The organism is Serratia sp. KH_031, assembly GCF_057839655.1.
In genome coordinates, this window is the sequence record NZ_CM174496.1 from 2,825,319 (window position 1) to 2,882,989 (window position 57,671).

Consider the following 57,671-nt stretch of genomic DNA (forward strand, 5'->3'; position numbering starts at 1 on the left):
CGTTACTGATAGCTTGCTGGAAACTCGGCCCCGCTCTGGCAGCAGGTAATAGCGTGATACTAAAACCTTCCGAAAAATCCCCACTCTCAGCCATCAAACTGGCAGAACTGGCGCAGCTGGCAGGTTTGCCGGATGGCGTATTGAACGTGGTTCCCGGCTTTGGTTACGACGCAGGTAAAGCGCTGGCGCTGCACAACGACGTCGATGCCCTCACCTTCACCGGTTCGACGGCGGTCGCCAAGCAGCTAATGAAATACGCCAGTGAATCCAATATGAAGAAGGTTTGGCTGGAAGCTGGCGGCAAGAGCGCCAATATCATCTTCGCCGACTGCCCGGACATCGATAAAGCCGCTCAAGCTGCCGCCGCTGGGATTTTCTACAATCAAGGGCAAGTCTGCATTGCCGGTACACGCTTGTTGGTAGAAGAAAGCATCCAGCAGGAATTCTTGCAAGCACTGCGCAAACACGCTGCTGCTTTCGTGCCAGGTAATCCACTCAATCCTGAAACCCAAATGGGTACGCTGATCGACCAAGGTCACTGCAGCAAAGTACTCGATTATATTGAACAAGGGCTCAGCCAAGGTGCCACGCTGTACTTGGACGGGCGTGAAAATCCACAAGCCAGCCATGGCGGGTATCTCGGGCCAACCATTCTCACGCAGGTCAGCCAGCAGATGAGCGTTGCGCGCGACGAAATCTTCGGCCCAGTGCTGGCAGTAACGACTTTCCACGATGAGCAGCAAGCCATCCAACTGGCCAACGATAGCGACTACGGTTTAGGCGCTGCCCTCTGGACACGCTCTCTGTCCCGCGCTCATCGCTTGGCTCGTCAGTTAAAAGCGGGTTCAGTGTTTATCAATAACTACAATGACGGTGATATGACTGTACCGTTCGGCGGTTACAAGCAGAGTGGTAACGGACGCGATAAATCACTGCACGCGTTGGAAAAATTTACCGAATTAAAAACGATTTGGATTTCATTGGAATAAGGGCTGAACACATGACTGAACACGTAAAAAGCTACTATGCGGCAACGGCCAATCAGCATCAGCCTTACCCGCAACTGAGTGAATCGATCGAATGTGATGTTTGTATTATCGGCGGCGGTTACACCGGACTATCTTCGGCACTATTTTTGGTGGAAGCCGGTTACGACGTGGTGTTGCTGGAATCGGCACGCATTGGTTTTGGTGCCAGTGGTCGCAACGGCGGCCAGTTGGTCAACTCCTACAGCCGCGACATTGATGTCATTGAAGAACGCTACGGCATGGAAACCGCTCGCCTGCTGGGTAGCATGATGTTTGAAGGGGCTGATATTATTCGTCAGCGCATCCAACGTTACGCCATCGACTGTGACTATCGCCCCGGCGGGATCTTTGCCGCCATGAACAACAAACAGTATCACGCGCTGATCGAACAAAAGAGAAATTGGGAACGCTACGGCAATACGCAGCTTGAACTGCTGGACGATCAACGGATTCGACAAGAAGTCGCCAGTGACCGTTATGTCGGCGCATTGCTGGATCATAGCGGTGGGCATATCCACCCGTTAAATCTGGCGTTGGGAGAAGCCGAAGCCATTCGCCAACAAGGCGGGCGCATCTTCGAGCAGTCGGCAGTAACTAATATTCGCCACGGCGAACCGGCTTTCGTCAGCACCGCTAACGGTCAGGTCAAAGCGCGCTATGTGATCGTCGCCGGTAATGCCTATCTGGGCGACAAACTGGAGCCTCGCTTGGCGAAACGCAGTATGCCATGCGGCACACAAGTGGTGACCACCGAGCCGTTAGCGCCTGAAATCGCCCAATCGCTGATCCCACAAAACTACTGTGTAGAAGACTGTAACTATCTGTTGGATTACTACCGAATTACTGGTGATAACCGCCTGCTGTACGGCGGTGGTGTGGTGTATGGCGCGCGCGATCCAGACGATATCGACAATTTAATCCGGCCAAAACTGCTAAAAACCTTCCCGCAGTTGAAAGGGGTTCGTATTGATTATCGTTGGACCGGTAACTTCTTACTGACTTTATCGCGTATGCCGCAATTTGGCCGTTTGGAAAACAACGTCTATTACATGCAAGGCTATAGCGGACACGGCGTCACCTGTACTCATTTGGCAGGTAAATTGATTAGCGAGTTGATGCGCGGTGATGCCGAGCGTTTCGACGCCTTCGCCAAATTGCCACACCTGCCATTCTTCGGCGGTCGTTGCCTACAAATCCCCTTTACCGCCATTGGTGCGACATATTACACATTAAGGGATCGGATTGGGGTGTGAGAATGTAACTTTATGAATTAATAGCTGAATACAAAAAAGATCCTTTATGGATCTTTTTACATTCAACCAAATCGAAGAAATATCCTGCTCCTTCCTTTTTTTGTGATCTACATCGCGAATTGGAGCCTAATAACCTGAAGATAAATGCGTGATTCTGCGATCCAACACCAATAAATTAACATTTTATTATCATATTGATTGAAAAACACCCAAAGAGAGATTAACAATTAATCGCTTTACGTAATTTTACATAAAGCAGTTTCATCATCAAAAGGAGTTGTTTATGAAAATTATCGATTCTTCGTTGTTAGAATATGTGTCTGGTGGCCGTGGTAATAATGGCGGTGATCGCTCTGATAATGGCGGTGGACGTAGCGCCTCCAATAGTAATGGTGGCAACAGAAATGGTGGTGTTCCAAAAACATGCTTAAATGATGTCGGAGCAGTTGCCATCGTTGGTGCTATAGGTGGTTCTATTGCTGGTCCTGGCGGAATGCTAGCCGGAGCTTTAGTTAGTGGACTTGGAACGGCAATTTCATGCTCCAATAACAGCCCTGCAAATAATGGTGGCAACGGCGCCTTAGGTGGGAATAATAACAGTAATAGTGTAAATGGTCAGTGCCATTGGTAATACTACACATCCCTCATTAGGTGTTATATTTATGCTCTGATGAGGGAGATTTTACGGAGAACACCCAATGGGTAGCAAGTTAAATCATTTTGTTTTGATAATTAGCTTTTTATTAACCATCTTAATGGTTAATAACTCATCATTAGTAATAGCATCAAATGGGAACAATATTCTTGATGCAATTATTGCTTTTGTATTATTTTTTGGAGTGCAAAACTTAACACTCAGTATAATAAGAATCTTTAAATGGTATCACTCTAGTGGAGTTTCAACCCACCATAGATAGATTTTCATCCTCTTCATAAACAGGCTAATGTTATACATTAGCCTTTCATTGTTTAAATATTACCTCATAATAACACCTACCCCCAACACGATTCCATTCATAGACATATGCAGTACAATGGGCATCATTAGACCTCTGGATACGATCCTAGCTGCAATTAGAATGATTGAAACAAGAAAAAGAATTATTAATGCTCCAATATCAGTGTATTGTGTATGTAAAATGACAAACAGGATCGAGGTAATCAATGATGAAAAGTAAATATTTCCTTTGAAAAAATGAAGAAACGCACTGAGTAAACACCCTCTAAACACCAGTTCTTCATAAATCGGTACGATAAATACTAGCAGAAGAAAACTCCCCCAAAACAAAGTTCCATTGGCTGGTTGTTGTTCTATCATCCAATTTATCTTTTTTCCCAATTCAAAAATATAGGCTCCCGAAAATTGGAAAAAAAGGATAAAGAAGAAACATACCAAAAATTGCCGTATACTAAAGTTCCCTTTTCCCATACCATCCATTCTTCTAAAAAAAATAACATACAGTGGCACAATAAAAATGAATTCAATAATGAATAATATGGGAAGTGCTAGACCAGACTTGATGAGAGCAATTTTGTCTTGAATAATAACGGGATAAAAAGTCAGCCCATTTAGTAGTAAAAACATTGCCAAGCATGCAAAAGCAAATTTTGTGCCTTTTCCTCGTTGGTTATTCAGCTCCATAGTTCCCTGCTCCTTAACCCAATGAAATTACCCTATCTGCGGATGCTATTGTAGTTTCACGGTGTGCAATGATAACCCGCGTAATACTGAGTTTCTTGATGGCTTGATTCACCACGTTTTCGCTTTCCTTATCCAGCGCACTTGTCGCTTCATCCATAAACAGGATACCGGGCTTTTTATAGATAGCTCGAGCGATGAACAACCGCTGCTTTTGCCCACCAGAGAGCCCCTCACCCAACTCTCCGATTAAAGTTTCATAACCCATCGGCATCCGCATGATCACTTCGTGCAGGTAACTCGCTTGAGCACACTCTTGCATCCAATCCTCATCAATATCGTCTGCAAAACCACATATATTTTCTCGGATAGAGCCGGAGAACAATTTGTCATCCTGCATCACGCAGGCGATCATTTTGTGGTAGTTATTAATGCCCAGCTGCTGGATATCGGTACCATTTACCTCGATTCTGCCGCTGTCAGGGGTAAATAACCCACACAACACCTTCATCAAGGTGGTTTTCCCCGATCCAGAGGCTCCCACTATGGCCACGCTTTCCCCTGGTGCGATGGCTAGATCCAGACAGCTGAAAATGGCTGGTGATTGGCTGTCATAGCGATAACTCAGCGCGCACGCGTTCAGCGATACAGGCCGCAATCTAGCCTCGTAAGGGAGGTCAGGTTTACGATTCTCCCGTGGATGTAAAGCAATATCGGCAATGCGTTCGTTGTGCAGGCTCATCATGCGCAATTGCAATAAAAATGCAGTCAGTGAACCAATGCGGTCAGAGAATTGCCCTCGAAAGGCACCGAACGCCACGAACATGCCGATGGTCATTTGGTTATCGATCACTAAGCTAGTGCCCAGCCACAGGATCACCACCTGATCACAAGCGGCCACAAAGGTGTTGATACCGCCAAACAGCATGTCCATCTTGGTCACTCGAATACCGGTATTAATGGTGTCTATTTCGAGATTGAGCCAGTGTGCGCCGCGCCGCTGCGCCATACCCTGTATCTTGACAGTGGCAATACCATATAAAGTCTCCATAAAATACGAACTGGCTCGGGCACTTCTGACCAACGCTTCTTCCGATAATTGCCGGTAATACCCATAGGTCAACAGGCGCAGCAGCACATACAAAGAGGTGAAAGCCATCACGATCCAAGTCAGCCAGCCACCGTACAGCACCATCATCACCAGTACGCCAATCACCATAATGCTATCCATAATGGCCCCGACGATACTGGCGGTGAAAGTGCTACGCAGCACATCCAACGAACCGAAACGCGATTGAATATCGCCCAACTTACGCCGTTCAAAATAACCAAGTGGCAAACGCAACAGATGATTGAATAGCCCAGATTGCCACTGCACGTTAATCAGCGTAGCCATAACCAACGAAGACCAAGCGCGCACCATGCCGACAGTCGCCCTCAGTAAGATGAACAACATTAAGCCTGCACAAATAAGGGTGAGTAGACCCCGATCACCCGCCGGGATGGCATGATCCATCACCAACTGTGTCCCAACCGGCATAACCAGATTGATACTCTCAATCACCAGAGACAGACAAAATATTTTGCCGAGCGTCCCTCGAAGGCCGTGCACGCTACTCATCAGCGTGCGTAAGCGGAGCCGAGTATGCACAGTGTTAGCCACAAAAGCGCTACCCGGCCAGACCTCAAGTGCTACACCAGTAAAACTTTGCGATAGTTCCGTCAGGCTCACAGTTCGGCGACCGCGCGCCGGATCATGCAGCACCACACCATTACGCCTAACACTCACCAACACCACAAAATGGTTGAACTCCCAGTGCAATATGCACGGCACTTTCAATGCGCCAAGCTCATCGATATCCAAAGACAAAGGACGCGTAGCTAACCCCAGTTGGTCAGCGATATTGGTCAGCCCGGACAAAGTAGTACCACGCGCCGAAAGATTGAATTGTCGCCGCAACGCAATCAGATCGACATTCTTGCCGTAATGGCCGCAGATCATCGCCAGACAAGCTAGGCCGCACTCGGAAGATTCGGTTTGATGGACTAGCGGAACGCGGTGGCGCAAGCGCATGTCCAACTGACTGAGCAGAGTTTTGAAGGTGAACTTACTCATTAACCGGCCCCATTGCGCTGTGTTTCATGTCGTAGAACGGTGACAGCATCCATTGATAAACTCTCCTTTTCTCCAGAAACAAAGTGCTTTGTGCTTTCATGCCATTTTCTAGGCTCAGGTGTTTACCACCGTACATAATGGTCTGTTTTTCCGGCCTAATGATCACCTTGTAGTACGGAACGGAAGCGGTCAGTGCCGCTTTAGGTGCCCCCTGATAGGTCAGCATTTCCTGTGGTGAAGCGGGTGCTTTTGAAATAACAGAGACCGTGCCAGCGAATTGCCCGAATTTCTCCGCGGGGAAAGCCTCATAGCGAATGTTGACCCGGTCACCGGCAGCAATATAGGGAATAGCATCATTGGGTACCCAGAGCACCAGAGAGTAATGTTCAATATTGTGAGGAATAACTTGCAGTAGACTGTCGCCGATATTAACCATTTGCCCAACCGTGACGCTCAGCGAATCAACGCGACCGCCAGCCAGCGCCCGAATGATGATCGCCCCACCAGCATCAATGTTGAGTAACTCTTTTTGCAGTTCGTAACGCTGCAGTTCCATCTGATAGATCTGGTTGTCGAATTCAGCCGCCTGAGTTTGGATCTGGCTTTCCAGCGCGGTGATCTGCAGAGCATTTTGTTCGTTTTGCCCGGACAGACCCAGCAGGTTGTTTTGTTGCTGATAATACAGTGCGACCTGGTTGGTCAGCTGATCCTTGTTGATTAGTCCCCTAGCTTGATAGTGCCTGTAGTTCTCCATGTTTTCCTTCATAATACGTATCCCTTCCTGGGCTCGCCGGATAATGTCGGTGGAGCGCTGGAAAGCGGCGGTATACTGCGTTTTTTGTATTGCCAGCATCGCTAGGGTATTTTTCTTATTGCTTTCTAAGCGGCTAATGATTTGTGCAATACGCGTCAACTGACCATCGATATCCCTACGCTGGTTATCACTTACCACGCCGCTGTGGGTGCTTTTACTAACGTCGATTTGGTAAATAGGAGTTCCGGCTTTGATCACTTGCCCTTCATTGACGAATTGTTTGACTACCACGCCTTGGACACCGGAATAAACATTAGCCGCACGGGGATAAGTAGTGATCTCACCGGTAACATTCACTCGTCGGGTATAAGTACCGGCAATGACAAAAGTCAGAAAGGCAAAAATAAAAAAGAGACACAGTCCCGCTATGACCCCAAAAGGGATGCCAGGTAACAGTAGCGCCCGACCACGCCATTTCAATTTTTGATTATCAATCGCTTCCTGGCGAAACATTGTCTGTCATCCTTAATGAGTGAGGATAGGGTTGATCAGATTTCGTTTTGCAAATGAATTAACGCCTTGCTACGGATAAACGTCAGATAATCCGCTGACTCGTGAGGTTGAAAATAATTTAGCCAAATCACTAATTGAGTACAGTCCGTAATCACGTATCTGACATAGTCGTTGGTATATTGCTTCTTATATAAATCCCACTTTACCGCCATGGTTAATTTATCGCCAACATTAACTATAGGCAATCCTAGTCGGGGTACACTACCACCACCAACAAACTGTCCGTCAGGTGATTCAGGCAAAATATTGATTGTGAGGTGATGCAGAGACTTTCGGCGTCTTTGCCAAGCTGTCGCAAATCCCCTTTACCGCCATTGGCGCGACATATTACACATTAAGGGATCGGATTGGGGTGTGAAAGCAGGAGTAGTAGGAACAAAAAAACCGTCAATAATGACGGTTTTTTTGTGCTGGTCAGGTAAGCGGCCTTCCCAGCTAATTTGATACTAATGTAACGCAAGCACGCCCACGTGACGGTCATTTTGTGCCTCTGACCTTTCGCTGTCAAGTATTTACCCATGTGGTATTTGTGTACAATCGCTACGGACCTCTTCGCCGCCTTAAGCAAGCGGGCACCGGTTCTAGGAGAGGATCTCCAGTGACCGTAGGCAGCAAGCACGCCCCACGTGCTTGCATTCACGGTAGTATCATCGGTGGTGCTGGCGTGAAGCGGTTTGAGCAAGGACCGCACAATGAAGCGATACTTTTGTATTGTGCTCGTTGTATCTGGTGCGCTGTTGTCACCCGAAAACGGGGGTTTGAGCATATCAAACAACTCGTTAACGGTGATCATTAACGCAGCAGGCAAGTAAGCCAGGTAACCGTCCTACGGGGCGGCTTTCCGATCTTGCTCGCATTTATGTGACAACGTCATTTTTTCGGATAATCACGATTTATCCAACTATGATCCTCTTCCCAAGTGAACATCCATTTCCTGACCGGTCCTGCCATCACGTTGAGATAATAACTGTCGTAACCTGCCATCGTCGCAACCGGATGATAGCCTTTCGGTACCATCACCACGTCGCGGTTGTAGACCGCCATACATTCATCTAACGAACGATCATCAGTATAAACCCGTTGTAGACAAAAGCCCTGTTCAGGGTTGAGGCGATGGTAGTAAGTCTCTTCCAGATAGGTTTCGTGTGGCGGATTGTCGTTATCGTGTTTATGACTCGGATACGAACTGGTGCAACCTTCGTCGGTATACACTTCCACCACCAACAAACTGTCTGCGGGGTGGTCTTCTGGCAGAATATTGTGCACATAGCGTTGGTTATGGCCTTTGCCACGCGCTTCGGCACCGATATCTTCCGGCGAAATCAGGCGCGTCGGATAAGTGCCTTTGCTCGGTGCAGAACATACCGCCAGTTCCAGTCGTGTGAGGGCTTTCACTTCCACTACCTCACCAGCAGTGACATACACCGCCCAGGGTTTTTTACGCTCGAACGGACTCATGCGATCGCCAATATCGAGAAAGCGCGACGATGGCGTTTCGATGCTGGCGCGTCCGGCCACCAGCACCAAGCAGCGTTCTTGCGTGACTGCGGGTAAGTGTAGGCTTTGTCCTTCGTTCAACTCATACACTTTAAAACCGACGTAGCCCCAATTCGCACGTTCTGGTGTGATGGATTGCGTGAGCCCTTTGCTATCAGGCGATTGCCAGCGCGACAATAAATGCGACATATCTCCTCCTTAAATCAGCCCAGCGTCCCGCGCCAGACGACTCAAATTGTTATAGCCCAGTCGAGCGTAGGTCATCGGGTGGGCAATCGCCGGATCTTGTTCCGCCTCTACCACCAGCCAACCTTTATACCCTTGCTTTTTCAGCAACGTCATGAGCGGTGCATAGTTCACACTGCCATCACCCGGTACGGTAAACACGCCACTCAGCACTGCATCAAGGAAACTGGTTTTGCGATTTTTGACATCCGCTAACACATCGGCACGCACGTCTTTGCAGTGCACATGATTGATACGCGCGGCCCAACGTTGCGCTACCACCAGCGGATCAGCGCCGGCAAAAGTCAGATGACCGGTGTCCAATAGCAGGCCAACTTCTTCACCGGTATGTTTCATCAGATTATCAATGTCTTCCGCCGTTTCGATTACCGTCCCCATATGATGATGATAGGCAATCTGCACCCCTTGCTGTTGGGTGTAGCGGGCAAACTCAGTCAGTTTCTCGCCATACTCTTGCCAACGCTGCGCTGGGAAACGTGGGCGCAGATGAACTGGTGTTTGTTGTTCGCCATGAATACAGCCAGAAACCTCAGCAAAGACCATCACCTTAGCGCCTAATTCGCGCAGCAACGTCAGGTGCGATTGCACCGCTTCAATCTCTTCTTCAACACTGCGCTCCAGCAGGCGACCGGAATACCAACCGGAGACCAATTTCAGATCGTGCTGCTGCAAAATCGGCCCGAGTTTTCCGGCTTCACGCGGAAATTTATTGCCCAATTCAAAACCTTCGAACCCCGCTTGCTTACCTTCGCTCAAACAGGTTTCTAACGACGTTTCTGCGCCCAACGATGGCAGATCATCGTTAGTCCATGTCAGCGGATTGATACCTAAATGCACAGTCATACGACACTCCTTAATGTTATCCGCGGCTACGCCACAGAGAAATCAGTTGCAGATAGTTGTCTCGAATTCGTTCTATTAATTGCGCATCATCAATATCGCGTTTCAACCACGCACGAGAGGCTTCGCCAAACAGCGTGCGGCCGACGGCAAAACCTTTCACCACTGGGAAATTGGCGGCGGCGTTAAACCCTTCACGCAGTTTTTCCGTTGGGGCATCCAGCCCGAGGATCACCACACCACGACAATGCGGATCGCGACGTTCTATCAGTTCGCTCAATGTCGCCCAACCGCTTGAGGCCAGCGGTGGCAACTTCCACCAGTCCGGATATATACCGAGGTTGTAAAAACGTGAAATGGCACGCAGATAGAGATCGTCACTGCGTGGCATATCCGCCGGCAGAATCACCTCTAACAGCAGCTCATGCCCAGACTGGCAACAGGCGTGATACACCTCGGCAATTTTCTGCTCTTGCTCTAAACGCAGTTGATGAGCGTCTTCCGGGTGGAAGAACACCAGACATTTAACGATATGTTCCTGCGGCCAGCCGATCAGTTGCGAACCGATATTACCGTGCTCCATTTCCAATGGCCTGGAACCTGGCAGTTCGATCGGTCGCCCAATCCACCAGCCTTCGCCGGTAATGGCATTCAGCGCATCTTGCCCAAAGGTGCCGTCACACAGTAGTCCGGCTTTGCCGTCCAATTGGGCGATTTGCGCCGCGTCACGGCTGGCTTGCAAGATCAGACGCTTAAGCGTCGGGATACGCTGCAAATCGGCACCGCATTGCAGTGCCATATCTTCTAACTGGCTGCGATGATCGAAAGCCATCACGCACAGTTCTGGCCACTGACGACGGCGCGTAGTGACTCGGTGCAAGTGGTTAAGACGCTCATCCAGATCCGGACGTGGCACCTGATCGGCACGTGCTAAATAGTCATCCAATTCAATTTTGCTCGGCATGGCTGGCGCACAACCGTGGCGCGAAACCACCAATGCACCGCAGGCGTTGGCGTAACGACAGGCCTGTTCCCAACCTTCATCGTTGAGATAACCACGCAACAGACCGGACATAAACGCATCCCCCGCCCCCAGCACATTCAACACTTCGACTCGCACGCCAGAGACGTTCAGGCCATCATCCAGTCCTGCCGGAATGGCATCGGTATAAACCGAGCAACCTTGAACGCCACGTTTGCAGACCAGCGTCGCACTGCTGACTTCACGGACTCGACGTAGCGCCTCAAGGGTATCGGTCGAACCACCCGCAATATGAAACTCTTCTTCAGTACCGACGATCACGTCAAACAGGTGCAACACTTCCTGCAACTGCGCTGTAACCTGATCGGCTTTGATAAAACGCGTTTCACCATCGCCCAACGACGTCAGCCCCCACAGCACCGGACGATAATCAATATCCAACGCAGTACGCACGCCGTTACGTCGCGCATAGGTCAAGGCGGTCAGCACCGCTTCACGGGTTTTGACATGTGAAAGATGGGTCCCGGTAATCGCCAGACAACGCGATGAAGCGATATAGGGCTCACTGACGTCCTGCGCAGTGATCGCCATATCGGCGCAATTGTCGCGGTAGAAGATCAGTGGGAAGGTATCGCGATCTTTGATACCCAGTAACACCAACGCCGTCAGACGATCTTTATCAGTAATCAAATGACTGGTATCGCAACCGACTTGCTGGAGCTCTTCGCGCAGAAAACGCCCCATATGCTCATCACCAACCCGCGCCAGCATTGAGGAACGTAACCCCTGCCGCGCGGTGCCATAAGCGACATTACCTGACGAACCGCCCAGATATTTGGCAAAACTCGACGCATCTTCCAATCGCGCCCCAATCTGCTGACTATAAAGATCGACTGCCACACGCCCCATGCAAATGACATCAAACTGTTTTTCCACGTTGCTCATACCTGATCCTTAAACAATATCGGTCACTTTCACCCAACGGCCATCCTGATGAGACAGGGCAATGGCATCGAGAATACGCGAAACTTTCCAGCCTTCTTCGAAGTCCGGCCACATCGGTACATCAGCAGCAATACCGTCAATCAGGTCACGTACTTCGACGGTTTTCTGATCGTTAAAACCGATGCCGTGTCCCGCCCCCATACAAAACGCGCCATAATCTGGGTGCGATGGCCCCACCAATAGGGTACGAAAACCTTGGCGATTCACCGGATCGTCATGTAGATAAAGCTTGAGTTCCGCCATCCGTTCTTGGGTAAAACTGATTGTGCCTTTGGTACCGGTAATCACATAAGACAGCCCCATCTTGCGGCCACAAGCGATGCGCGAAGTTTCAATCACCCCTTGCGCGCCGGCCTTGAAACGCACCATCGCATGAGCCTGATCTTCATTTTCTACCGCCACCATATCGCTAGAACCGGCTTTGGCAGGCCGTTCGCTGACCACGGTTTTTAAGTCGCCACACACCTGCACAATGTCACCGACCAGATACTGCGCCATGTTGACGATATGCGCCGCCAGATCCCCCAATGCCCCCAGACCCGCGGTTGCCTTAAAGCAATGCCAGTGGATCGGCGACAACGGATCGGCCATATAGTCTTCGTTATGGGTGCCGTAAAAGTGAATCACCTCGCCAATCTCGCCGTTCGCGATAATCTGCTTCGCCAACTGCGCGGTGGGGTTCTTCATGTAGTTAAAACCCACCAGCGTTTTCACTCCGGCGCGTTTCGCGGCGTCTACCATCTGTTTGGCATCACGGGCATTCAGCGCTAACGGTTTTTCTGAGTAAACGTGTTTGCCGTGACGAATCGCCTCCAACGCCATCTCTTTATGCAGATGGTTTGGTGAGCAAATATCCACCACGTCGATGTTCGGATCGGCCACCAACTCGCGCCAATCACCGGTTGAACGGGCAAAACCAAACGCCTGCGCGCGCTCTGCCGCTAAGTCAGCGGAAACTTCCGCTACCATTTCCCGCACCAACCTGCCACGCAGGTTGAATACCGTCGGAGCCTGGGCGTAGGCGATGGCATGAGCCTTGCCGATGTAGCCGGTTCCTATCAATCCAATACGCACGTCTTTCATTTCTTTCTCCCGAAACACATCAATTACAGTGCGCCACGGCGGCTCTTGGCGTAGGTATCAAACGCGACCGCCAGTACGATGATCAGACCGGTAATAATCTGCTGGTAGTAAGCCGAGACGTTCATCAGCACCAAACCGTTGATCAAAATGCCCATGATGATCGAGCCGATCACCGTGCCAGTAATGCGTCCGTACCCGCCCATCAATGACGTACCACCGATAACCACCGAAGCAATCACGCGCAATTCAAAGGAGATGCCGGCTACTGCTTCGGCGCTGCCCAAACGTGCGCTGAGGATAAAACCCGCGAGCCCAGCGAGACAGCCGATCACCACGTAGACGCTGACCAACACTCGTTTGACGTTTACCCCTGCCAAGCGTGCCGCTTCTGGGTTGCCGCCAATGGCGTAAACAAAGCGCCCCCAGCGGGTTTTATGCAGCGCTAAATAACCGGCGATGGCGACAATGGCGAAGATCCAGATCGGGATGGAGATACCCAGCAGTTCGCCGCGTCCCCACCAGCGATAACCCGCATCAAAACCGGCAATCGGCGCACCATCGTTAATCACCAACGTGAGGCCACGCCAAATCGTCATACCGCCCAGGGTGACGATGAACGGTGGCAAACGCAGGCGCGTGACACCAAGCCCATGCAGGAAACCAATCACCGTGCCCATCGCCAGACAAATCCCCAAGCCAATCAGCCAACTCATTCCGCCCCAGGCTTCGGCATCGACGGTGGTGAAGTTATCGCCTTTAATCACATAGGCGGCAGTCATGGCACACACGGCCAGAATTGAACCCACCGACAGATCGATCCCGGCGGTCAAGATGACAAAGGTCATCCCCACTGCCATGATGCCGTAGATGGAAACCTCGGTCAGGATGTTGAAAATATTACGTTCCGACAGGAAATTGCTGTTCTGCAACTGGAAAAAAATCAGCAGCAAGATCATGAAAATCAGCACGCCAAAGCGCTCGAAAAAAGCGATGGGATCGAGGCGATTGGGTCTCTTGACCGGTACCTCAGTTTTAGAAATCATCTGCGTCATGGGCTCCCCCGTTATGCGGCGTTCAATGCGTGATGGTTAATGGCCATCATGGTCATCAACCGTTCTTCATTTGCGTCGTCACCGTGGATTTCGCCGGTTACGCGCCCTTCGCTAAGCGTGATGATCCGGTCAGAAACCGCGAGGATCTCCGGCAGATCGGAAGAGATCACAATCACCGCTACGCCCTGTTTTGCCATATCAAACAGCACCTGATGCACTTCTGACTTGGTGCCCACGTCAATGCCTCGCGTTGGCTCATCCACAATCAATACCCGTGGATTCAATGCCATACAGCGTGCCAAAATCACTTTTTGCTGATTCCCCCCGGAAAGTTTGCGCACCTCCTGATCGCTATTGACCATTTTGATTTGCAGTGCCAGTCGGTAAGACTCAATCAAATCGTTCTCTTTGCGGGAATTGACGAAGAAACGCCATTGAAGCAATGAAGACAGGCTGGATAACGTCAGGTTGTCGCGAATCGACAACCCCAGCACCGCGCCTTCTTTTTTGCGATCTTCCGGCACCAGCGCGATGCCCAGATCAAGCGCATGCATCGGATCGTTTGGGGTATAAACTTCACCATCCAATTCAAAACTTCCGGAAGTAAAACCGTCAGCACCAAACAGGCAGCGTGCCACTTCCGTGCGCCCTGCACCGACCAGCCCAGCGATGCCCAGCACTTCACCGCGATGGACGTGAAAATTAATGTCATGCAATGCGATACCGTGCGGATCAAGCGGTGGCTTTTCACGGCTCAGTCCTTTCACCGACAGCCGAATAGGTTGATCTTCATGATGGGTTTCGCTGGCCGGTCGGCGGTTGAACACCACATCACGCCCGACCATCAAGCGGATAATCTGCTCAACGTTGGTGCCTGCGACGTCACCAGAACCGGTATAGCGTCCGTCTTGGAACACCGTGAAGCGATCGCACAGTTGGAACACTTCGTGTAAACGGTGGGTGACATAGATAATGCTAACACCACGAGATTTCAGCTCGCGTACCACGCGGTGCAGGCTTTCCACTTCGCTGTCACTCAACGCCGCCGAAGGTTCGTCCATAATGATCAGCTTGGCATTCAGCGTCAGCGCGCGGGCTATCTCGATCATTTGTTGCTGAGCTACGCTCAGACGCGCAACGGCAGTGGTTGGCGCAATATTGAGTTGCAGGTATTCCAATATTGCCTGCGCCTCTTTATTGACCGCTTTAGCGTCAACAAACATACGGCGGCTCGGTTCACGCCCTAAGAACATATTCTCCGCTACCGTCATATTGGGTAACAGATTGAATTCCTGATAAATGGTGATGATGCCCTTGTTCTGCCGCACCACCGGAGAATCGTCCACCGCCAGCGTTTCGCCGTTGAACCAGATTTCGCCACGGGTCTGCGGTTGCGCACCGGCTAGCGCTTTGAGCAGGGTTGATTTCCCTGCGCCGTTTTCTCCCAACAGCGCGTGGATTTCCCCTTTTCCCACCGTCAGTTGAGCGTTACTCAGCGCCCAGACGCCGGAAAAACTTTTCGCCAGTTCAGTGACTTTCAGTAAAGGTTGCGACATTACCTGCTCCTGTAAACACTTTTAGACGCCGCCACCGAAGTGACGGCGATTCGAAGGTTATTTACTGACTTCGCCAATACGTTCGGCCTGATCCAAATTGTCTTTAGTGATCAGCGTTGGCGCATAATCCGCACCGCTGATCGCCTTTTTCTCTCGGATATTTTCAACCAGTTGTGTCATCGCCGTTTTCACCGCGAAGCCCGGACGTTGGTCAGCAGTCACTGCCAGCCAGCCGTCACGTACTCGCGCCAAGGCTTCAGGCACCGCGTCAAAACCCGTCACCATGATTTCACCCGGTTTCACACCATAGCCCTGCAAGGCTTCGATCGCCCCCAGCGCCATATCGTCGTTGGCAGACAGAATCACCTGCGGACGTTTTTTCAGCGATGGCAACACGTTCTCGGTAATACGCATCCCTTCTGAACGCATCCAGTTACCCGTCTGATCGATCACAATCTTGTATTTCGCACCACCCGCTTTCAGGCTGTCGCGAATGCCTTTGGTACGTTCAATGTTGGAAGAAGATCCAGGCTGACCGGTCAATAGCACAATGTTCGCACCATCCGGGAATTTCGACTTCACGTAATCGGCAATCGCTTGGCCGCCTTTGTAGTTATTGGCACCAAAGTGCGGCACTTTTTCCTTGCTGTTTACCGAGCGATCCAGCGTCACTATCGGCAGATTGGCTTTTTGGATTTCCGCTACCGTGTCAGAAATGGCATCGACATCGTTAGGCGATAAAATGAAGCCCTGAGCGCCACGGGTGATGGCGTTTTCCAGATCCGCCGTTTGCTTAGATGAACTCCCTTGTCCGTCTAATACCTGTAGCTTGACGCCCATCTCTTTAGCGGTTTTCACCGCCGTGCGCTGCATGTGCACTTCAAACGGCATCGCCAAATTTGGTGTGCTGAAAACGATTTGTTCGTCTTTGGCCTGAGCCGCCCCGGCGGTTAATGCGATGAGTGCTGCAAGGAGTAATTTTTTCATTGTTATCTCTCTTTGGGTTGTAGGGTCTAAAGAGGTTAGTTATAAGGAGACTTCACGCTGACTATGCAGCGACTCCAAGGCTTTATCAGCCAGATACAGCGCACGCTCTCCGTCGTCACCGCTGCATTCTGGTTGTTGTTCTCCGCGCAGCACGGCAGCGAAATGTTCCCATTCCGCGGCATAAGCGGCTTTGTAACGCTGAAGGAAAAAGTGCTCTGGTAAGGCGCTATTGCAACCGTCTTGCGAATAACATTGCACTTGGTTTTCCAGAATATTGCCTGCACACAACAAGCCTTTAGCGCCATGTAATTCCAAACGCTGGTCGTAGCCGTAAGCAGAACGGCGGCTGTTGACGATGGTCGCCATCGCGCCGGATGCGTATTTCAGTACGATAAACGCGGTATCGATGTCGCCCGCCGCACCAATCGCCGGATCAACCAGATTGCTGCCCTGTGCAAATACCGAAACTGGCTCTTCGCCCATGATGAAACGTGCCATGTCGAAGTCGTGGATGGTCATATCGCGGAACATCCCGCCGGAAACACGCACATACTCCGCCGGTGGTGGTGACGGATCGCGCGAGATAATCAGCAGCGATTCCGGCTTACCAATACGTCCTTCCAGCACGTCGGTTTTTACCCTGCGAAACTGCGGATCAAACCGGCGATTAAAACCGACAAACAAGGGAACATTGAACTCTTTCACCACTTTCAGGCAGTCACGCACCCGAGCGAGACTGAGGTGTACCGGCTTCTCACAGAAGATGGCTTTACCATGTTTGGCGGCCAGTTCAATCAGGTCGGCATGGGTATCGGTAGCGGAGGCAATCAGCACCGCATGAACATTAGGATCGGTCATAGCCTGCTCCACCGTTTGCTGACGCGCCTGATACTGTTCGGCGAGACGAGTGGCGTTGGTTTGATTAGGATCGACCACCGACCAAAGTCGGGTTTCTTTATGGGCGGAGATATTGACGGCGTGAACCTGACCGATGCGGCCTGCGCCGAGTAAGGCAATGTTAAACATAGCGGCTCCTTGATGGTCATTCACCGGAAGCGTCCGGTAACTGTGTGCAGCTCAATAATCACCCCTTAAATAAAACATTTATTTCATTTTTATAAATAGTGAAAATTTCATTTTTGAGTCACAGTTAACATTTTCATCATGTATCTGGCGAATTTTGTTACCAAAATCACAACATTTAACTGAAGCGATTGGTACCGAGGAGGAGAAATCAGAAGGATAGGGAAGTAATACGGAAGGGAAAATATAGAAATGAAATGAACGTTCTAATGATTTCAAGGCGTAGTGGTGTGGGTTACCGCCACACCGGGGGCAACCCAACCCTTACCCACAACTCACCCTCAAGGGACGTTGTCTCGAAGCATTGGGCTTTACCACCGGTCAGAAGGTCGAGGTGATCACCGAACCGGGACAACTGATCATCCGCATCGCATCAGCTACGGAGGCCGCCGTATGAAGATCACCGTGACCACCGAACCCATGCCAACACTGCCCCTCATCCGTCACGACTGGCGACCTGGAAGCCGGTTCCAGCTACAACGCCAAGACAACCACATCACGCTCACCTTTGTGACCGATGATGACGAGTAGAAGACACTATGCGAAGACAGCCAGTACAGCCACGACCTCGGTGCTGATTGGGTTAACTATCACGGTGAACTGATCATCGCCGGGGACTGGCTGAGCGGATTTGACCTCACCAGACCGAAGCAGATTAAGGCCACCATCGCGCCGGGGAGGATTCAGATTTTGCAGCACGGCCAAGGGATCTTTAGGGCTTAAAAACAAAGATCCCGGCGAATGAACCGGGATCTTTGCTACATAACAAGCTGTTTTATATGTTTATATGGCGCATCATTCTCATTGAACCCCATATCTTTTACGAGCGTTATCATTTCGTCATACTCGGCTTGGGTCAGCGTTACGTCATATTCACATATGTGATCGCAGAGGATCTCAAAAGCCAGAGGTTCTTCGTTAAAATTTATATAATCCAAAGCACCTTCTAAAAGACCTTGGTCTAACCTGCCATCAAATTTGTGTCCAAAGTTAGTTATTCGGTCAGCGAACATCCCTAATCTACCTCTATTGTTTTGCCGGTTTATATGGCGGCATCGGAGTATTATCTGGGAATGCCGTTATAACTTTACCTGTAGCTGGTTGATAGACGACTCGAATACGCCCCCCTCCGCGCTCCTCGTATGCAACCCACTTGGCAGAATCTCCCTTACTAGTATATTGACCTCCAGTACCAGTTTGAGCATACCAAGTAGTATTTGGGGAAGTCGCGATATCACCCACTTCATGTACTACTTTATCGGCAGACCAGTTTTGTGGGAAGACTGTTTTTCCTGGATTTCCAGGATATAAGTGTCCACCACTGGTAGGACCACCCCATACAAAATATGTTGCTTAGCTTCTGCCGAAAGAATATCCACATATTTCTGATTTGATGCTGATAAATTCAAATCAGAACTTTTTGCTACCGTCAGAACTGCCTTGGCAAGGACATACTGCACTAATTTGGCTTCACTGGTTGGTATGCCGCTAGCCATGATTTCCGCAGCTTTTTTAGGTGTCATTTCCTCACTTGAGGTCAACGCACTAACCGGAACACCAAAAAACTCACCCCATGCGGTCAGTAGTCCTTTAACTGCATCTTGGCCTTCTGGCATATCCCCTTGAGCATTTTTAACCAGTGCGGCCACGATTTCATCTGGGGAAGAGCCTTTTTGCATCATTGATGCACCGAGCGAGGCTTGCGACATGCCCATGTCGGCCATGCCTTTACCAAAGCCTCCCGGACTCAGAGAATTATTCTCCACCGCATTCTTACCCGCAATCACCCCGCCTGCAGCACCCGCAGTGCTATCTCCGGCCAAACCACCTGCCAGCCCTGCGGCCAGTTGACTCAAGGCACTGACGTTCAGCTTCTGCTCTTCCGTCAACGTCGCGGGGTCTTGTCCCGGATAGAGTTGCTCGACGATAAGCCGTGCCGCCAACTCACCACTGGCCGCGCCCGCTGCACCTGCCGCCGCATTGTTACCCGATACCAACGCTACCAATGCACCCGCCATCGCATGGGCTGCTGCGTTCGCTGCCACATTGGTGGTGCCATCTGCATTTTGGGTGCGCACTTTGATTTCCTGCGCAAGATAACCGCTACGTCGCCGCTGGCCTGTACCTATGCCGCGTTCAGCGTGGCATCACAACCAGCGGTGATACGGGAGGACTTAGGTCACGCTACCGCCAATTTGTGACACACAATCACAAATTAATATCTATAAGCTGCTGGTCATGACTGGCGATCCGGAGCCCGGTTTCGGCTGCAACGCCAAGGCAACCGGATCACCCTCACCATGGTGACCGATGATGACGAGTGGAAGACGCTGTGCGAAGACAGTCAACACGGTCACGACCTTGGCGCGGACTGGATTAACTATCACGGTGAACTGATCATCGCCGGGGACTGGTTGAGTGGATTTGACCTCACAAGACCGAAGCAGATCAACGCCACCACTGCGGCGGGCAGGATTGTGATAACGCAGTTCGGCCAAGGGCGTTCTTAGAACCTAAAGTAAAGATTCCCGGCCTCTTGGCCGGGAATCTTTCAGTTCATTTGATCACATACATGTCTTAACCATTCTTCCGATGAAGGCCATTCGTTAGGGTAATAATAGCTACAATCAATTTTGTTAAGCAGTATGTCCTGTAATTCATCATCTGATAGAGAAAGTGCCAGCAGATAGCCTATTTCAGCTTTCATCTGCAACCGCTCTTCCGCAGTCTCAGTAGCTTTATAAGCTGCCAATGTTTCATCCGCATTACCAAATAACACCTCAAAATCTTGGTTAAAATAACACCTTAATAAGTATGATAATGAAGGGTATTTTTCATTAATATTCATGGTGTTGGATATCCGGTAATAATCTTATATCCGCCAGGCATTGAAGGATCTCTTCCAATGATAATTCTGGCATTTGTAGTGGGCACAACACTTGTCGAGCCGCGAGTAACACTGATACCAATAGCCGCTGAGGATTGATAATCAAGTTCTAAGTAACCCTTTTGACTACCAGATAAATAATTCTGGATCTTCGCTTGATTGTTATCAATGGCTTTGCTTGCCACAGCTTCTGCCGTAGATCTATCAGTAAATGTAGATGCTGTTTTTGTATTACCTGTAGACACTCTATCAAATAGCTCCGATTCAGTTTTTCCTACGTGACGATCAATCAAATGACCGCCAGCTTTCTCATGAGCAGCCAACCCGCCACCAGGAACGATTGCACTATTTTTACCTGTAGCCCCTTTACCCGGCAGATCCTTCCCGTTCTTCGCCGCCACAACCAGCGTTGCCAGCGACATCCCTTCCGTGATCCGGCGAGCGGTTTCAACCTCCACACCCAGCTTGCCACTCAGCTCAACAATATACTGGTTGCGCACAAACTGCTGGCTGTCATTAAGTTTATCACCTTCACCGTACTGGAACAGTTGCTTGTCTTCTGTCCCGGCATAGCTTGGATAATTACCGTAATTCTCTTTAAACTGTGTAACCCAATAATTATCCAGCGCTTTACGCTCTTCCGGCGTCGCCGCCTGATTTTGCATCAGCGTTTCATAATACGCGCGCTGTTCCGAGTTCAACGCAAATTCACTGGCACAGTCCACGCGGCGGCAGGCCTCGGCCAGCAGACGCTGTTCTTTTTCTTCGTCACCGTCCGCCAGTTTGTTGATTTCAGCACGTTCGTCCGGGTGCAACTGACGGTTGTAGCGTTCGGCGTCCAGCGACGCCGCAGCCCCCGAACTCGCGCCCGTACTCCCCGCAACTACCCCACCTACAGCCGCGCCACTCACCGCCGCAGCCCATTGGGTGATGGCCGCCTTTTCCTTCGCATCCAATGTGGTGTTTTCCGTCAGGTAGTTATGCACCAACTGCCCGAACGCTTCACTGCCCAGTCCCGCCAGACCTCCGGCCAACACATTTCCACCACCGAAGCTCGCTTGTATCGCACCGATTACACCGTGGATGGCGGCCTTCTCTTTGCTGTCCGCGCCCCAGCCCATGCTGGCACCGATATCACCAGCATATTTGTTCGCCATCTGCCCGAACACCGCCGCCAGCTCTTGCTGCTCTTCGATTTTCTGCTTATCGAAGATTTTCCCGATGCTGCCGTTGGCATTCTCGGTGTCCCGACTCAGGTCGTTAACGTCTTGCGTCTGGTTCGCCGTATCACGAACGCGGAGCGTGCCATCTGCAATCGCCGATTGGGTCGTTCCCGAGGCATCGCCCTTGCTGCTCACACCGATGTTCGGCAACACACCGCCGCTGTTGACTCTGTCTCCGTTATTGTCCTTTTCGGAAGAGAAACCGCCACTGATGCCCTTGCTGCTGGCACTGTAGCTCGCTTCGTTCTCAATCGCGTTCCAACCCAATGTGTCGGTGGAAAGTTGGTTATGAATCTTGTCAGCAGTGCTGGCGATTACCCCGCCGTTAAGTTGCGTGTGCTTACCGACGTTGACGTCAAAACCCTTATCCCCGGCAAACAAGCCACTCTGTTCACCGACGCTGGCGTACTCGCTGTCTATCTTCGTTTTGTTAACACTTAGCGAAGCCGAACCGGTCATCGAGCCAAAGGTAAAGCTCGCGCCGCCGCTGACGTCTTTCTGTTCGCTGTGGTAATCGTCGGTGTCTTGCAGGCTACTGATGGTCAAATCACGTCCCACATCGGCAGTGATTTTATCACCCAACGCCTGCGCACCGGAAATCACGGTGTCACGACCACTACTCAGGTTCAGTTCGTCTTTAGCGTTAATCCGCGTGTTGACGTATTCAGTGCTGGTGCCGTCCGATTTGCCTTTCGACTGGTAACCGCTGGCAGAGACCCCAATACCGGTATTCTGCCCCACCGACACATGCACACCCACATTCCAGCCACTGCTGTTATTCTTGCTGGTCTGCTCCGTGTTATTAGCCGCCGCATCCAGTATCAGGTCATTCTGGGCAACCAGTGTCACGGAGTTGCCCGTTACGCCGCTGCCACTGATATGCAGGTTGCCGTCAGTGCCTTTCGTTCCCGTAGCGACCATCGTGACGTTTTCACCCGCCGACAGTGAACTGCCACGCACCTGATTTTGCTTCAAGTCAGATTCTGAGGTGCTCTTGCTGGCACCCACACTGACCTGCACCTTGACCGCATCCAGATTGCCCTGGGCGATATCGTTGACCATCGATGGCGCTTGCGCCCCGGCCGCCCAAGCCATGTCTGCGGCTTGTACTGCATACAGCGCTTGCAAACGGTTGTCGCTCACTTCGCCACTGCGGTCAAGCGCACTTTTTACCGCCAGCAAGGCGTCCGTGACCGGTGACGATATCGCCACCGTCAACCCACTCTGCTTCTGCTCGTAGCGCTCTTTGCGCCGCAACAAATCATTACCGGGGTCAACTGTGATGCTGCCTGCTGCCACGTTCAGGTTTTTGTCGGCAATCACATCCGCGCCGCCAATGTGCGCCTTACCGCCAGCGACGATATTCACATCGCCGTCGGTGCTGCCCACGGTGCTGACACTCTGACTTTGGGTGGTTCCGTCTTCATTGATTTGATGACGAGACGAGGTGCTGCCGAAAGTGACGCCGAATCCGCCGCCGCTGAACATGCCGCTCTTTTTCTTCTCGTTCAAGCGATAAGTGGATTGCTCTTCCGTCGCCGCCACGATATCGACGTTGTTCCCCGCTTGCAGGGTCACGATGCTATCGCCGACGACAGAAGAACCACGAACCGCCAAGTCATTACCCGCCGACAGACGCACGTTGTCGCCGCTCAACATGCTGCCTTTCTCATGCGTGGCGTAGTCTTGTTCCACCGTATGCGTGGTGGATTTGGACAAGAACCCTTTCTTGGTTTGGGTTTCTTCAAAGAAATGATAGTCGCTCTCGGTGGCGCTATTGAGCGCGATGTCGCGTCCCGCGTTGACTGCAACGTCTCCGCTGGCCTGTACTTGCGCTGCGTTCAGCGTGGCATCACGGCCGGCGGTGATACGAGTGTTACCACCACTCGCCAGTTCAGTGCCTTGCTGGCGTACCGATTCGTCAATCTCTTGACGGCGATTGCCTTTGCTTTCGCTGTATTCGCGGGTTTCTTGCGTGGTGAGATTGACGTCACGCCCGGCGCTTAGGCTGAGGTCGTTGTCCGCCACCAACACCGAGGCTTTGGCGTTCAGGTCGCGTCCTGCATGAGTGGATAAATCACTGCCTGCACTGACCATCGCCGCCTGACTGCCGTCGCTTTCGCGGATAAGGCTGTCGCGACCTTCGCGTTTATCGGCGCTGTACGTGGTGTTGGCGAGGATATTGATGTCTTCCCCTGCCCACATGTCCATCGCACCGCCGGAGGTGACCTGTGCGCCGAGGATGTCGATATTCTTACCGGCGCTCAGGCTCAGAGAGTCACCGGCCTTAATGGTGCCCATGTCACCGATTTCAGTGCGTGACAAGGACAACGACTGATTGCCCCAACCGCTTGAACCACTCGCGTCCCATTGACGGGTTAAGGTCTGGTTGATGATGCTGCCATCCAAGCTTTCCAACCCAACCTGCTGGCCGCTAATGGTCGAGCCGATATTGCTGATATCGCCGATGGCGCTCAGGTCCAATGCCCCTGCGGCATTCAGCAAGCCGCCATTGAGGTTGCTGATACTGCTTCGGCTGGAGAGGCTCAGCAAGTCGCCGCCCTGCATCGTGCTGCCATCGTTAACGATGCGCCCACCGTTCAGGTTGACGTTATTCCCAGCGATGACGCTACCGTTGAGTGGTGCGGTGTCACCTTTCGCTAGATACAGTTTCGGTGCCAGCACGGTTTGGCCGTTGATAGTCACCTTCTCCCACCAGACAATGCTCTTATCGAGCGCCGCCACCTGCGCTGCCGTCAGGCTGACGCCAAATTGCAGCCCCAGCCCTTGCTGCGCCCGCGCGGCGTTATCAATCAGGTAGCGCATCTGCGCCAAATCAGAACCGACGCCATTGATATAACGCTGCCCGGTCTGGTGCAGCATGGCATTGCTGATGTAGCGGGTGTCGAACGCCGCATCGCCGAGGAAGCGATAGTCGTAATCCGGGTTCAGGTTCAGCCGGCCTAAGAAATAGGCCGAGCCGATGAACTGTTTCTCATTGGTAAATTGGCTACCGGTTTCGCGTGGCGCGTTGCCCGGTTGCTGTCCTAGCAAGGCGTACAAGTCGTTGAACAGGCTGTCGTCCAGTTGCCCCAAGCCGTCCAGTTTGGGGTTGGTGGTGATGAGGTACGGGCTGTTGGGGTCGGGGCTCGGCACAAAGCGTCCGCTGGTGCCACTCGGCAGCGGGTAATCGGCCAGTTGCGCCGCATTACCGAGGTCACTCAACGCCTCATGCAGGCTGTCTTGCCATGCTGGCGTGCCAATGGTGACGGTCTGGTCGCCGTTTAACCCTTGCGCCTGCGTGCCGTTGATGGCATCCGGCTTTTGCACCGTCTCTAGCGTCGGTTTGGCGATGGTTGTGCTGATGCTACCGGCGTTAGCCGTGGTGAGGGTATTACCGATAGTGTCGGTGAACGTGGCGACGATATCCCCACCGGCCTGAATAACGGCGCGGTAAGTGCCTTCCTCAGTCCCTTCCATACGGGTGTCACCGGTCGCCACATAACGAAGAAAATCACCGCGTAAGGGGTCATAATTTTGAGAGGTCGACGTGGGTTCCGTGGCATACTTCTGCGTTCTGCCATAGACGTTACCCGTGGCGTAACTGTATGTCTGGTAACGGGTTAATGTGCTCTGTATCCATGACTGATTATTGAGAATACGCCCACTCAGTACGGCATTACGATTGGCTAAAATATGACTCGCGTTGTTTTCCACGTTGTCTGCAAAGAGAGCTAAATCACGACCAGAAGCGATGCGAGCTGATGCCGAGCCATCACTATTGACAGTAACTTGAGAGCGAGACACGGCCAATTCAAGTGCTGGGCTATCACTGTACGCAGCAGCGTAAGAGTAATACGCCCCCGCACAACCGTTAGCACACCCTGTGGCACTGCGGTAATAGCCATATTGGTAACCAATGGATCTAAGATAATTTAATGGAACATCCGCAATGGTTGAGGTCAACCAAGGGTATAATGTTGACAGGTCTTCCTCGCCACTGACGCTGACACTCAACCCCTCCCGCTGATTCAACAAATGCCCGGTCTTAATAGTGATATCGCCGTTTTCCGTCTCAATGGTGCCGGAGGTGTTGATGATTTCCGTATTGGTTGTGCCGTTGGCGTCGCGCTGCATCCACAGGCTGTTACCCGCCAGAATATCGCCACGTTGGTTGGTGATACGCTCTGCCAGCAATTGCATATTGCCGCCGCTGTACAACATCGCGCTGTTGAGCAAGTGCCCCACCGCCGACAGTACCAAGTCACCCGCCGTACCGATAAAACCGTGGTTGGTGAGTTCGCCACGGCTGAGCAGTTGCACTAATCCCCCCGCTTGCAGACTGGCTCCGGCGTTTTGCGTGATGCTATTCGCCTCAATCCGCACATCGCCGCCACCCGCACGCAGAGTACCGGCGTTAACAAACTGTCCGCCGCTGCGCAGTTCCAGGCTCTGGCCTTGTACCGTGCCGTTAATCGTCAGGTCACTGGCGCTGTTGATGCTGAGCTTGTTCCCTGCTGCCAACGACCCTTGCTGGCTGAATGCAGCATTGAGCGTCAGCGCCAAGTCTTTCAGCGCCGCCAGTTGGCCGAGTTGGTTCAATACATTGGTGGTCAAGCTCAGATTACCCGCGCTGAACAGCTTGCCGGTAGCGCTGTTGTCGATTTGCTTCGCTTGTATGTCCAACAGGTTGGTTGCCAGCACGGTGCCGCTGTTGTTCAGGGTATCGGCGTTTTTCAGACCCAGTGATTCACCCTGCATCGTGCCGCTATTATTGACTGTGGTGAAACCGAGATGGTTGTCATTGGCCGCCATCAGCGTGCCGCGGTTATCTAAGGTGGTGCCGTTCAGGGTCAGTGTTTTGGCCTGCAACCCGCCATCGTTGGTCAGCTGTGGTGCCGTGAGGGTCAACGCATCGGCGCTCAGCAGTTTGCCGCTGTTGTTGAGCCCACGCGTCAGCGTCAAGGTACTGACGCCATCGCCTTGAATCTCCCCGGCGTTATTCAGTTCTGCCGCATTCAATGTCAGGCGGTTTTGGCTGCGCAACGTGCTGCCTGCTAACTGATTGAAAATCCCCGTCAGTTGGATATCGACGTTGTTCTGCCCCAGCAACACGCCGCCGTGGGTGACGTCGTTGGCAACCAACGTCAGGTCATTGGCCTGTACGCGCCCCAGATTGTTGACGCTATCGGCGGTGAGCGTCAGCCCACCACCACTCAGCATTTGCCCACTGACACCTTGTTCAACGTTGCCGTTAATCGTCGCATCCAGTTGCTTAACGCCGGTCAAGGTGCCGCTGTTGCTGAGTGATTGCCCCCGTAATTGCAAGTAGCTCGCCTGCCAACTTCCGGCGTTATTCAGCGCCAGCGCGGTTATCGCCAAAGCGTCGTTCGCCACCAGTTGGCTACCGGCGGCGCTGGTAAGATTGCCGGTCAAAGTCAGTTGAATGGATTTCGCCTGCGCCGTGCCGCTATGGTCGAACTGCCGTGCCGCCAGCACAATACGTTCGCCCTGCCACAGCCCGGCGTGACTCACCGCATCGGCCGTGATATTAAGCTCACCGCCACTCAGCAACTTACCGCCCGTGGCGTTATTCAGGTCGCGCTGCAATTGCAGCACCAGCTTTTGCACACCAATCAGGTTACCGCTGTTAGTCAATGCATCCGCGTTCAGTTGGGCAGTTTTCCCCTGCATCTCACCGCGGTTGGTGACCTGCGGGGCCACCAGCGTCAGAGCGCTTTCACTGAGGATTTTACCGTCGTTAACCAGCTCAGCAGCCTGCACATTAACCGCGCCAGAACTCAGCAGTTGACCGCCATTGTTCAGTTGCTGTTGCACCTTCGCCGTCAGGCTGTCACTGCCAAGCGCACTGCCGCTGTTGTTCCAGCTATTCGACGCCACATCCACCGTTTTGCCTTGCACTTTACCGGCGTTGTCGACCTGCTGGCCGTGCAGATCCAGCGCACCACCCGCTAACAACCGTCCATTCAGTCGGTTTTGCACATCGGTGAACGTTAAGGTGGCGTCGGTGGTGGCCTGAATCAGTCCGCTGTTGTCCAGGTGGTTTGCGGTAAGCGAAAGGTCATTGGCCGCCACGGTGCCGCTATTGCTTAGGGAATCTGTGTTGAGCGTCAGCGCTTCACCGGCAATCAGCTTGCCGCTGTTATTCAGCGAACGGGTGAAGGCCAGTGTTAATGTTGGGGCACTGATTTGCCCGGTGTGGGTCAACTGCTCGCCGCGCAGGGTCAGGGATTGCCCCGCCAGCAAATTGCCTTGCTGATTCAGGGTATTGCTGGTCAACGTGAGAGACGTCTCCGCCTGAAGCTGACCGTATTGATTCAGTGACTGGCTGTTCCAATTGATAGCCTTCGCGCTGATAGCCGCCCGGTTATCTACCGTGCCACCGGTAAACTGCACATCCCCCAGCGTAGTAAACACGCCCGCCAGTTGCGCACTCTTTGTGGCCATCACCGTCATGCCCTGTTTGGCCTGCGTCTGGGCGCTCTGTGCCATCTTGAGCTGCGTTGCCTTCAGCGTCAGTTGCTGGTCGCTGGACAGCAAACCCGCCAGTTGCAGCGTTTCGCCCTGCAACCCCATATCGCCGCCGCTCAGCAGTGAAGAACCCGCCAGCGCAGTCAGATTACCGCTGTGCGAAACGCCCTGTTTACCCAACGCGCTGCCGCTCAGCAAAAACTCCCCGGCTTGTACGGTGAGCAGGCTGTCGCTGTACAACCCACCGCTGACGGTCAATCCGTCACGCACGGTCAGGTTCAGCCCTTGCTGAGAGCCCAGCAATCCGCTGTTCGTCACGCTATTCGCGGTGACCGTCTGCGCACCAGCCGATTGCACTTTCCCGCGGTTGTTCAGTTGCCCCACATCGAGCCGCTGCGTGCCTTGCGCTTGCAGCAAGCCGTGGTTGGTGAGGCTGTTCGCCGTGAGTTGGCTGTTACCGTTGGCGGCCAACTGCCCACGGTTGGTCAGTTGATTGGCGCTGACGGTCAAATCGCGTCCGGCGGTCAAAGTCCCTTGCCAATCCGCGTCGCCGCTCAACGTCAGCCCGACGTCCCCTTGCGCTGCCAGACGGCTTTCCGCGCTCCCCTGCAAACTCCCGGCGTTCAGGTTCAACTGCCCACCGGCCAGCATTTTCCCTGCTGTCACCAGCTGTGCGGCCTTGAGCTGAATATCGCCCTGAGTGTTCAACGTGGCGTTTTCCAGCGCCAAATTACCCTGACTGGTCAGTGCCATCGCCTGCGCCTGATGTTCACCCCCCAAGGCCACCTCAGCGGCATTCACCTGCAGGTTGCCCTGCGCCAGTGAATTATTCAGTGTCACTTTGCCGCTAGCGTCCAGACGAATATCGCCGGCACGGGCATTAAGGTCGCCGAGGTTAACGCCGACCCCTTTTTCGCTCGACACCAGATGAATACGGTTGGCGTACATGCCACCTAAAGCGCCAGTATCGATAGCGACTTTCGGTACCTCACCCACGCCGGCTATCGGCGTCGTATTGCCATTGGCATCGACTCGGTTCGCCCCCAGCGTCACCTGCAAATCTTTGGCATGAAGCTGGGCGTTGATGTCAGTGGCGCGAGCAATCAGCGCGAACTTATCACTCTGGCTCGCATCCAGTCCTTTGCCTTGAATGGAAATCGCGCCCTGCGTCACTTCCAGCGCTTGCAGCTTGCCGTCTGCACCCAGTACCGGTTTACCGGTGGTCAGCGTCGCGTTCGGGGTATTGATAAAACCGCAGCCGTTACAGGTGATGCCATAGGGGTTGGCGACCATCACGCTAGCGCCTTTACCCGCGACTTCCAGATAGCCTTGCAATTGCGAACGGTTCGGCGCGACCACCTCGTTGATGATGCCCTTCGCTTCTTTACCGGCTTGCAGGTTGGGGTTGTTCTGGATCAGGCCGCCGAGCTGGGTCTGGTTAAGCTGCTCAGTGGCGTTATTGAGGATCAGACCTTGCTGATTAACGTTGAAATCGTTGTATTTATTATGCGAAATCCCGGCTTGATTGGGGGTGGCGATATTCACCACCGGCACGCCGTTGGCGGCCTGATCGACGCGGGTATTCCCTTCCGCCACGTTAACGCCATTGGCAAAAGCAGGCAACAGAGGCTGCCACGCCAAGAAGCCACACAGGAGGTAGCTCAGTAGACGTTGCGCGGCATTAATGGGTTGTTTGTTATCGTTTTTCATCCCTGAAACCTTTTCTGCTAATTAAAGTACGAAGCTGATGCGGTAATGCACTGAGACGTATCGTGATTCGTTGAGTTACTGAGCCCATTCCATTCAGAGCCGTCACCCTATACTTTTGACGCATTCTAGCGAGTTGTAACTAGGTATTTCAATCTTAAAACCGGGTGGAACCATTAACCCTGCTGATTAAACTCTCCTTATCCGGCCTTTATAAGTAAAAAATACAAGTAACTGGTGAATAATAGTTAACTAAATAAGGAAAGTTGCAGAAAAACAGGGGATTAGTCTGAAGTGGTGATTGCGGAAATTGTCATGTTCCGCCAGCAGCACTGACGGAACATGAAACAGTTTGTTGTTAATGAAAGTTAATACTGACGAGCACGTTTCACCATGGCCTGAGTTTGCTGCGCTGCACGCTCAACATCTGGAGAATCAGCTTGTTGCGCGTCACCAGTTCGCCACCAAGCGCCGTAATCGTGGGTCATGGTTTTTGGTAGCACTTTGATGTCCAACAATACCGGCCCCGCATGATCACGTGATTCCTCAAGCGCTTGCAGCAAGCTTTGTTCATCATGAACCCGCCATGCCCGACAACCGTAACTTTCGGCATTCATCGCAAAATCAACCTTCACCAACGGGCCGTCCAGCTTGCCGGTTTGTGGGTTTCGATGGCGATTTTCGGTGCCTAAGCTACCCATGCCGTGCCCCATCTGCAAATTATTGATGCAGCCAAACCCGGCGTTGTCGAACAGCAGAACGGTGATTTTTATTCCCTCCTGCACCGCCGTTTGGATCTCTGAATGCAGCATCAACCAAGAGCCATCGCCCACCATCGCGTATACCGGTCGCGCTGGCATCGCTAGCTTGGCACCAACCGCTGCCGCCACCTCATAACCCATGCAGGAATAACCGTATTCCAGATGGTAGCCGTCTGGCGTTTTGACCTGCCACAAGCGCTGTAGATCGCCCGGGAGTGAACCCGCCGCGCCGACCACAATGGCATCGTCTTCGATCTGTTGATTGATCAGCCCCAAAGCACGAGTCTGCGTCAGTGCGGTGTTTAGCGCTTCGCTATATTCCGTCAGCGTTTCGTCCAAGTGCCCGGCGACTTCCGGCGCGTCGTTGGGTCGCCACGTTCGAGCCCACAGCCGCTGGCACTCCTGTTGCCACTGCGCTTTGGCATCAATAATTTCCTGCTGCCAGTCAGCACGATAATCACCTAGCCCTTGCGATAACACTTCCAGCCCGACACGCGCATCAGCAATCAATGCCGTGGCGTCCAGCTTCATGGCATCGAACTCCGCCACGTTGAGCAGCAGGAATTCAACGTCAGGGTTAGCGAATAGCGATTTGGAACCGGTGGTGAAGTCGGTTAGCCGAGTACCGACGCCAATCACTAGATCGGCCTGTGGTGCAATCAAGTTGGCAGCTAAACCGCCAGTCACGCCCAAACCGCCTAGGTTCAGCGGATGGTCGCTAATCAGCGCACCTTTTCCAGCCTGCGTTTCGGCAAACGGCAGTTGTGCCGTTTCAACAAACGCGCGAAACGCCTCTTGTGCGCCAGAATATCTGACGCCACCGCCGCAAATCACCAGTGGACGGCGTTTGCGAGCTATCAATGCTAACGCCTGTTCGAGGCGGTGGGCATCTGGCGGACGGCGTTCGATACGATGTACCCGACGGGCGAAGAAACTGGCTGGATAATCCCAGACTTCGCCCTGCACATCCTGCGGCAAGCAGATCGTCACCGCGCCAGTATCTGCCGGATCGGTTAACACCCGCATGGCACTCAGCATCGCGCTCATTAACTGCTCAGGCCGGTTGATACGATCCCAATAACGGGATACCGGGCGGAAACAGTCGTTGGTGCTGATGCTGAGATCGTGATACTGCTCAATCTGCTGCAATACCGGATCAGGCTGGCGGCTGGCGTAGATATCGCCCGGCAACAACAGCAGTGGAATACGGTTGGCCGTTGCGGTGGCCGCAGCCGTCACCATATTTGCCGCTCCCGGCCCTACCGACGAAGTCACGGCATAAATACGCTGGCGGCGGTGCTGCTTGGCAAAACCGATCGCCATATGTGCCATGCCTTGTTCATTACAGCCCTGATGGATCTGTAAATGACCGGGGTTCTGTTCCAGCGCCTGCCCAATACCCAGCACATTACCGTGACCGAAGATGGTCATGATGCCCTGAATAAACGGGGCTTCCTGCCCCTCCACTTCGATATATTGCTGATTAAGAAACCTGACCAGCGCCTGCGCCATGGTCATGCGTTCTGTTTTCATGAACCCTCCTGTTAGCCCAGCGTTGGCATGGAGAAGGCTGCGCCGTGGTGGTTGTTAGACTCCGGCCAGCGGGCGGTAACGGTTTTCATGCGGGTATAAAAACGCACGCCGTCATTGCCGTGTACATTCAACGGGCCGAAGATTGAGCGTTTCCAACCACCGAAGCTGTGGAATGCCATCGGCACTGGGATCGGTACGTTAACGCCCACCATGCCGACTTGCACCTCATCACAGAAACGGCGTGCAATGCCACCGTCGCGCGTGAAAATCGCCGTACCGTTACCATATTGGTGACGATTAATCAGATCCAGCGCAGTCTGATAATCTGGCACTCGCACCACCGCTAACACCGGGCCGAAAATCTCTTCTTGATAGATTTTCATCTCCGCCGTGACGTTATCAAACAACGTTGGCCCGACAAAATAGCCTTGCTCATGGCCGGGCACGCGGTATCCACGGCCGTCAACGCGCAACGTCGCACCTTGCTCTACACCGCTATCAATATAGCTCAGCACTTTGTCACGATGTGGCGCAGAAATCAGCGGCCCCATTTCGTTTTCCGGTGACTGTTGCAACCCAGCGCCCACGCGCAGTGCGGCAATTTGTTGCTCCACCCGTTGGCACAGATCCTCTGCAGTGTCATCCCCTACCGCTAACACCACTGAAAGCGCCATACAACGTTCACCCGCAGCGCCGAAAGCCGCGCCCATGATGGCGTTAACGGCCATATTCATATCCGCATCCGGCATCAAGATGCAGTGGTTTTTCGCCCCACCTAGTGCCTGACAACGTTTGCCGTGTGCCGAGGCGGTGCTGTAAATATATTCCGCAATCGGCGTTGAACCGACGAAACTGACCGCTTGCACACGGGGATCAGTTAGCAAGACATCCACCACCTGTTTGTCGCCCTGCACCACATTAAATACGCCGTCTGGCAATCCGGCCTCTTTCAGCAATTGCGCCAGTCTCACCGCCAACGATGGATCTTTTTCCGAAGGTTTGAGAATGAATGTATTGCCGGTTGCCAGCGCGATCGGGAACATCCACATTGGCACCATCGCCGGGAAGTTAAACGGCGTGATACCCACGCAAACGCCCAGCGGCTGCATCAGCGAGAAACTATCAACGCCGGTTCCCACGCTGGCGGAGTGCTCGCCTTTTTGCAGGTGCGGAATACCACAGGCGAACTCCACCACTTCCAAACCACGCGTCAACTCTCCCACGGCGTCGGAGTAGACTTTGCCATGCTCTTCGCTAATCAATTTCGCCAAACTATCTGTGTGTTGTTCCAGTAGTTGTTTAAAACGGAACAGCACCCGCGCACGCTTCAGCGGTGATTGGCGCGCCCAGCCTGGGAACGCTTTATGCGCTGCGGCAATCGCCTGTTCGGTTTCTTGTACCGTGCTCATCGCCACCTGGCGGATCGGTTCGCCAGTGGCTGGATTAAAAATAGCCTGAACGCGTTGGCTGCCGCTCACAACAGATTCACCATGAATGAAATTCGCTACTGTCTCCATCTTGACCCTCTCGTTGTTACAGATGACTGAGTTATCGATGACCGATATCTAACACTGTATATGAAACAAACATTCCATTTTAAGTTGAAATAAAACAAATATTGATTATTGTGATCGGGAGTGGATTTTTCGTCATGGTGGGATTGCGTTTGAAAACGGCCAATGAACCTTTACAATCATAACAATAGAACAGGGGATAAATGATGAGCACGGCTACTAGCCTGAATGAACTGCAACAACAGATCCGCGATCGTTACGATAGCCTGAGCAAACGGCTTCAACAGGTTTCTCGCTATGTGCTGGATAACACTAACAGCGTCGCCTTTGATACCGTGGCGGTGATCGCCGAACGGGCGGACGTTCCTCCATCAACGCTTATCCGTTTTGCTAATGCATTTGATTTCAGTGGTTTTAACGAGATGAAACAGTTGTTTCGTATGAACTTGGTGGAGGAAACGGCGAGTTATAGCGACCGTGTGCGACTGTTCCGCGAAATAGACAGTGAAGCCGTTTTGGATACGCCACAGGATATTTTGCAAGAGTTTGCACGCTCGAACGCGCAGGCGTTGCAGCAGTTGGCCGCACGTACCGAGCCGGAAATGCTGCAACGTGCCGTCGATTTATTGGCACAGGCCGATACTATTTATATCGTCGGGTTGCGCCGCTCTTTTAGCGTCGCCGCTTATCTCAGCTATGCCCTGAGCCATCTCGCCTGTCGCCCAGTATTGCTTGATGGGCTGGGTGGTATGCTGCGTGAGCAGGTCAACCGGGTTCAGGCCAACGATATTGTTATCTCGATCAGCTTCTCACCTTATGCAGAAGAAACGCTGATGGTGAGTGAAATAACGGCCAAAGCCGGTGCGCGGCAGATAGTGATCACTGATAGCCAAATCAGCCCGCTGGCAACCTTTAGCGATCTTTGCTTTGTGGTGAAAGAAGCACAGGTCGATGCCTTCCGTTCCCAATCGGCTACATTATGTCTCGTTCAGTCTTTGGTGGTGGCTCTGGCTTATCAACAAGGGGCTCAGTTAACCTCAGCGTAAGCGACTCGGTGGTGTTAATCGGCACCACCAAGACATCGACTCGCAAGTGGTTGATCGCCTGCCTAGCTGACGACAGTAAATGGCTCCAAATATCATGGTGATGGCCGATGATCACCAGATCAAATCCCCGTTCGTTTATTGCTTTATCCAATTCCGCCAAGAACTCACCCCGTTGGATGATCAGTTCACTGGAGGGGTCCAATAAATGCTGTTTCAGTGTCTGTAAACGATGCTGCGCCCGTTCGTTGAAAGTTTCATCGGTATAACCGAATTCGCCACCGCCGGAGTCCAGATACTGGCTGCCGGGATGGATGTCGATATAAATCAGCGAGAGTTTTGCGCTCAATGCCCTCGCCAGCCGCGCACCTTTGCTGACCAGCAATTCAGCATCTTCGGAAAGATCCGTTGCGACGACGATATGTTGATAAGCCATGATACTTACCCCCTGCCTGCCCTATACTCAAAGCTTAGCGCATTGGCTAATTTATCGCCTACACAAGCCCTCCATCGTCCTACCAATAGAACAATGCATCTTAGTTTTAACCGCTACCGCCAATTTCTGCTTGGGCTAAACTCTAATCAGTCGCCACTAATACGTTAACGCGACCCAGATTTTTCAGGAAATTCAAAGTGATTTTCTTACACTTCTGCACCAATGCAGAAGGTAACGCCTAATCAAGAGGATAATACGATGAGCACTCCAGCAAACTTCAACGGTCAGCGTCCTGTTATTGATGCTAATGATGCTGTTATGTTATTGATCGATCATCAAAGCGGCCTGTTCCAGACCGTTGCCGATATGCCAATGCCAGAACTGCGTGCCCGTGCCGCCGCGCTGGCTAAAATCGCCACGTTAAGCAAATTACCGGTGATCACCACCGCGTCTGTGCCACAAGGCCCGAACGGCCCGCTGATCCCGGAAATTCATCAAAACGCCCCACACGCTCAATATGTAGCGCGTAAAGGGGAAATCAACGCGTGGGATAACCCAGACTTTGTAGCGGCGGTTAAAGCGACCGGTCGCAAGACTTTAATTATTGCCGGTACGATCACCAGCGTATGCATGGCTTTCCCATCCATTAGCGCGGTATACGATGGCTACAAAGTCTTTGCCGTTGTTGACGCTTCTGGCACCTATTCTAAGATGGCGCAGGAAATTACCTTAGCCCGTGTGGTACAAGCCGGCGTGGTGCCGATTGATACTGCGGGTGTGGCGTCTGAACTGCAAGGCACGTGGAACCGTGAAGATGCGCAGGAATGGGCAGAGGTTTACACCAAAATATTCCCGGCTTATCAGTTACTCATTGAAAGTTATATGAAAGCCCAAGAAGTGGTAAAGAATAGCGAGCAACTCGACTCACAGCGTTAATCTGATTTAGCATCCCCGTTGCGGGGATGCTTCTTTTGCTACTTTCACGGCTCTTCACCTCCCAACCCTTGCGTATTGTTCACCATCATCACTGGCGCCGCGAGAAAAACGCCAATCCCTATAATGACAACTAAAGTAATAACCACGGTCATTAACATATGATCACCCCATCAACATTGAGTTGTTACGGCGGATTTTCGGTGTTGCTTTTTGAGTTAGAGCTTCAGATTTAGCGAGTTCAGATTAGTCCTTTTTTCTTGTTACTGACAACCCTCTCGTGCGGCTTTTTATGACTATTCAGGCGATCCTTCTAGGCGGTCTTTTTGTCCACGACGGCAAGTTGTGTATACTTCATAACTATGACTATTTCACACCGACGCACTGATGATACAAGAACACCACCTCTCATTAGTCTGCGCCCTCAGTAAGTGGGTTGAAACTCATCTTGGAAGAGTGATCCATCTGGAGGAGTTGGCCAAGTATTCCGGCTACTCCTTGTGGCATATGCAGAAACTGTTTAAAGAAGCGACAGGAGTCTCGCTCGGCAAGTACATTCGCGAACGTCGGCTGGCGGGTGCGGTGTATCAGTTACGTAGTAGCGATGCGACAATTTTTGATATCGCACTAGACTTCGGCTTTGGTTCGCAGTCTCACTTTACTTACATGTTCAGAAAGCGCTTCAATATTACACCTTATGATTTCCGACAGGATCTCAGCGTCGATCTACATATCGAGCCACCGCTGCATATTATTCATCAGAAAACAGCCTGATTTGAGCCTCTAAAAAGCTCGGCTCACTGATTATTAGCCCAAGGCAAGGCGGGTGCGGCCATTCGTGGCCCTTCATAACCGACAACATCAGGGAAACGTCTATCTCCCTGCTCCCAATCTCGCTGTGCTTGGGTTATTTCTTCCTTACTATGCCCAACGAAATTCCACCAGATCGTGATCTCTTCATTAAGCGGTACGCCACCAATCAATAATGCTCGACTCCCTTTCTCAGCCCTTAAATTCAGGTGGTTTCTATTTACGCCCAAATAAGCGAACTCATCGGGTGAAAATTTTTCATTATCGAGTTCAATAGCTCCCATAAGAGGCAAGATAGCCATTTCAAAATCAGTACGTAGCGGCATTGATATCTCCCCATTGGTCTGCCATTCCAAATCGATGGCCACTAATGGTGATAATGACAAGACGGGGGAGCAATACTCACCACATTCGCCGACTAATAAGGTCTGTTTCACCCCTTGTTGTTGCCAACTGGGTAAATCGGGATAATGATCAAACTGCGCTTCCATATTGGCGTGTTCTGCGGGTAACGCTATCCACAATTGCGTTGCATGCAATTGCTTATGTTCACCAAAAGAGTGTTCCGTATGCACGATACCACGCCCAGCCGTCATCAAATTAACCTGACCTGGCCGTATCACCTGCTCACTCCCCAAGCTGTCGCGGTGTAATACCTCCCCCGCAATCATCCACGTAAAAGTCTGTAGGCCAATATGGGGATGAGGCCCGACATCCATCCCTTTTGAGTCACCCTTAAATACCGATGGCCCAGCATGGTCGAGAAAACACCAAGCTCCTACCGTACGTCGTTCACGCGTTGGCAAAGCACGTTGGATCGGAATGCCACCAACCTCGGTATGACGAACAGGGATATGTTGAATCTGACGTTGCCCATCAACAACGGGACAATCGCGGGAGGAAGAGAGGGTCGGACGGAAATTGCTCATCGTAAACGGCCTCCATTGAGTATGGGTACGCTGAAGATGACGGGATTATGTCAACCATAGCGTCACTGCCAAGGTAAAAATCACCAGCGAACTACAGGCTAACACTAACACCATGATGGCAAATTGGGCATCACCAAGGTTTTCTCGGTATTTTTTATCTGAAGTGGGCTTTTGAGGTGATTTCACAAAAGGTTATTTAAACTCATCGTTTTATAAACCGAGAAAGTATAACTCATTAGAATAAATTAACAAAAAATATGGATTAGAGAAATGATTTGCAAGTAAAAACGGCCCGAATAGGCATCGGACCGTCGGTCTTAAGGCAGACTACGCAGGGATACGAAGCTTTTGCCCCGGATAGATTTTGTCCGGATGGCTCAACATTGGCTTGTTTGCTTCAAAAATTTTGTTGTATTTGTTGGCATCACCGTAGTAATGCTTCGAAATCGCGCTCAAAGTTTCACCTTTAGCCACGGTATGAAATTGACTTTCAGTCCCGGAATCTGAGGTGGTGACTTTATCTTCCACGCCGCTGATACCTGCCACGTTACCCACGGCAACCAAGATCTTCTCTTTTAGCTCTTGCGTAATACCATCACCAGAGATAACTACTTTGTCATCAACCACTTCCACGTTGACTTTATCGGTATCTGGCAGACCCGTTTTATTGAGGTGATCTTTCAAGTCAGCAGCATTGGCTTTACCGCTTACCGCATCCCACAGTTTGGCACCAGCTTCTTTCGCAAAACTCAACAATCCCATATCGACTCCTTTTAATGGTTAAATTGTTACGTAGACTTAAGGCTTGTTAAGCTTAGCAGCGCAAGAGAGATATTCAATTCATGTGATGCCGTTAAGCGGTTAGATTTGTCCTAAAACGTCCTGTAATCCCAATATTACATAGATAGTTATAATGATATAGCCTGAAAATGCATCGTGTTTTATCTACAATACACGCATGCATGGAGCCAACGGAGGATACTGAAGGCAATGTACGCATTAGTGATGTTTGTTTGCTATTTGGAGGGTGGCTGTAGCGAGATCATGGTGGATGTGACTCGTACCGAGCAGCAATGCTTGAATGCCATGAAGGAACAGAAACTACGCCATGCGGGTTGTTACCCCGTAGAAGACTTTATCGACAACTTTTGGTTCCCAGCTAATGAGTACGCCCCATACTGAAATTAAATAAAGGCAGAGTTTGCACCCTGCCTTTATTAGCACCACTTTCCCGACACAGGAAATGAGGATTAAATTAATAAATTAGAAACGATAGACCAAGGCGACGGCTACGATGTCATCGTTGCTCAGACCCAGTGGGTTATCGTCGCTCAACTGGTTGATTTGATAATCCACATAGGTGTACATGTTTTTGTTGAAGTAGTAAGTTGCACCGATTTCGAAGTATTTAACCAGATCGGCATCACCAATCCCTTCGATGTCCTTACCTTTAGATTGCACGTAACCCAGTGAAGGACGAATACCGTTTTCAAACTGGTATTGCGCGGTCAATTCAAAGTTCTGCGTTTTGTTGGCGAAGCCAGAAGTCCCATTCACAGAAATTGGCGTCATATTGCGAGTTTCTGCGTACATTGCGGCTAAGTAAACCTGGTTAGCGTCGTATTTAACCGCGGTGGTCCAGGCCGAAGCGTCATCGCCTTTACCGTATTGAGAGTTTTTCTGATCAGTGGTGCGGTTAGAATCAGAGTAAGCCGCTGCAAAACCAACACCCGTTCCACCGATATCTTGGTAATCTAGAGACAGGCCATAACCGTCACCATTTTGGCGTTGTACATCTCGGCCTTCGTTTTTACCTTGGTATTGCAAGCCTAAGTTCAAGCCTTCAACCAAACCGAAGAAATCACGGTTACGGTAAGTTGCCAGACCGGTAGAACGACCAGTCATGAAGTTATCGGTGTAGCTGTAGGAGTCACCGCCGAATTCCGGCAGCATATCGGTGTAGGATTCAACGTCGTACACCACGCCGTAGTTACGACCGTAGTCGAACGAGCCATAATCACCGAATTTCAGACCAGCAAAGCCCAGACGGGTTTTGGTACCATCGGTAGCATCTGTGCCTTCAGATTTGTTGGCTTGGATGTTGTATTCCCACTGACCGTAACCCGTCAGTTGATCGGTAATTTGCGTTTCGCCTTTAAACCCTAAACGCACATAGGATTTATCGCCATCACCGTCAGCATTACTGATAAAATAATGTTTGGCGTTAACACGGCCATACAAATCGAGTTTGTTACCGTCTTTATTATAAATTTCAGCCGCGTTGGCAAAGGTGGTCACTGCGCCGAGCGCAACTGCTATAGCTAATACACTGCGATTCATCATTTATTTTCCTAGATATTTAATTAATAACCTGTCTGTCACGCCCAATTTATGCTGTGGGCTGTGATCTTTATCATTTATTTTTATGAGTCCCCCTAATAAGGGGTGATGTGACATTAGCATCATGAATCAAAACTTCAAATCGAAAAGTTCATAAAACACAGTGAGGAAAGCATGTTTATTTGTAAACAAATATTTCAAAAAAGAAGATCCATAACATACTGAAAATAATAAATTTAATTGAAATTACAGATGGCAAAAATAGTGCAGCGCATCATTTTGGTGCAAAATGGTTTCGAGTTGTGTGTTTTAACACCAATACGAAAGTAACAATACAATTAGCATGGTCATTAAAAACGTTACTTATTTCACATTTTCTCATTAGCTTAGAGAATATTCCGATTTAGCAAGAGAATTCAAAACTACAGCAATGTTCGATTAGCGTGAGAAGATAATTTTATTTAATGATTTGAATGAAAGATAAATAACCTCTCTCGTCATCATGAGAGTTTTTCAAGAGGACAAGTCGTGTTTATAAACCAGAAGAAGGATTAGCCGTACTCCTTAATAAAGAATACGGCGGGGAGATGATCAGAATAGTCTACTGCGAGATAATTCAATAAGTACCATACCTGCTCGCAGCCCCAAGGCGACATTGGGGTTCGGGAACAATATCCATTCCTGTTCATGCTGCACGCGATATTCATCACCGGGTTGTTCACACAGCAACGAGCCCTGCTTGAGTTCAGTAAAATTGGCCGTGTCGTCACTTAAATTCAATTTGAAATCTTCACTGCGTTTAATCAGTGATTGATACACTTGGAAAATCCGCAAGGAAGGCGCTTTCCGTTTGGGTAATGGCTCGCCGCTGACGAAGGTTTGCAACGCTTGGTTAATGGCCTCGAATTGCTGCAAATCATTACAACCGAACGGTTTGGCTTTTCCCAACTCCAAGGTGCAACTAGCCGCCGCTTGAGATTCGCTGGAAAAATGGCTAAATGTCCCACCCGGCGCACTGTGGATCACCAGCGCATCCAATTCTGCAGCATCCAGTAAGGTCAGCATTTCATGGCTGTAATCACGGGTTTGGTAAGGCAAAATACCAAACCGGGGTAAGCGAGATTCCCGAATGGCAGTATGCAAATCGTAATGGTAACGCTCAGCCTCTTCTCCCTCGAAAAATGCCGATACCACCTGCTCCAACCGCTGTACGCGCGCAGTTTCCTCGCTCGATTCAAAGTTAACGTAACGGCCACCAAACATGCGGTTCATATCCGCATTCAAATAACGCTTATTAACACGCATCGCCATTGGATTACCCAACACCACCAGCAGACGCACCGCTAAAGAACGCGTCCCCGCCAGCAGTTCGGCCACTAGCTGATTCAACAGCTCGATAGGCGCCGTCTCGTTACCATGTACACCTGCCGAGAGCACTACCGCGCGTTGATACTCAACTAGCGGAACCAGCTCCAATAGCCCTTCCCCTAACCAGCGCCAACGCAGCTGGTCATTTTCCCCAGAAGTCGCATCGGGTGCTGAACCTTCCAAGGTTAGAGCCAAGAAATCGAACATAAGCACTCCTCAGCCTATTTATTGCTGGAATGGATAAATAGAACCCAGCCCCATGATTACGGTTAATTCGTCCAAGGCTTCACGCCCTTCGCGCAACAGCAAGGGATCAGCTAAATCATCCTGCGTTAAGCGATCGCGATAGTGCTGATCGACCCACTGATTCAAACGGGTGAACAAAGCCTCATTCATTAATACACGTGGATTCACGGCCCGTAATTCGTGGTCATTCAGTGCGACGCGCAGGCGTAGACAGGCAGGACCACCGCCGTTACGCATACTTTCACGCAGGTCGAACACCTTGATCTCATCGATTGGCCCACCACTTTCGACCATTTCGCTCAAATATTCCCATACACCATGATGCTGTCGTGACTCTTCTGGTACCACAATCATCATTTGGCCGTTGGGTTTAGTCAGGATTTGGCTGTTAAACAGATAGGTTGCCACCGCATCCGCCACTGAAACTCGCTCCGTTGGCACTTCTATCGCCATCAGTTGTTGATCAAAGTGCGCCATTTTGCGCCGCACTTCATCCAACGCCTGCTTTTGGTGCAAGAATGCTTGTTGATGATGGAATAATACTTGCTGATTACTGACTGCAATCACGTCGTTATGGAATACACCTTGGTCGATCACCACCGGGTTCTGTTGAATAAATACTGTGCTTTGTTCGTCTAACTGATGCAAACGCGCAATCGCCTCGCTAGCCTCACGGGTTTGCCGTGCCGGATAGCGGCTTGGCGCCATCGCACCACCAAACTCCTGACGGCCATAAACAAAGACTTGCACGCTAGGTTTGGCGTAATCGCCGCCTAACCGATTGTGGTTGGCCGCGCCTTCGTCACCCAACAACGCCACCTGTGGCAACGCCTGATGGTGGGCAAAGTGGCGCTCATCGGTGAAGATCGCTTTCAGCACGGCGGAAGTGGTTTCCGCCTCAATCGCACGGTGGAATTTGTTATTCAAGTTAGCGGCGGTGAAATGCACTTTGCCGTCAGCACTGTCGGCGGAAGGTGAAACAGTGGCAGCATTGGCTGTCCACATACAAGAGGCGGAGCTCAGCGCAGAAAGCAAACGTGGCGCGGTACGCATCGCCTGTGCCAACACCGCTTCATCTGTGCCGCTAAAGCCCAATTGACGCAACGTGGGCAAATGTGGGCGCTCTTGTGGCGGCAATACCCCTTGTTGGAAGCCGAGATCGCTCAGGGCTTTCATTTTCAGTAAACCCTGCTTCGCCGCCAGCTTAGGATTCGAAACGCTATTTTTATGCTGAGTGGAGGCTTCATTACCAAACGACAACCCGGCGTAGTGATGCGTCAGCCCGACCAGACCGTCAAAATTGACTTCATATCCTGACATGGTTTTAGACTCTGACATACTGTGCTCCAACTCCCCCATCTCGGGGGAGAACATCAATTAAACGACAACCCTGGTGACAAATTGGCAGGCAGTGTCAGACTCTCACTTTCCAGCGATGCCATCGGCCAAGCACAATAATCCGCCGCATAAAAAGCGCTGGCACGGTGATTACCCGAAGCGCCTACACCACCAAACGGCGCCGCGCTCGAAGCACCGGTCAACGGTTTATTCCAGTTGACGATCCCGGCTCTGGCCTCCACCAACAGGCGATCAAACTGTTCACGCTGGGGTGAAACCAGCCCGACAGACAGGCCGTAACGGGTGTTATTGGCGATGCGTAGCGCCTCATCAAAATCACGGTAGCGAATAATGGTAGTGAGTGGGCCGAAATACTCTTCGTCAGGAATATCGCGCACGCCAGTAACATCAATAATCCCCGGACTGAGTAGCGAGTTGTCTTGGTCCAAACGCGCCATCGTCAACAGCGCTTTGCCACCCAATTGCAGCAGTTGCTGTTGCGCCGCCAGCATTTTTTCTGCCGCCACGGCCGAAATGACCCCGCCCATAAATGGTTGTGGTTCAGCATCCCAACGACCAATGCGCAATTGGCTAGCCACCTGCACTAAACGCTCGATAAAGGCATCGCCCTCCGCCCCTTGTTTCACCAGAATACGGCGCGAACAGGTGCAGCGCTGCCCAGCAGAGATAAACGCCGATTGGATCGCCAGATGAACAGCGGCATCGCGATCGTCAATCTGCTCGACGATCAAGGCGTTATTGCCGCCCATCTCCAACGCCAGAATCTTTTCTGGTTGCCCAGCCAATTGTTTATGCAGGTGATAACCGGTGCCAGCGCTACCAGTGAACAGCAGACCATCAATATCGTTGCTGGCAGCCAGAGCCTCACCGGTTTCACGGCCGCCCTGCACCAGATTGATCACCCCATTCGGCAGCCCCGCCTGTTGCCACAGTTTCATGGTTTCTTCTGCCGTTTGTGGCGTCAGCTCGCTCGGTTTGAACACCAAGGTGTTCCCTGCCAATAATGCCGGAACGATATGTCCATTCGGTAAATGGCCGGGGAAGTTATACGGGCCAAACACCGCCAACACGCCGTGTGGACGATGGCGAACTACCGAAGCGCCGTCGGGCATCGCCGTCTGCGTAGTGCCGGTACGGGTCTGATAGGCTTGCAGTGAAATCCCCACTTTGCCGATCATCGCTTGGATCTCGGTCAGCGTTTCCCAGCGTGGTTTGCTGGTTTCCCGGCTGATCACCTCAGCCAAATGCTGTTTGTTTTCTTCCAGCAATGCGGCAAAGCGTTTAACTAATTGTTCACGCTGTTCAAACGGCGTGCGCGCCCAAGCGGGGAATGCGACGCGAGCAGCCTCGCACGCGGCGGCGACGTCATGACTATCGGCAGCATTGGCCTGCCACAGCGGTTGGTTATCCACCGGATTTGTCTTGTTGAATGCCGCACCGTGGCCAGATTGCCAAGTGCCATTAATCAATAGAGCAGGATGTGACATTACACTTTCTCCTGTGCAATAAGGGGGAGCGCCCGCACTGGGCTGCCCTGTTCGACACCGAGTGCCGCCGCTGTAGCCGCGTTGATATTCAGGCGTCCGTCATACACTTCGCCATGCACTAGCAATGCGCGGTAATTCTGATAGTTGTCGTTTGCCACCAGATAAACCGGGGCATCAGGACGCATTGGTGTGTCGTCGAGCACCACTTTGACCAACTTGCTGGTTTTCACCGCGCGGATATCGTCAATTTCAGCTTCCAACGTCGGCCCACCGTCGAAAATATCCACATAGCCTTGATAACGTAGCCCTTCGCTTTCTAATAGACGACGAGCTGGCAAGGTTTGTGGATGGACTTCGCCAATCACTTTTTGTGCATCTGCCGCGAGAAAATCGACATATAGCGGGTGTTTCGGCATCAATTCAGCGATAAACGCCTTTTGCCCGGTACCGCTTAAGTAATCCGCCTTGGCGAACTCGATAGAAAAGAAGTGATTCCCTACACTTTCCCAAAACGGCGAGCGGCCATTTTCGTCAGAAAAACCGCGCATCTCGGCAATCAAGCGACGAGCAAAATGCTCACGAAAAGCAGCGATAAACAGGAAACGCACTTTAGATAACAGTTTGCCGTTCTCGCCGTGGCGGTAATCGGGATCGAGGAACAAAGTACAGAGTTCGGAATGCCCGGTGTGATCATTGCTGAGGAACAACGTCGGCACCGATTTGTATACGTTTAATTGCTTCGACGCATGTACTTGTGTGCCGACACGGAAGCTATACCAAGGTTCGGTTAAACCGACCGCCACCTCGATAGCACTCACGCCGACAATCTGTTGCCGCCCAGTATCTTCCAACACAAACAAGTAACACTGTTCACCACGAGGAAGTTCGCCTTGCCACGTTTTTAACGTCCGCTCAATGCGTGCCAACAGGGTATCTTCATTTTGCGGCAACGAAGTGAGGCCAATGCCGGATTTGCCAGCCAGCGTTAACAAATCGGCTAGGTCACGGCGCTCTATAGGGCGGATAATCATCATAATGCGAACCTCGAAATCATAGGGCTGCACCACAGTGGACACAGCCGTTCAATCAGTGACTTAACTGCATATCCGCTTCACTGCTCGCTCAAAGCGCGCTAAACCTTCCTTCACGTCTTGCTCAGGAATGACTAACGAAGGAGTGAAACGCACCACATCCGGTCCGGCGATCAAGGCGATCACGCCTTCTTCGTTAGCCAGTTGGGTGATTTGCTTGGCCTTACCGGCGTAGTCTTTGTTCAACACGCAGCCAATTAGCAGGCCACCACCGCGAGTCTCAGAGAAAATCGGGTATTGCTGGTTAATCTTGTTCAGCCCATCAATAAACCACTGGTGGCGCTGTTTTACCCCTGCCAGCACTTCTGGTGTATTGATCACCGAGAACACCGCACCAGCCACCGCCGTCGCCAATGGATTGCCGCCGTAAGTGGTGCCATGGCTGCCGACACCCAGCGTTTTCGCCAGTTTATCAGTGGTCAAGATCGCGCCAATCGGGAAGCCGCCGCCCAGTGCTTTGGCGGTACTCAAGACATCCGGCACCACGCCGTATTGCATATAGGCATACAGGTGCCCAGTACGTCCGACGCCGGTTTGTACTTCATCAAAAATCAGCAGCGCATTGTGGCGATCGCACAGTTCACGCAGCCCTTGCAAGAAGCTGAGATCTGCCGGCAGTACACCGCCTTCGCCTTGAATCGGCTCAACAATCACCGCACAAGTACGGTCGTTAATCACTTCGGCTGCCGCAGCCAGATCGTTAAATGGCGTATGGGTAATACCGCCCGGCAATGGCGCGAAGTCTTGGGAATATTTCGGCTGACCACCTGCGCTGACAGTAAACAGCGTGCGGCCGTGGAAGGCGTTGTTGAAAGCAACGATTTGGTTTTTCTCTTTGTTGCCATTATCCAGCGCATATTTACGTGCCAACTTCAGCGCCGCTTCGTTAGCTTCCGCGCCAGAGTTGCAGAAAAACACTTTGTCGGCGAAAGTCGCGTCGATCAATTGCTTGGCTAAACGCAGCACTGGCTCGTTGGTATAACCATTACCCAAATGCCAGAGTTTGCCCGCTTGTTCCACCAACGCGGCCTTCATCGCCGGGTGCGCATGCCCCAAAGCGTTAACGGCAATCCCACCAGCAAAATCGATATAAGATTTGCCCTGCTGATCCCAGACATGGGAGCCCTCACCCCGTACCAAAATAAAATCAGCGGGGGCGTAAGCCGGAACCATCCAGTCGTCGAAAGACTGGCGGGTGACTGCGATTGGCTGTTCCATAATGACCTCGTAATTTCAGCAAAGGCTGAGTTTTGACTGTAAGAGCCGTTCTTGCGCCGAATTCCGTAACAAAACCAAAAAACCACTTTGCGTATCGACCTGTTCAAGACGCTGATTATGCTCCGCAATCACGCCCATTTAGATACAAATCTGTTACATAAAATCGTTTTTCCGCTATTTATGCCACTTCCAACGCCCCAGAACGGGGAATAAATGTTAACGAGTAGTTAAAATACACGCCGTTTAATAAAGAGTGTAGTGCAGCTATCGTGCCAAAACGGGATTCAAGGCGGTTTTTGAGGTTTTTTACGCTAAAACAAGGAGTTATGTTGCATATTTATGCAATAATTATGCATTCGTAATGAATAATTGAAAAAATACGGCGTAAAATCATTACCGCCAACGAAAAGCTATTCAATGACAAAAAACTTCGATATTTCTGATCGCGCTCGCAAAAATAATTTGGCCTGATTTGCGCGCCGTCACATTGTTGCGCGGGTTTGGTGCAGAAAAGATTGAGGTGGGAATAAATGAGTGCAAAGTAAGATGGGTTGTCAGCGCTTTACCGATGAACAGTCGTCAAGGTTGGTCGCTCAGTATGGGGGGCATACAACGCGAGCGACCCTATTCGAACACTTTTTCATGCCCACTCAGAGCATCAAATATTAGCCTCTAAAATCCTCTAAACGCTTTATCTGTCGCCCCTGCGAATCGAAATTATCTACGCTCAACCAATCTGTGAAAGCCTTATCAACTTCACTCCAGCGGTCAGCCGTGATAGCGAACCAATCGGTATCGCGACTACGCCCTTTGGTGACCACCGCGTAACGGAAGTTGCCTTCATAGTTAAAGCCAAAGCGCAGAGCGGCCTTTTTGGAGGGTGCGTTGTGGCTATCACATTTCCACTCGCAACGGCGGTACCCCAAATCATTAAAGACATGGCGTAACATCAGTGCTATTGCTTCGGTGGCGCTGGAACGTTGCTTCATCGCCGGCGACCAGCAGACGTGACCAATCTCCACCACGCCGTTCGCCTCATCAATGCGCATGAATGCTACCGTGCCTACCGATTTTCCGCTGGTGAGATCAATAACCGTCATATTTTCCAGCGTTGGGTTAGCCTGTAAATTATTCAGATGTTGCAATAATACTTCTGGGGTTTCTGGTCGCTCGATAGACAGATAAGTCCAGTCGCGTCCATCCGGCGCTTGCTGGAAAACCTCGAACAACAACGCATAATCTCGTTGAGGATCGAGCGGTTCCAGCCGACAAAAACGCCCGTTAAGTGTAACGCCACCGGGACGTGGCACCGCTTGCCAATCCGCTATCGGCTCGCCCACCGGTTGACCAAATTGATTGATTTTCATAAGGCTCCTTATCTACGAGGCTTAGCGGGTATAAACGATAAATGAGCTTCTTTTACCGAGCGTATCGTAGAGAGAACGTGCCGGCGCGTTGTACTCTTGCGTCATCCAGTAAACACGATCGCTGCCACGTTCATCCGCCAGTTGATAGGCTCTCTCAAAGAGTTTTTCAGAGACTTTCTGGCCACGCGCCAGCGGTGAGACGTAGAGGTCTTCAATATAGCAATAGTTGGCATTGCTCCAAGTCGAAGGATGGAAAACCAGATGCATCAACCCCAGCAACTTGCCGTCTGCACCTTCAGCCACCAAGCCATACATGTGCTCGTCATTTACCAAGCGCTCAAAAGCAGAGTCACTCACCTGCGGCGTAATATCTGCACGATAAAAATGCAGATAACCTTGCCACAACTCTAGCCATTGAGGTTTATCGCTATTGATCATGCGACGGATAATCACTTCATTGTTTGATGGGAACATAACTACCTCACTGGCATTAACATCTGGAAATAACCGAATACAAATGAGGATACACCGCCCAATAGCGATGGAATACAGACCAATTTACAACAGTGAGCAGACCAATTTTAGCCCGACTTCAGTGCACTAAAAATCTGCGCCAGTTTTTTGACGAACTGGATAATTTCATCCGGTGTATAAGTTGAAAACCCTAACACCAACGCCCCGCTTTGCGGTTGAGCGGTGTAAAAATCGGCCAAACCGTAAAGTTTCACGCCCTGTGCGGCGGCGGCCGCTATCAGCCTTTGCTCCGTTTGCGCATCGGCCAGCGGGCAAACCAACTGCAAGCCCCCTTGCGGCAGCGCAGGCTGGGTCCATTCGGCAAGATATTGATGTACCGCGGTATGCAAAATATCCAATCGCGCTTTATACAAAACCCGCATATTTCTTAAATGCTCGGTATAAAAACCGTCATGCAAAAACTTAAACAAGGTCATTTGCGTCAACGCCGAGGTGTAACCATCTTGGAACCGTTTGGCGGCAACCATCAGTTTGATCAGTTGTGGAGGCACCACCATAAAACCAATACGCAACCCTGGGAACAGCGTTTTGCTGAAGGTGCCGATGTACAGCGTGCGCTGGCCGCTATCCAGCCCCTGTAACGATGCTTTGGCTTGTCGGTCATAGTTGAACTCAGAATCGTAGTCATCTTCGATAATCCAAGCTCTTTCACGCTGCGCCCAATCCAACAATTTCAAGCGCCTCTCCATACTCAGCGAGTACCCCAACGGATAATGATGCGAAGGTGTGATGTAAACACCTCGCCCCTCCACCGAGGTATTCACTAAATCGTCAATATCCATGCCCAATTGATCGATCCGGATCGGTTGCGCGATTAATCCCGCCGACTTAACCAATTTTTTTGCCCCTTGATACCCCGGCTCCTCAACAAAAACCGTTTCTCCGGGATTGAACAACACCTGCGTACACAGCGATAACGCCTGCTGAGAGCTGGTCACCACTATCACTTGCTCCGCCGTCGCTTTGACGCCACGCTTACGTTGCAAATACTGAACGATTTCACCACGTAACTCCGCTAAGCCTTGTGGTTCGATATAACCCAACAGGCGTTCGCCGTACTGCCTAACCGCCTGTTTTTCCAGTTGCAACCAGTTATCTATCGGGAAAGCGCGCAAATCGGGTAGTGAGGGTGTCAGCGAAGCATTGCGGCTGGTATGGGGGATGTGATCGTCCACTAACAAAGCGCGGCCATGGTCACTCAGCTCACGTTCGGCTAATAAACCGTCTTGCCGATTGTCCGTCGCCAACAGTTCACGGCCGATTAGCGCATTTTGTTGATAACTCACGAAACTGCCGCGCCCAACCCCACGAGTGATATAACCTTCTGCCTCCAGCCGCGCATAGGTTTGTTCCACCGTATCGCGCGAGATAACCAGCCGGGTAGCCAACCTACGACTCGGCGGCAACTTGGCCTGATAAGCCAAGCGCCCACTCGTCACCAGTAGTGTGAGAGCTTGGTGCAATGCGGACTTCAGCGTCATACCACGCACATACTGGCTAAACGTTGCCTGTATCGCTTCTTCGACGGTGTTTTGAGGGTTGTCGCTGTTATGTTTCATGATTTTTTGGATTAGAGGTCCGTACTCCTACTTTACCTCATTTCACCTACATTCCATCGGTGTTAATAAATTGATCTACATAAGATAATTTTTAATTAAAATGTTTTGAAACAGATGTCCGGTTGTTTCACCTTATCCTCCACTCCTAAACTACAACTACCATACAATTAGCAAGCTAATCATTTATTGGTATGGCAACTTAGCAACCTCTGTCTGTTTATGCCGTTGGATGACGGTATCGTGAACCGCAAGACTCGCGCAGGCACATATATTCAAGGTGGAATTATGTCGCAACAACGCTCCCCTACGCCGCCTAGGCGTAATTTCTTGAAGAAAACTCTGGCACTGATCCCACTCGCCGCAGCGGGTAGCAGCATTTTGACGCTAGAAGCTAAAGCCGCACCGGCTGAAGGTATCTCGCCTCACTATGTCCCCACTTATTTCAACAATGATGAATGGCGTTTTCTACTGGCCGCTTGCGATCGACTGATTCCTAACGATGCCAATGGCCCCGGTGCAGTGGACCAAGGCGTTCCCATTTTTATCGATAAGCAAATGGAAACACCCTACGGTCATGGAGGCCTGTGGTACATGCATCCCCCTTTCGTTCCTTCAGCACCAGAACTGGGGTATCAATCCAAGTTAACGCCGCGAGAAACCTATCGCACGGCGATCCAATCCATCAATAACTATTGCCGTCAGCAATACCAGAAAGTCTTCGCCGATCTCGATCACTCACAGCAAGAGCAACTACTCACTAACTTGGAGAAAGGCGAGCTCGACAGCGATGCATTCCCAGGTAAGGCGTTTTTCAGCCAATTACTGCAAAACACCAAAGAGGGTTATCTGGCAGATCCTATTCATGGCGGCAATCAGACATTAGCGTCGTGGAAGTTGATCGGCTTCCCTGGTGCTAGAGCAGACTTCACCGACTGGGTCGACAAACCCAACCAGCCTTACCCACTACCGCCTGTCAGTATCTCGAGCAAAAGGAATGCATAAATGAGCAGCATAAAGAAACCACCGGTAGACGTGGTCATTGTCGGTTTCGGCTGGACCGGAGCCATTATGGGCATGGAGTTAACAGAAACGGGTTTAAGCGTACTGGCCTTGGAGCGCGGCGAGCAACGCGATACTTACCCGGATTTTGCCTACCCACGTATCGCGGATGAACTGACCTATGGCATACGTTTGAAACTGATGCAGGAAATGGCGCATGAAACCGTCACCGTTCGCCACACACCAGCAGATTTTGCCGTCCCTTACCGCCAACTGGGTTCATTTTTACCGGGTAACGGCGTGGGTGGCGCGGGCGTGCACTGGAACGGGATGCATTGGCGCGCCCTGCCCGCCGATCTAAAAATGCGCACCACCGTGATTGAAAAATATGGCGAGAAGTGGATACCCGAAGGTATGACGGTGCAGGATTATCCGGTGAGTTATGACGAACTGGAGCCTTATTTCGACAAATTCGAAAAAGTCTGTGGCACGGCGGGTAAAGCCGGAAACCTACAAGGTAAAATCATCAAAGGTGGCAACCCGTTTGAAGGCGTACGCAGCAATGAGTTTCCCACTCCAGCACTAAAACAGCTCTATTCTGGCTCGCTGTTCGGAAAAGCCGCTGAATCGCTAGGCTACCATCCGTTTAGCATTCCCGCCGCCAACTGCTCGCAACCTTATACCAACCCTTACGGCGTACAACTCGGCCCCTGTAACTATTGCGGTTACTGCGAGCGCTTTGGCTGTTTTATGTATTCGAAAGCTTCGCCACAAACCACCATTTTGCCGGTACTCACTCAACGCAAAAACTTCGAACTCCGCACCCGATCGCAAGTGATCAAGGTCAACATGGACAGCAGCGGTAAAAAAGCCACTGGCGTCACTTATATCGATGCTCAGGGGCAAGAAGTTGAGCAGCCAGCGGATTTGGTGATCCTCAGCGCCTTCCAATTACACAATGTGCGTCTGTTGCTACTTTCCGGTATTGGTAAACCTTACGACCCAATAACCGGTGAAGGTGTTGTGGGTAAAAACTATGCTTATCAAATGAATAGCGGCATCTCGCTGTTTTACGATAAAGATACCCACTTCAATCCGTTTATCGGTGCGGGTGCAGCAGGTACGGTGATTGACGATCTGAACTCAGAAAACTTTGATCACAGCGCTCTCGGGTTTATCGGCGGAGCCTATGTTTCAGCCACTCGTACCGGGGGGCGCCCAATCCAGCAGATGTCGTTACCACCGGGCACACCAACCTGGGGTAGCGGCTGGAAGCAAGGCATCAAAGATAATTATCAACATTCCATGAGCATCGGTTCCGAAGGCTCAGTGATGCCTTACCGCGACTGCTATCTCGATCTTGATCCCACTTACAAAGATGCTTACGGCCTGCCGTTACTGCGTATGACATTTGATTGGAAAGAGAACGAAATCAAGATGACGCAGCACATCACCAGCAAAATGAGTGAGATCGCCAAGGTGATGAATCCGAAACAGATGAGCGTTTCAGTGATGAACAGCGGCTCGCATTATGATGTACGTCCTTATCAATCGACTCACACTACCGGCGGCGCCATTACCGGTGATAACCCGGCCACCAGCGTAGTGAATAAATATCTGCAATGTTGGGATGTACCGAACGTGTTTGTCACCGGAGCCTGTGCCTTCCCGCAGAATCTGGCCTATAACCCGACCGGCATTGTCGGTGCGCTGGCCTATTATTCCGCCGAAGCCATCCGCATCCAATATTTGAAAAACCCCGGCCCATTGGTGCAAGCCTGACAGCAAAGGAGAGAAACATGAAAGGATTAACCACTCCGCTGCTGGCCTTGCTGGTGCTGAGTAGCGGCTATGTCATGGCTGAGGCACCGAATCCCCTAGCCGAACAAATCAAACAGGGCGAATATCTGGCGCGTGCTGGCGACTGCGCAGCCTGCCACACCGCGCCCGGCGGAGCACCTTTTGCCGGAGGGTTGAAAATGACCACGCCGGTGGGAGCCATTTACTCGACCAATATCACACCGGATAAAAAAACCGGTATTGGCGCATACAGTCAGCAAGAGTTCGCCGATGCGTTACGTAAAGGCATAGCTCGTGACGGTTCACGCCTGTACCCAGCGATGCCCTATCCTTCATTCGCCAAAATCAACGACCAAGATATTGCTGCGTTGTACGCCTACTTTATTCATCAGGTTAAACCGGTGGAACAGGCTAACCAAGAAAGCGATATTCCGTGGCCTTTGAATATGCGTTGGCCGTTGGCGATGTGGGATTGGGTGTTTGCTAGCGATAACAGTTATCAACCTGACAAGAGTCAAAATGCCGAATGGAATCGTGGCGCTTATCTGGTTCAGGGGCTGGGACACTGCGGCAGTTGCCATACGCCGCGCGGTATCGGTTTCCAAGAAAAAGCGTTAGACCAAACCGATGAGGCCTATTTAAGCGGTGGCACGCTCGAGGGCTGGCACGCCGCTAACCTTCGAGGTGATAAGTTGACCGGGTTAGGTCACTGGAGTGAGCAAGACATCACGTATTTCTTGAAAACAGGCCATAATAAACGCTTCGCCGCTTTTGGCTCGATGGTCGATGTGGTGCAAGACAGCACTCAACATCTGAGTGATAGCGATTTACAAGCGATCGCCAATTATCTGAAATCCCTTCCTGCCAGTAATCAGGAAAAACCAGTACCGGTCAGCACGCCAACGCAACTGGCGAAACTCAGCAGTGATAGTGGGAGTGTTGCCGTGCAGCTTTATCAAGACAACTGTGCCGCCTGCCACCGTAGCGATGGCCAAGGTTATCAAAACACCTTCCCGCAGTTAGCGCATAACCCAGCACTAGTAGGTGACGATCCTTCCTCGGTGATCAGTATCATCATCAACGGTTCACGCACACCAGTCACTCTCGAAGCCCCAACCGGCCTCACCATGCCAGATTTCGGCTGGCGTTTGAGCGATGAACAGATCGCCCAACTTGCCACCCTAGTGCGTAACAGTTGGGGCAACCGAGCCCCAGCAGTCACCGCCGAACAGGTTAAGGAGATCCGGGAGGCCAACGCTAAGAAGTAATTCCCTCGGGGTAGAGGCATCTGCCCCGTTCTTTTATTCAACACACTCTTGCTGTTTAGTTTTCGTTTAACTTTTACTTCCCCCTGTTTATCCTACGTTTATTGAGCAATGCTAATAATGGCAGCAAGAAAGAAGACTAATACGCGTCTTTTCCAGCGGTAACTTGCTACTACAATGGGTTATGCCTAACATACGAAAGATCGCGTTATTCGCTCTACGGATGCCACACGATTACAGGAGTCAGCCCCATGCGAGTACTGGTTGTTGAAGATAACGCTTTACTGCGCCATCACCTTTGCGTACAAATGCGCGAAATGGGGCATCAGGTTGATGCGGCGGAAGATGCTAAAGAAGCAGATTATTTTTTGCAGGAACATGCGCCAGATATCGCCATTGTCGATCTCGGTTTACCGGGTGAAGACGGTCTGAGCCTGATCCGCCGCTGGCGCGCCCATCAAACTAAATTACCCATTCTGGTACTGACAGCGCGTGAAAGCTGGCAAGACAAAGTGGCGGTTCTGGAAGCCGGTGCCGACGACTATGTCACCAAGCCGTTCCATCTGGAGGAAGTCATTGCTCGGATGCAAGCGCTGATGCGTCGTAACAGCGGCTTAGCTTCGCAGGTGATTTCCCTGCCGCCATTCCAAATTGATCTGTCGCGACGCGAGCTTTGTGTCAACGAACAGCACATCAAACTGACCGCATTCGAATACACCATTCTCGAAACATTGATCCGTAACGCCGGGAAAGTGGTCAGCAAAGACTCTCTGATGTTGCAACTGTATCCCGATGCCGAACTGCGCGAGAGCCACACTATTGACGTATTGATGGGCCGTTTGCGAAAAAAACTACAGGCTGAATACCCGCATGAGGTGATCACCACCGTGCGTGGTCAGGGTTACCGTTTTGATGCGAAATAGCCATCATGCTCGGTAAGGCAACCAAGCCCTTCTCGCTACGCGCCCGCTTCTTGATGGCGACCGCCGGGGTTATCTTGGCGTTGTCGCTATCCTATGGATTGGTGGCGGTAATTGGCTACACAGTCAGCTTTGACAAAATGGCTTTCCGCTTACTACGAGGTGAAAGTAACCTGTTTTTTAGTCTGGCACAGTGGAAAGACAACAAACTCACCATCGCTATTCCTCCAGAGATTGATCTCAACTTCCCCACGCTGGTATTTATCTACGACGAGCACGGAAAACTACTGTGGGCACAGCGCCGAGTGCCTGAATTAGAACCGCTAATCCAGAAACAGTGGTTAAAAGAATCCGGTTTTTATGAGATCGATACCGATACACGCATCAGTAGCGAAGTGCTCGGAGATAATCCAAAAGTCCAAGACCAACTGAAAGACTATGATGACACCGCGCCAAACGCTTTCACCCACTCGGTGGCGGTGAATACCTATGCTGCGACACCTCATCTACCGACATTAAGTATTGTGGTGGTGGATAGCATTCCACAAGAATTGCAGCGTTCTGGTCTGGTGTGGGAATGGTTTGGTTACGTGCTACTGGCTAACTTGATACTAGTGGTACCCCTACTGTGGTTGGCGGCCTATTGGAGCCTTCGCCCGATCAAAAACCTGATCACGCAAGTTGGGGAATTGGAGGACGGCGAGCGCGAACAGTTAGATGAAAATCCTCCTAGTGAGTTGCGTGGGCTGGTGCGTAATTTGAATATTTTGGTGCGTAATGAACGTCAGCGCTATACCAAATATCGTACGACGTTGTCTGATCTAACTCACAGCCTAAAAACGCCGTTGGCCGTTCTGCAAACTACGCTGCGATCACTACGTTCTGGCAAGCAAACCACCATCGAAGAAGTCGAGCCGATCATGCTGGATCAGATCAGCCGTATTTCGCAGCAGATTGGTTATTACCTGCATCGCGCCAGTATCAACTCGGGTCAAACGGTGTTAACTCGCGAAATCCATTCGGTGCCTGCCCTGCTAGACAGTTTAACCGTCGCACTGAACAAAGTTTATCAACGTAAAGGCGTGGACATCACGTTAGATATTTCGCCAGAAATTACCTTTATGGGCGAAAAAAATGACTTTATGGAAGTGATGGGGAATATTCTTGAAAATGCCTGCAAATATTGTTTGGAATTTGTCGAGATCACTTCGTTGCATTCCGATAAAAACCTCACCATCGTCATTGACGATGATGGCCCCGGCATCCCAGAAAGTAAGCGTGAATTAATCTTCCAGCGCGGGCAGCGCGTCGATACTTTACGTCCCGGTCAAGGGCTGGGCTTATCCGTTGCCGCCGAAATTATTGAGCAATATGACGGCGAAATCGTCATCAGCGACAGTCCGTTGGGCGGTGCGCGCATGCAGGTCACTTTTGCTCGCCAACAGGATTCTCACCATCACGAGTAAATTCTGTCGTTCAGCCCCCGTATCAGGGGGCTAAATCCGTTATAATCCCTCTCAGGCTCACACTCTCCTGGAATAGCACATGGATTATCAATTAGATCTGGACTGGAATGACTTTTTGCAACGTTATTGGCAAAAGCGTCCGGTGATACTGAAGCGTGGCTTCAAAAACTTTATCGATCCGATCTCCCCGGATGAGTTGGCCGGGCTGGCAATGGAAAACGAAGTCGACAGCCGTTTAGTCAGCCACCACGAAGGTTGCTGGCAAGTCGCGCATGGCCCATTCGAGAGCTTCGACCATTTAGGCGAAAACAATTGGTCGCTGCTGGTACAGGCGGTCGATCACTGGCATGAGCCCTCCAGCGCGTTGATGCGCCCGTTCCGCAAACTGCCTGACTGGCGCATGGACGATCTGATGATCTCCTTCTCTGTACCGGGCGGTGGCGTTGGCCCACATCTCGATCAATACGATGTATTTATCATTCAGGGCACCGGTCGCCGTCGCTGGCGCGTTGGGGAGAAAGTGCCGTTAAAACAGCACTGCCCACACCCCGACTTGCTGCAAGTGGAACCGTTCGACGCCATCATTGATGAAGAGATGGAGCCGGGCGATATTCTCTATATTCCACCGGGTTTCCCACACGAAGGCTACGCGCTGGAAAATGCACTCAATTACTCGGTGGGTTTCCGCGC

The 57,671-nt window shown here is 51.4% G+C and carries 45 protein-coding genes and 2 pseudogenes (2 of these 47 cut by a window edge); 17 read left to right on the forward strand and 30 right to left on the reverse strand.

The annotated features are described in order from the left end of the window. The 3 genes from puuC to AC3ISQ_RS12755 form a co-directional block, all read left to right on the forward strand. On the forward strand, positions 1-989 hold the 3' portion of the coding sequence (gene puuC / locus AC3ISQ_RS12745; RefSeq protein ID WP_489346981.1) for an aldehyde dehydrogenase PuuC. The gene continues 508 nt to the left of window position 1, outside the view; 989 of the gene's 1,497 nt are visible here — the last part of the coding sequence; its start codon lies off the left edge, out of view; it ends in the stop codon at positions 987-989. An 11-nt stretch (positions 990-1,000) separates the two neighbouring features. After that, positions 1,001-2,281 (forward strand): NAD(P)/FAD-dependent oxidoreductase, encoded by a 1,281-nt coding sequence (locus AC3ISQ_RS12750; RefSeq protein ID WP_489346983.1) that lies wholly within the window; start codon positions 1,001-1,003, stop codon positions 2,279-2,281. Between the two features lie 283 nt (positions 2,282-2,564). After that, complete coding sequence (locus AC3ISQ_RS12755; protein ID WP_489346985.1) at positions 2,565-2,912, forward strand: hypothetical protein; 348 nt, start codon at positions 2,565-2,567, stop codon at positions 2,910-2,912. 345 nt (positions 2,913-3,257) lie between these two features. Here AC3ISQ_RS12755 and AC3ISQ_RS12760 read toward each other — a convergent pair whose 3' ends face one another. Genes AC3ISQ_RS12760 through AC3ISQ_RS12770 form a run of 3 tightly spaced genes read right to left on the reverse strand, consistent with a single transcriptional unit; the run spans position 3,258 to position 7,303 of the window. Next, positions 3,258-3,923, reverse strand: a complete 666-nt coding sequence (locus tag AC3ISQ_RS12760) for a CPBP family intramembrane glutamic endopeptidase (RefSeq protein ID WP_489346987.1) — start codon at positions 3,921-3,923, stop codon at positions 3,258-3,260. A 13-nt stretch (positions 3,924-3,936) separates the two neighbouring features. Further along, on the reverse strand, positions 3,937-6,036 hold the full coding sequence (locus tag AC3ISQ_RS12765) for a peptidase domain-containing ABC transporter (protein WP_489346989.1): 2,100 nt from the start codon (positions 6,034-6,036) through the stop codon (positions 3,937-3,939). Continuing rightward, positions 6,029-7,303 (reverse strand): HlyD family secretion protein, encoded by a 1,275-nt coding sequence (locus AC3ISQ_RS12770; RefSeq protein ID WP_489346991.1) that lies wholly within the window; start codon positions 7,301-7,303, stop codon positions 6,029-6,031. The genes AC3ISQ_RS12765 and AC3ISQ_RS12770 overlap by 8 nt, the downstream gene beginning before the upstream one ends. 752 nt (positions 7,304-8,055) lie before the next feature. On the opposite strand from AC3ISQ_RS12770, the gene AC3ISQ_RS12775 reads away from it, so the two are divergent. Next, complete coding sequence (locus tag AC3ISQ_RS12775) at positions 8,056-8,175, forward strand: small toxic inner membrane protein TimP (RefSeq protein ID WP_489346993.1); 120 nt, start codon at positions 8,056-8,058, stop codon at positions 8,173-8,175. A 58-nt stretch (positions 8,176-8,233) separates the two neighbouring features. Here AC3ISQ_RS12775 and iolB read toward each other — a convergent pair whose 3' ends face one another. The 8 genes from iolB to iolG are packed head-to-tail and all read right to left on the reverse strand — an operon-like array spanning position 8,234 to position 17,637. Continuing rightward, positions 8,234-9,049 (reverse strand): 5-deoxy-glucuronate isomerase, encoded by an 816-nt coding sequence (gene iolB / locus AC3ISQ_RS12780; RefSeq protein WP_489346994.1) that lies wholly within the window; start codon positions 9,047-9,049, stop codon positions 8,234-8,236. A 9-nt stretch (positions 9,050-9,058) separates the two neighbouring features. Continuing rightward, positions 9,059-9,949 (reverse strand): myo-inosose-2 dehydratase, encoded by an 891-nt coding sequence (iolE, locus tag AC3ISQ_RS12785; protein WP_489346996.1) that lies wholly within the window; start codon positions 9,947-9,949, stop codon positions 9,059-9,061. Positions 9,950-9,965: 16 nt separating this feature from the next. Next, on the reverse strand, positions 9,966-11,864 hold the full coding sequence (locus tag AC3ISQ_RS12790) for a bifunctional 5-dehydro-2-deoxygluconokinase/5-dehydro-2-deoxyphosphogluconate aldolase (RefSeq protein ID WP_489353273.1): 1,899 nt from the start codon (positions 11,862-11,864) through the stop codon (positions 9,966-9,968). A gap of 18 nt (positions 11,865-11,882) precedes the next feature. Then, the gene (locus tag AC3ISQ_RS12795) at positions 11,883-13,016 is read right to left on the reverse strand and encodes a Gfo/Idh/MocA family protein (RefSeq protein WP_489346998.1); all 1,134 of its coding nucleotides are present in this window, start codon (positions 13,014-13,016) and stop codon (positions 11,883-11,885) included. A gap of 23 nt (positions 13,017-13,039) precedes the next feature. Next, positions 13,040-14,068: an ABC transporter permease gene (locus AC3ISQ_RS12800; RefSeq protein WP_489347000.1), complete on the reverse strand. Its 1,029-nt coding sequence runs from the start codon at positions 14,066-14,068 to the stop codon at positions 13,040-13,042. An 11-nt stretch (positions 14,069-14,079) separates the two neighbouring features. Further along, positions 14,080-15,624: a sugar ABC transporter ATP-binding protein gene (locus AC3ISQ_RS12805; protein ID WP_489347002.1), complete on the reverse strand. Its 1,545-nt coding sequence runs from the start codon at positions 15,622-15,624 to the stop codon at positions 14,080-14,082. Positions 15,625-15,681: 57 nt separating this feature from the next. Continuing rightward, on the reverse strand, positions 15,682-16,611 hold the full coding sequence (locus AC3ISQ_RS12810; RefSeq protein WP_489347003.1) for a sugar ABC transporter substrate-binding protein: 930 nt from the start codon (positions 16,609-16,611) through the stop codon (positions 15,682-15,684). Between the two features lie 39 nt (positions 16,612-16,650). Next, positions 16,651-17,637, reverse strand: a complete 987-nt coding sequence (gene iolG, locus AC3ISQ_RS12815) for an inositol 2-dehydrogenase (RefSeq protein WP_489347005.1) — start codon at positions 17,635-17,637, stop codon at positions 16,651-16,653. A 298-nt stretch (positions 17,638-17,935) separates the two neighbouring features. Between iolG and AC3ISQ_RS12820 the strand changes: the two are divergent. Both AC3ISQ_RS12820 and AC3ISQ_RS12825 read left to right on the forward strand, forming a co-directional pair. After that, positions 17,936-18,091 (forward strand): annotated as a pseudogene (locus AC3ISQ_RS12820) (SymE family type I addiction module toxin); the annotation flags it as partial. Next, positions 18,088-18,225 carry a hypothetical protein gene (locus AC3ISQ_RS12825; RefSeq protein ID WP_489347007.1) on the forward strand — a complete coding sequence of 46 codons (138 nt, stop codon included), beginning with the start codon at positions 18,088-18,090 and terminating at the stop codon, positions 18,223-18,225. The pseudogene AC3ISQ_RS12820 and the gene AC3ISQ_RS12825, both read left to right, overlap by 4 nt. A gap of 227 nt (positions 18,226-18,452) precedes the next feature. Here AC3ISQ_RS12825 and AC3ISQ_RS12830 read toward each other — a convergent pair whose 3' ends face one another. The 3 genes and pseudogenes from AC3ISQ_RS12830 to AC3ISQ_RS12840 all read right to left on the reverse strand — a co-directional run bounded on the left by AC3ISQ_RS12830 (position 18,453) and on the right by AC3ISQ_RS12840 (position 19,772). Continuing rightward, positions 18,453-18,707, reverse strand: coding sequence for a MafI family immunity protein (locus AC3ISQ_RS12830; protein ID WP_489347009.1), 255 nt, complete (start codon positions 18,705-18,707; stop codon positions 18,453-18,455). 13 nt (positions 18,708-18,720) lie between these two features. After that, a pseudogene (locus tag AC3ISQ_RS12835) lies at positions 18,721-18,945 on the reverse strand (hypothetical protein); the annotation flags it as partial. Beyond that, positions 18,945-19,772: a VENN motif pre-toxin domain-containing protein gene (locus tag AC3ISQ_RS12840; protein ID WP_489347011.1), complete on the reverse strand. Its 828-nt coding sequence runs from the start codon at positions 19,770-19,772 to the stop codon at positions 18,945-18,947. The gene AC3ISQ_RS12840 and the pseudogene AC3ISQ_RS12835, both read right to left, overlap by 1 nt. Positions 19,773-19,994: 222 nt before the next feature. Between AC3ISQ_RS12840 and AC3ISQ_RS12845 the strand changes: the two genes are divergently transcribed. After that, a complete protein-coding gene (locus AC3ISQ_RS12845; protein ID WP_489347012.1) occupies positions 19,995-20,204 on the forward strand; it encodes a hypothetical protein in 210 nt (69 codons plus the stop codon). Positions 20,205-20,245: 41 nt separating this feature from the next. Here AC3ISQ_RS12845 and AC3ISQ_RS12850 read toward each other — a convergent pair whose 3' ends face one another. From AC3ISQ_RS12850 to AC3ISQ_RS12865, 4 genes are all read right to left on the reverse strand, one after another. Then, complete coding sequence (locus AC3ISQ_RS12850) at positions 20,246-20,542, reverse strand: contact-dependent growth inhibition system immunity protein (protein ID WP_489347014.1); 297 nt, start codon at positions 20,540-20,542, stop codon at positions 20,246-20,248. After that, positions 20,539-30,006, reverse strand: coding sequence for a hemagglutinin repeat-containing protein (locus tag AC3ISQ_RS12855; RefSeq protein WP_489347016.1), 9,468 nt, complete (start codon positions 30,004-30,006; stop codon positions 20,539-20,541). The genes AC3ISQ_RS12850 and AC3ISQ_RS12855 overlap by 4 nt, the downstream gene beginning before the upstream one ends. A gap of 365 nt (positions 30,007-30,371) precedes the next feature. Then, positions 30,372-32,297, reverse strand: a complete 1,926-nt coding sequence (gene iolD / locus AC3ISQ_RS12860) for a 3D-(3,5/4)-trihydroxycyclohexane-1,2-dione acylhydrolase (decyclizing) (RefSeq protein WP_489347018.1) — start codon at positions 32,295-32,297, stop codon at positions 30,372-30,374. A gap of 11 nt (positions 32,298-32,308) precedes the next feature. Beyond that, positions 32,309-33,814, reverse strand: coding sequence for a CoA-acylating methylmalonate-semialdehyde dehydrogenase (locus AC3ISQ_RS12865; RefSeq protein WP_489347020.1), 1,506 nt, complete (start codon positions 33,812-33,814; stop codon positions 32,309-32,311). Between the two features lie 203 nt (positions 33,815-34,017). Here AC3ISQ_RS12865 and AC3ISQ_RS12870 point away from each other — a divergent pair, with 203 nt between their 5' ends. Further along, the gene (locus AC3ISQ_RS12870) at positions 34,018-34,857 is read left to right on the forward strand and encodes a MurR/RpiR family transcriptional regulator (RefSeq protein WP_489353275.1); all 840 of its coding nucleotides are present in this window, start codon (positions 34,018-34,020) and stop codon (positions 34,855-34,857) included. Here AC3ISQ_RS12870 and AC3ISQ_RS12875 read toward each other — a convergent pair. After that, positions 34,784-35,290 carry a universal stress protein gene (locus AC3ISQ_RS12875; RefSeq protein ID WP_489347021.1) on the reverse strand — a complete coding sequence of 169 codons (507 nt, stop codon included), beginning with the start codon at positions 35,288-35,290 and terminating at the stop codon, positions 34,784-34,786. The genes AC3ISQ_RS12870 and AC3ISQ_RS12875 overlap by 74 nt on opposite strands. Before the next feature lie 258 nt (positions 35,291-35,548). On the opposite strand from AC3ISQ_RS12875, the gene AC3ISQ_RS12880 reads away from it, so the two are divergent. Together AC3ISQ_RS12880 and AC3ISQ_RS12885 are read left to right on the forward strand one after the other, a co-directional pair. Further along, positions 35,549-36,226 carry an isochorismatase family protein gene (locus tag AC3ISQ_RS12880; RefSeq protein ID WP_489347023.1) on the forward strand — a complete coding sequence of 226 codons (678 nt, stop codon included), beginning with the start codon at positions 35,549-35,551 and terminating at the stop codon, positions 36,224-36,226. A 384-nt stretch (positions 36,227-36,610) separates the two neighbouring features. After that, positions 36,611-36,997, forward strand: a complete 387-nt coding sequence (locus AC3ISQ_RS12885) for a helix-turn-helix domain-containing protein (protein WP_489347025.1) — start codon at positions 36,611-36,613, stop codon at positions 36,995-36,997. A gap of 23 nt (positions 36,998-37,020) precedes the next feature. Here AC3ISQ_RS12885 and AC3ISQ_RS12890 read toward each other — a convergent pair whose 3' ends face one another. Beyond that, positions 37,021-37,962, reverse strand: coding sequence for a pirin family protein (locus AC3ISQ_RS12890; RefSeq protein ID WP_489347027.1), 942 nt, complete (start codon positions 37,960-37,962; stop codon positions 37,021-37,023). Between the two features lie 327 nt (positions 37,963-38,289). Beyond that, entirely contained in the window at positions 38,290-38,724 is a 435-nt protein-coding gene (gene lysM, locus AC3ISQ_RS12895) for a peptidoglycan-binding protein LysM (RefSeq protein WP_489347029.1), read from the reverse strand. Between the two features lie 228 nt (positions 38,725-38,952). Between lysM and AC3ISQ_RS12900 the strand changes: the two genes are divergently transcribed. Further along, entirely contained in the window at positions 38,953-39,144 is a 192-nt protein-coding gene (locus AC3ISQ_RS12900) for a YdfD/YebW family protein (protein WP_489347031.1), read from the forward strand. 81 nt (positions 39,145-39,225) lie between these two features. On the opposite strand, the gene AC3ISQ_RS12905 is transcribed toward AC3ISQ_RS12900, so the two are convergent. The 9 genes from AC3ISQ_RS12905 to pdxR all read right to left on the reverse strand — a co-directional run bounded on the left by AC3ISQ_RS12905 (position 39,226) and on the right by pdxR (position 50,531). Continuing rightward, positions 39,226-40,305, reverse strand: a complete 1,080-nt coding sequence (locus AC3ISQ_RS12905) for a porin (RefSeq protein WP_489347033.1) — start codon at positions 40,303-40,305, stop codon at positions 39,226-39,228. A 588-nt stretch (positions 40,306-40,893) separates the two neighbouring features. After that, complete coding sequence (astE, locus tag AC3ISQ_RS12910) at positions 40,894-41,877, reverse strand: succinylglutamate desuccinylase (RefSeq protein WP_489347035.1); 984 nt, start codon at positions 41,875-41,877, stop codon at positions 40,894-40,896. A gap of 18 nt (positions 41,878-41,895) precedes the next feature. Continuing rightward, positions 41,896-43,236, reverse strand: coding sequence for an N-succinylarginine dihydrolase (gene astB, locus AC3ISQ_RS12915; protein ID WP_489353277.1), 1,341 nt, complete (start codon positions 43,234-43,236; stop codon positions 41,896-41,898). A 53-nt stretch (positions 43,237-43,289) separates the two neighbouring features. Continuing rightward, positions 43,290-44,762, reverse strand: a complete 1,473-nt coding sequence (gene astD, locus AC3ISQ_RS12920; protein ID WP_489347037.1) for a succinylglutamate-semialdehyde dehydrogenase — start codon at positions 44,760-44,762, stop codon at positions 43,290-43,292. After that, entirely contained in the window at positions 44,762-45,796 is a 1,035-nt protein-coding gene (gene astA / locus AC3ISQ_RS12925) for an arginine N-succinyltransferase (protein ID WP_489347039.1), read from the reverse strand. Before astA ends, astD begins: the two co-directional genes overlap by 1 nt. Before the next feature lie 60 nt (positions 45,797-45,856). Further along, positions 45,857-47,071 carry an aspartate aminotransferase family protein gene (locus AC3ISQ_RS12930; protein WP_489347041.1) on the reverse strand — a complete coding sequence of 405 codons (1,215 nt, stop codon included), beginning with the start codon at positions 47,069-47,071 and terminating at the stop codon, positions 45,857-45,859. A gap of 665 nt (positions 47,072-47,736) precedes the next feature. After that, the gene (locus tag AC3ISQ_RS12935; protein WP_489347043.1) at positions 47,737-48,438 is read right to left on the reverse strand and encodes a GNAT family N-acetyltransferase; all 702 of its coding nucleotides are present in this window, start codon (positions 48,436-48,438) and stop codon (positions 47,737-47,739) included. A gap of 21 nt (positions 48,439-48,459) precedes the next feature. Further along, a complete protein-coding gene (locus AC3ISQ_RS12940; RefSeq protein WP_489347045.1) occupies positions 48,460-48,912 on the reverse strand; it encodes a GNAT family N-acetyltransferase in 453 nt (150 codons plus the stop codon). A 107-nt stretch (positions 48,913-49,019) separates the two neighbouring features. Continuing rightward, positions 49,020-50,531, reverse strand: a complete 1,512-nt coding sequence (pdxR, locus tag AC3ISQ_RS12945; protein ID WP_489347047.1) for a MocR-like pyridoxine biosynthesis transcription factor PdxR — start codon at positions 50,529-50,531, stop codon at positions 49,020-49,022. 285 nt (positions 50,532-50,816) lie between these two features. Here pdxR and AC3ISQ_RS12950 point away from each other — a divergent pair, with 285 nt between their 5' ends. The 6 genes from AC3ISQ_RS12950 to AC3ISQ_RS12975 form a co-directional block, all read left to right on the forward strand. Next, entirely contained in the window at positions 50,817-51,533 is a 717-nt protein-coding gene (locus tag AC3ISQ_RS12950; protein WP_489347049.1) for a gluconate 2-dehydrogenase subunit 3 family protein, read from the forward strand. After that, positions 51,534-53,312 carry a GMC family oxidoreductase gene (locus tag AC3ISQ_RS12955; protein ID WP_489347051.1) on the forward strand — a complete coding sequence of 593 codons (1,779 nt, stop codon included), beginning with the start codon at positions 51,534-51,536 and terminating at the stop codon, positions 53,310-53,312. A 17-nt stretch (positions 53,313-53,329) separates the two neighbouring features. Next, complete coding sequence (locus tag AC3ISQ_RS12960; RefSeq protein WP_489347053.1) at positions 53,330-54,598, forward strand: c-type cytochrome; 1,269 nt, start codon at positions 53,330-53,332, stop codon at positions 54,596-54,598. A gap of 248 nt (positions 54,599-54,846) precedes the next feature. Beyond that, positions 54,847-55,518, forward strand: a complete 672-nt coding sequence (gene phoP / locus AC3ISQ_RS12965) for a two-component system response regulator PhoP (protein ID WP_489347055.1) — start codon at positions 54,847-54,849, stop codon at positions 55,516-55,518. Between the two features lie 5 nt (positions 55,519-55,523). Continuing rightward, complete coding sequence (phoQ, locus tag AC3ISQ_RS12970) at positions 55,524-56,981, forward strand: two-component system sensor histidine kinase PhoQ (protein ID WP_489347056.1); 1,458 nt, start codon at positions 55,524-55,526, stop codon at positions 56,979-56,981. 79 nt (positions 56,982-57,060) lie between these two features. Further along, a protein-coding gene (locus AC3ISQ_RS12975; protein WP_489347058.1) for a ribosomal protein uL16 3-hydroxylase crosses the window boundary here: on the forward strand, positions 57,061-57,671 show its 5' portion. Its footprint extends 511 nt past the window's final position; the window shows 611 of its 1,122 coding nt (coding positions 1-611); the start codon lies at positions 57,061-57,063; its stop codon lies beyond the right edge, outside the window.

Excerpts from the sequence above, each read along its gene's own strand:
- AC3ISQ_RS12905 (WP_489347033.1), bottom strand. The coding sequence starts at position 40,305 with ATGATGAATCGCAGTGTATTAGCTATAGCAGTTGCGCTCGGCGCAGTG.
- pdxR (WP_489347047.1), bottom strand. The coding sequence starts at position 50,531 with ATGAAACATAACAGCGACAACCCTCAAAACACCGTCGAAGAAGCGATA.
- phoQ (WP_489347056.1), top strand. The coding sequence starts at position 55,524 with ATGCTCGGTAAGGCAACCAAGCCCTTCTCGCTACGCGCCCGCTTCTTG.
- AC3ISQ_RS12900 (WP_489347031.1), top strand. The coding sequence starts at position 38,953 with ATGTACGCATTAGTGATGTTTGTTTGCTATTTGGAGGGTGGCTGTAGC.
- AC3ISQ_RS12750 (WP_489346983.1), top strand. The coding sequence starts at position 1,001 with ATGACTGAACACGTAAAAAGCTACTATGCGGCAACGGCCAATCAGCAT.
- AC3ISQ_RS12935 (WP_489347043.1), bottom strand. The coding sequence starts at position 48,438 with ATGAAAATCAATCAATTTGGTCAACCGGTGGGCGAGCCGATAGCGGAT.
- AC3ISQ_RS12830 (WP_489347009.1), bottom strand. The coding sequence starts at position 18,707 with ATGTTCGCTGACCGAATAACTAACTTTGGACACAAATTTGATGGCAGG.
- astB (WP_489353277.1), bottom strand. The coding sequence starts at position 43,236 with ATGTCAGGATATGAAGTCAATTTTGACGGTCTGGTCGGGCTGACGCAT.
- AC3ISQ_RS12800 (WP_489347000.1), bottom strand. The coding sequence starts at position 14,068 with ATGACGCAGATGATTTCTAAAACTGAGGTACCGGTCAAGAGACCCAAT.
- AC3ISQ_RS12810 (WP_489347003.1), bottom strand. The coding sequence starts at position 16,611 with ATGAAAAAATTACTCCTTGCAGCACTCATCGCATTAACCGCCGGGGCG.
- AC3ISQ_RS12795 (WP_489346998.1), bottom strand. The coding sequence starts at position 13,016 with ATGAAAGACGTGCGTATTGGATTGATAGGAACCGGCTACATCGGCAAG.
- astD (WP_489347037.1), bottom strand. The coding sequence starts at position 44,762 with ATGTCACATCCTGCTCTATTGATTAATGGCACTTGGCAATCTGGCCAC.
- AC3ISQ_RS12940 (WP_489347045.1), bottom strand. The coding sequence starts at position 48,912 with ATGTTCCCATCAAACAATGAAGTGATTATCCGTCGCATGATCAATAGC.
- iolG (WP_489347005.1), bottom strand. The coding sequence starts at position 17,637 with ATGTTTAACATTGCCTTACTCGGCGCAGGCCGCATCGGTCAGGTTCAC.
- astA (WP_489347039.1), bottom strand. The coding sequence starts at position 45,796 with ATGATGATTATCCGCCCTATAGAGCGCCGTGACCTAGCCGATTTGTTA.
- lysM (WP_489347029.1), bottom strand. The coding sequence starts at position 38,724 with ATGGGATTGTTGAGTTTTGCGAAAGAAGCTGGTGCCAAACTGTGGGAT.
- AC3ISQ_RS12930 (WP_489347041.1), bottom strand. The coding sequence starts at position 47,071 with ATGGAACAGCCAATCGCAGTCACCCGCCAGTCTTTCGACGACTGGATG.
- iolB (WP_489346994.1), bottom strand. The coding sequence starts at position 9,049 with ATGTCGCATTTATTGTCGCGCTGGCAATCGCCTGATAGCAAAGGGCTC.
- AC3ISQ_RS12775 (WP_489346993.1), top strand. The coding sequence starts at position 8,056 with ATGAAGCGATACTTTTGTATTGTGCTCGTTGTATCTGGTGCGCTGTTG.
- AC3ISQ_RS12855 (WP_489347016.1), bottom strand. The coding sequence starts at position 30,006 with ATGAAAAACGATAACAAACAACCCATTAATGCCGCGCAACGTCTACTG.
- AC3ISQ_RS12850 (WP_489347014.1), bottom strand. The coding sequence starts at position 20,542 with ATGAATATTAATGAAAAATACCCTTCATTATCATACTTATTAAGGTGT.
- AC3ISQ_RS12960 (WP_489347053.1), top strand. The coding sequence starts at position 53,330 with ATGAAAGGATTAACCACTCCGCTGCTGGCCTTGCTGGTGCTGAGTAGC.
- AC3ISQ_RS12755 (WP_489346985.1), top strand. The coding sequence starts at position 2,565 with ATGAAAATTATCGATTCTTCGTTGTTAGAATATGTGTCTGGTGGCCGT.
- AC3ISQ_RS12845 (WP_489347012.1), top strand. The coding sequence starts at position 19,995 with ATGGTGACCGATGATGACGAGTGGAAGACGCTGTGCGAAGACAGTCAA.
- AC3ISQ_RS12760 (WP_489346987.1), bottom strand. The coding sequence starts at position 3,923 with ATGGAGCTGAATAACCAACGAGGAAAAGGCACAAAATTTGCTTTTGCA.
- AC3ISQ_RS12805 (WP_489347002.1), bottom strand. The coding sequence starts at position 15,624 with ATGTCGCAACCTTTACTGAAAGTCACTGAACTGGCGAAAAGTTTTTCC.
- phoP (WP_489347055.1), top strand. The coding sequence starts at position 54,847 with ATGCGAGTACTGGTTGTTGAAGATAACGCTTTACTGCGCCATCACCTT.
- AC3ISQ_RS12880 (WP_489347023.1), top strand. The coding sequence starts at position 35,549 with ATGAGCACTCCAGCAAACTTCAACGGTCAGCGTCCTGTTATTGATGCT.
- AC3ISQ_RS12825 (WP_489347007.1), top strand. The coding sequence starts at position 18,088 with ATGAAGATCACCGTGACCACCGAACCCATGCCAACACTGCCCCTCATC.
- astE (WP_489347035.1), bottom strand. The coding sequence starts at position 41,877 with ATGTTCGATTTCTTGGCTCTAACCTTGGAAGGTTCAGCACCCGATGCG.
- AC3ISQ_RS12955 (WP_489347051.1), top strand. The coding sequence starts at position 51,534 with ATGAGCAGCATAAAGAAACCACCGGTAGACGTGGTCATTGTCGGTTTC.
- AC3ISQ_RS12890 (WP_489347027.1), bottom strand. The coding sequence starts at position 37,962 with ATGAGCAATTTCCGTCCGACCCTCTCTTCCTCCCGCGATTGTCCCGTT.
- AC3ISQ_RS12765 (WP_489346989.1), bottom strand. The coding sequence starts at position 6,036 with ATGAGTAAGTTCACCTTCAAAACTCTGCTCAGTCAGTTGGACATGCGC.
- AC3ISQ_RS12865 (WP_489347020.1), bottom strand. The coding sequence starts at position 33,814 with ATGGAGACAGTAGCGAATTTCATTCATGGTGAATCTGTTGTGAGCGGC.
- AC3ISQ_RS12875 (WP_489347021.1), bottom strand. The coding sequence starts at position 35,290 with ATGGCTTATCAACATATCGTCGTCGCAACGGATCTTTCCGAAGATGCT.
- iolD (WP_489347018.1), bottom strand. The coding sequence starts at position 32,297 with ATGAAAACAGAACGCATGACCATGGCGCAGGCGCTGGTCAGGTTTCTT.
- AC3ISQ_RS12885 (WP_489347025.1), top strand. The coding sequence starts at position 36,611 with ATGATACAAGAACACCACCTCTCATTAGTCTGCGCCCTCAGTAAGTGG.
- AC3ISQ_RS12870 (WP_489353275.1), top strand. The coding sequence starts at position 34,018 with ATGAGCACGGCTACTAGCCTGAATGAACTGCAACAACAGATCCGCGAT.
- AC3ISQ_RS12950 (WP_489347049.1), top strand. The coding sequence starts at position 50,817 with ATGTCGCAACAACGCTCCCCTACGCCGCCTAGGCGTAATTTCTTGAAG.
- iolE (WP_489346996.1), bottom strand. The coding sequence starts at position 9,949 with ATGACTGTGCATTTAGGTATCAATCCGCTGACATGGACTAACGATGAT.
- AC3ISQ_RS12770 (WP_489346991.1), bottom strand. The coding sequence starts at position 7,303 with ATGTTTCGCCAGGAAGCGATTGATAATCAAAAATTGAAATGGCGTGGT.